Source organism: Streptomyces sp. NPDC037288, from assembly GCF_055603265.1.
This window is the reverse complement of record NZ_JBVJVY010000029.1, coordinates 1-55,621: the sequence shown is the minus strand read 5'-3', so window position 1 is coordinate 55,621 and position 55,621 is coordinate 1. Positions and strand designations below refer to the sequence as shown.

51 protein-coding genes and 4 pseudogenes (1 of these 55 cut by a window edge) are annotated in these 55,621 nt (G+C 72.3%); 35 read left to right on the top strand and 20 right to left on the bottom strand.

What is annotated here, in order from left to right; translation table 11 throughout:
* The 6 genes in view from ACZ7GZ_RS28270 to cobI are tightly spaced (each overlapping or abutting the next) and all read left to right on the top strand, a layout consistent with a single transcriptional unit that may run on beyond the window.
* A protein-coding gene (locus tag ACZ7GZ_RS28270) for a cobyric acid synthase (RefSeq protein ID WP_471028420.1) crosses the window boundary here: on the top strand, positions 1 to 1,188 show its 3' portion. It extends 321 nt beyond the left edge of the window; the window shows 1,188 of its 1,509 coding nt (coding positions 322-1,509); its start codon lies off the left edge, out of view; the stop codon is at positions 1,186 to 1,188.
* Positions 1,185 to 4,838, top strand: a complete 3,654-nt coding sequence (cobN, locus tag ACZ7GZ_RS28265; RefSeq protein WP_471028417.1) for a cobaltochelatase subunit CobN — start codon at positions 1,185 to 1,187, stop codon at positions 4,836 to 4,838. The genes ACZ7GZ_RS28270 and cobN overlap by 4 nt, the downstream gene beginning before the upstream one ends.
* On the top strand, positions 4,835 to 6,835 hold the full coding sequence (locus ACZ7GZ_RS28260) for a putative cobaltochelatase (RefSeq protein WP_471028415.1): 2,001 nt from the start codon (positions 4,835 to 4,837) through the stop codon (positions 6,833 to 6,835). The genes cobN and ACZ7GZ_RS28260 overlap by 4 nt, the downstream gene beginning before the upstream one ends.
* Positions 6,835 to 7,434 (top strand): cob(I)yrinic acid a,c-diamide adenosyltransferase, encoded by a 600-nt coding sequence (gene cobO, locus ACZ7GZ_RS28255; protein ID WP_471028412.1) that lies wholly within the window; start codon positions 6,835 to 6,837, stop codon positions 7,432 to 7,434. Before ACZ7GZ_RS28260 ends, cobO begins: the two co-directional genes overlap by 1 nt.
* A complete protein-coding gene (locus tag ACZ7GZ_RS28250; protein ID WP_471028410.1) occupies positions 7,428 to 8,780 on the top strand; it encodes a cobyrinate a,c-diamide synthase in 1,353 nt (450 codons plus the stop codon). Before cobO ends, ACZ7GZ_RS28250 begins: the two co-directional genes overlap by 7 nt.
* A complete protein-coding gene (gene cobI / locus ACZ7GZ_RS28245) occupies positions 8,777 to 9,508 on the top strand; it encodes a precorrin-2 C(20)-methyltransferase (protein ID WP_471028409.1) in 732 nt (243 codons plus the stop codon). The genes ACZ7GZ_RS28250 and cobI overlap by 4 nt, the downstream gene beginning before the upstream one ends.
* A gap of 23 nt (positions 9,509 to 9,531) precedes the next feature.
* Here cobI and ACZ7GZ_RS28240 read toward each other — a convergent pair whose 3' ends face one another.
* Positions 9,532 to 10,266 (bottom strand): ZIP family metal transporter, encoded by a 735-nt coding sequence (locus ACZ7GZ_RS28240; protein WP_471028407.1) that lies wholly within the window; start codon positions 10,264 to 10,266, stop codon positions 9,532 to 9,534.
* A gap of 164 nt (positions 10,267 to 10,430) precedes the next feature.
* On the opposite strand from ACZ7GZ_RS28240, the gene cobM reads away from it, so the two are divergent.
* The 6 genes from cobM (at position 10,431) to cobC (ending at position 17,021) form a co-directional block, all read left to right on the top strand.
* On the top strand, positions 10,431 to 11,249 hold the full coding sequence (cobM, locus tag ACZ7GZ_RS28235; RefSeq protein ID WP_471028406.1) for a precorrin-4 C(11)-methyltransferase: 819 nt from the start codon (positions 10,431 to 10,433) through the stop codon (positions 11,247 to 11,249).
* A complete protein-coding gene (gene cbiE, locus ACZ7GZ_RS28230; protein ID WP_471028403.1) occupies positions 11,246 to 12,556 on the top strand; it encodes a precorrin-6y C5,15-methyltransferase (decarboxylating) subunit CbiE in 1,311 nt (436 codons plus the stop codon). Before cobM ends, cbiE begins: the two co-directional genes overlap by 4 nt.
* A gap of 212 nt (positions 12,557 to 12,768) precedes the next feature.
* On the top strand, positions 12,769 to 14,460 hold the full coding sequence (cobJ, locus tag ACZ7GZ_RS28225) for a precorrin-3B C(17)-methyltransferase (RefSeq protein ID WP_471028402.1): 1,692 nt from the start codon (positions 12,769 to 12,771) through the stop codon (positions 14,458 to 14,460).
* Positions 14,457 to 15,044, top strand: a complete 588-nt coding sequence (locus tag ACZ7GZ_RS28220) for a precorrin-8X methylmutase (RefSeq protein ID WP_471028401.1) — start codon at positions 14,457 to 14,459, stop codon at positions 15,042 to 15,044. Before cobJ ends, ACZ7GZ_RS28220 begins: the two co-directional genes overlap by 4 nt.
* Complete coding sequence (locus ACZ7GZ_RS28215; RefSeq protein WP_471028399.1) at positions 15,041 to 15,964, top strand: sirohydrochlorin chelatase; 924 nt, start codon at positions 15,041 to 15,043, stop codon at positions 15,962 to 15,964. The genes ACZ7GZ_RS28220 and ACZ7GZ_RS28215 overlap by 4 nt, the downstream gene beginning before the upstream one ends.
* The gene (cobC, locus tag ACZ7GZ_RS28210; RefSeq protein ID WP_471028398.1) at positions 15,954 to 17,021 is read left to right on the top strand and encodes an Rv2231c family pyridoxal phosphate-dependent protein CobC; all 1,068 of its coding nucleotides are present in this window, start codon (positions 15,954 to 15,956) and stop codon (positions 17,019 to 17,021) included. Before ACZ7GZ_RS28215 ends, cobC begins: the two co-directional genes overlap by 11 nt.
* Before the next feature lie 165 nt (positions 17,022 to 17,186).
* Here the strand turns inward: cobC and ACZ7GZ_RS28205 are convergent, their stop codons facing one another.
* The 5 genes from ACZ7GZ_RS28205 to ACZ7GZ_RS28185 form a co-directional block, all read right to left on the bottom strand.
* Positions 17,187 to 18,089, bottom strand: a complete 903-nt coding sequence (locus tag ACZ7GZ_RS28205; RefSeq protein ID WP_471028396.1) for an SCO1860 family LAETG-anchored protein — start codon at positions 18,087 to 18,089, stop codon at positions 17,187 to 17,189.
* Positions 18,090 to 18,232: 143 nt separating this feature from the next.
* Positions 18,233 to 19,324 carry an amidohydrolase family protein gene (locus ACZ7GZ_RS28200; protein WP_471028395.1) on the bottom strand — a complete coding sequence of 364 codons (1,092 nt, stop codon included), beginning with the start codon at positions 19,322 to 19,324 and terminating at the stop codon, positions 18,233 to 18,235.
* An 18-nt stretch (positions 19,325 to 19,342) separates the two neighbouring features.
* A complete protein-coding gene (locus ACZ7GZ_RS28195) occupies positions 19,343 to 20,137 on the bottom strand; it encodes an amino acid ABC transporter ATP-binding protein (RefSeq protein ID WP_471028392.1) in 795 nt (264 codons plus the stop codon).
* Positions 20,134 to 20,967, bottom strand: coding sequence for an amino acid ABC transporter permease (locus ACZ7GZ_RS28190; RefSeq protein ID WP_471028390.1), 834 nt, complete (start codon positions 20,965 to 20,967; stop codon positions 20,134 to 20,136). The genes ACZ7GZ_RS28195 and ACZ7GZ_RS28190 overlap by 4 nt, the downstream gene beginning before the upstream one ends.
* Positions 20,964 to 21,815 (bottom strand): transporter substrate-binding domain-containing protein, encoded by an 852-nt coding sequence (locus ACZ7GZ_RS28185; RefSeq protein WP_471028389.1) that lies wholly within the window; start codon positions 21,813 to 21,815, stop codon positions 20,964 to 20,966. The genes ACZ7GZ_RS28190 and ACZ7GZ_RS28185 overlap by 4 nt, the downstream gene beginning before the upstream one ends.
* Before the next feature lie 158 nt (positions 21,816 to 21,973).
* Here ACZ7GZ_RS28185 and ACZ7GZ_RS28180 point away from each other — a divergent pair.
* The 6 genes and pseudogenes from ACZ7GZ_RS28180 to thpD form a co-directional block, all read left to right on the top strand.
* Positions 21,974 to 22,875 (top strand): annotated as a pseudogene (locus ACZ7GZ_RS28180) (pyridoxal-phosphate-dependent aminotransferase family protein); the annotation flags it as partial.
* 9 nt (positions 22,876 to 22,884) lie between these two features.
* Positions 22,885 to 23,007, top strand: a pseudogene (locus tag ACZ7GZ_RS28175) (mycothiol transferase); the annotation flags it as partial.
* A gap of 255 nt (positions 23,008 to 23,262) precedes the next feature.
* On the top strand, positions 23,263 to 23,781 hold the full coding sequence (ectA, locus tag ACZ7GZ_RS28170; RefSeq protein ID WP_471028387.1) for a diaminobutyrate acetyltransferase: 519 nt from the start codon (positions 23,263 to 23,265) through the stop codon (positions 23,779 to 23,781).
* A 13-nt stretch (positions 23,782 to 23,794) separates the two neighbouring features.
* Positions 23,795 to 25,066, top strand: a complete 1,272-nt coding sequence (gene ectB / locus ACZ7GZ_RS28165; protein WP_471028385.1) for a diaminobutyrate--2-oxoglutarate transaminase — start codon at positions 23,795 to 23,797, stop codon at positions 25,064 to 25,066.
* 39 nt (positions 25,067 to 25,105) lie between these two features.
* Complete coding sequence (locus ACZ7GZ_RS28160; protein WP_471028383.1) at positions 25,106 to 25,510, top strand: ectoine synthase; 405 nt, start codon at positions 25,106 to 25,108, stop codon at positions 25,508 to 25,510.
* Between the two features lie 6 nt (positions 25,511 to 25,516).
* Positions 25,517 to 26,410, top strand: a complete 894-nt coding sequence (gene thpD, locus ACZ7GZ_RS28155) for an ectoine hydroxylase (protein WP_471028381.1) — start codon at positions 25,517 to 25,519, stop codon at positions 26,408 to 26,410.
* A 74-nt stretch (positions 26,411 to 26,484) separates the two neighbouring features.
* On the opposite strand, the gene ACZ7GZ_RS28150 is transcribed toward thpD, so the two are convergent.
* From ACZ7GZ_RS28150 to ACZ7GZ_RS28140, 3 genes are all read right to left on the bottom strand, one after another.
* Positions 26,485 to 27,591: an aminotransferase class V-fold PLP-dependent enzyme gene (locus tag ACZ7GZ_RS28150; protein WP_471028380.1), complete on the bottom strand. Its 1,107-nt coding sequence runs from the start codon at positions 27,589 to 27,591 to the stop codon at positions 26,485 to 26,487.
* A 59-nt stretch (positions 27,592 to 27,650) separates the two neighbouring features.
* Positions 27,651 to 28,379, bottom strand: a complete 729-nt coding sequence (locus ACZ7GZ_RS28145; protein ID WP_471028378.1) for a DsbA family oxidoreductase — start codon at positions 28,377 to 28,379, stop codon at positions 27,651 to 27,653.
* A gap of 111 nt (positions 28,380 to 28,490) precedes the next feature.
* Positions 28,491 to 29,501 (bottom strand): GlxA family transcriptional regulator, encoded by a 1,011-nt coding sequence (locus ACZ7GZ_RS28140; RefSeq protein ID WP_471028376.1) that lies wholly within the window; start codon positions 29,499 to 29,501, stop codon positions 28,491 to 28,493.
* 49 nt (positions 29,502 to 29,550) lie between these two features.
* Here ACZ7GZ_RS28140 and ACZ7GZ_RS28135 point away from each other — a divergent pair, with 49 nt between their 5' ends.
* The gene (locus ACZ7GZ_RS28135) at positions 29,551 to 30,933 is read left to right on the top strand and encodes an MFS transporter (RefSeq protein ID WP_471028374.1); all 1,383 of its coding nucleotides are present in this window, start codon (positions 29,551 to 29,553) and stop codon (positions 30,931 to 30,933) included.
* On the opposite strand, the gene ACZ7GZ_RS28130 is transcribed toward ACZ7GZ_RS28135, so the two are convergent.
* Both ACZ7GZ_RS28130 and ACZ7GZ_RS28125 read right to left on the bottom strand, forming a co-directional pair.
* Positions 30,893 to 31,501, bottom strand: coding sequence for a DUF1349 domain-containing protein (locus ACZ7GZ_RS28130; protein WP_471028371.1), 609 nt, complete (start codon positions 31,499 to 31,501; stop codon positions 30,893 to 30,895). The two genes, ACZ7GZ_RS28135 and ACZ7GZ_RS28130, sit on opposite strands and share 41 nt — an antisense overlap.
* Before the next feature lie 25 nt (positions 31,502 to 31,526).
* Positions 31,527 to 33,056 (bottom strand): aldehyde dehydrogenase (NADP(+)), encoded by a 1,530-nt coding sequence (locus ACZ7GZ_RS28125; protein WP_471028370.1) that lies wholly within the window; start codon positions 33,054 to 33,056, stop codon positions 31,527 to 31,529.
* A gap of 138 nt (positions 33,057 to 33,194) precedes the next feature.
* Between ACZ7GZ_RS28125 and ACZ7GZ_RS28120 the strand changes: the two genes are divergently transcribed.
* From ACZ7GZ_RS28120 to ACZ7GZ_RS28095, 6 genes are all read left to right on the top strand, one after another.
* A complete protein-coding gene (locus ACZ7GZ_RS28120) occupies positions 33,195 to 33,965 on the top strand; it encodes an IclR family transcriptional regulator (RefSeq protein ID WP_471028369.1) in 771 nt (256 codons plus the stop codon).
* Between the two features lie 50 nt (positions 33,966 to 34,015).
* Complete coding sequence (locus ACZ7GZ_RS28115; RefSeq protein WP_471028366.1) at positions 34,016 to 34,486, top strand: GNAT family N-acetyltransferase; 471 nt, start codon at positions 34,016 to 34,018, stop codon at positions 34,484 to 34,486.
* A gap of 77 nt (positions 34,487 to 34,563) precedes the next feature.
* Positions 34,564 to 35,505, top strand: coding sequence for a hypothetical protein (locus ACZ7GZ_RS28110; protein ID WP_471028365.1), 942 nt, complete (start codon positions 34,564 to 34,566; stop codon positions 35,503 to 35,505).
* On the top strand, positions 35,502 to 36,791 hold the full coding sequence (locus tag ACZ7GZ_RS28105; protein ID WP_471028364.1) for a sensor histidine kinase: 1,290 nt from the start codon (positions 35,502 to 35,504) through the stop codon (positions 36,789 to 36,791). The genes ACZ7GZ_RS28110 and ACZ7GZ_RS28105 overlap by 4 nt, the downstream gene beginning before the upstream one ends.
* Positions 36,788 to 37,447, top strand: a complete 660-nt coding sequence (locus tag ACZ7GZ_RS28100; protein ID WP_471028362.1) for a response regulator transcription factor — start codon at positions 36,788 to 36,790, stop codon at positions 37,445 to 37,447. Before ACZ7GZ_RS28105 ends, ACZ7GZ_RS28100 begins: the two co-directional genes overlap by 4 nt.
* A 54-nt stretch (positions 37,448 to 37,501) precedes the next feature.
* Positions 37,502 to 38,953, top strand: a complete 1,452-nt coding sequence (locus ACZ7GZ_RS28095) for a peptidoglycan D,D-transpeptidase FtsI family protein (protein ID WP_471028360.1) — start codon at positions 37,502 to 37,504, stop codon at positions 38,951 to 38,953.
* Between the two features lie 7 nt (positions 38,954 to 38,960).
* On the opposite strand, the gene ACZ7GZ_RS28090 is transcribed toward ACZ7GZ_RS28095, so the two are convergent.
* Positions 38,961 to 40,358 (bottom strand): NCS2 family permease, encoded by a 1,398-nt coding sequence (locus ACZ7GZ_RS28090; RefSeq protein WP_471028359.1) that lies wholly within the window; start codon positions 40,356 to 40,358, stop codon positions 38,961 to 38,963.
* A gap of 211 nt (positions 40,359 to 40,569) precedes the next feature.
* Between ACZ7GZ_RS28090 and ACZ7GZ_RS28085 the strand changes: the two genes are divergently transcribed.
* Positions 40,570 to 40,794, top strand: a complete 225-nt coding sequence (locus ACZ7GZ_RS28085) for a hypothetical protein (protein WP_471028357.1) — start codon at positions 40,570 to 40,572, stop codon at positions 40,792 to 40,794.
* 45 nt (positions 40,795 to 40,839) lie between these two features.
* Here the strand turns inward: ACZ7GZ_RS28085 and ACZ7GZ_RS28080 are convergent, their stop codons facing one another.
* Positions 40,840 to 41,637 (bottom strand): HAD family acid phosphatase, encoded by a 798-nt coding sequence (locus ACZ7GZ_RS28080; RefSeq protein ID WP_471028356.1) that lies wholly within the window; start codon positions 41,635 to 41,637, stop codon positions 40,840 to 40,842.
* Between the two features lie 120 nt (positions 41,638 to 41,757).
* On the opposite strand from ACZ7GZ_RS28080, the gene ACZ7GZ_RS28075 reads away from it, so the two are divergent.
* On the top strand, positions 41,758 to 42,060 hold the full coding sequence (locus tag ACZ7GZ_RS28075; RefSeq protein ID WP_471028354.1) for a hypothetical protein: 303 nt from the start codon (positions 41,758 to 41,760) through the stop codon (positions 42,058 to 42,060).
* Here the strand turns inward: ACZ7GZ_RS28075 and ACZ7GZ_RS28070 are convergent.
* The 5 genes and pseudogenes from ACZ7GZ_RS28070 to ACZ7GZ_RS28050 all read right to left on the bottom strand — a co-directional run.
* Positions 42,061 to 42,290 (bottom strand): annotated as a pseudogene (locus tag ACZ7GZ_RS28070) (hypothetical protein); the annotation flags it as partial.
* A 253-nt stretch (positions 42,291 to 42,543) separates the two neighbouring features.
* Positions 42,544 to 42,717: pseudogene (locus tag ACZ7GZ_RS28065) on the bottom strand (dihydrodipicolinate synthase family protein); the annotation flags it as partial.
* Positions 42,714 to 43,397, bottom strand: coding sequence for a GntR family transcriptional regulator (locus ACZ7GZ_RS28060; protein ID WP_471028352.1), 684 nt, complete (start codon positions 43,395 to 43,397; stop codon positions 42,714 to 42,716). The pseudogene ACZ7GZ_RS28065 and the gene ACZ7GZ_RS28060, both read right to left, overlap by 4 nt.
* A gap of 116 nt (positions 43,398 to 43,513) precedes the next feature.
* Entirely contained in the window at positions 43,514 to 43,891 is a 378-nt protein-coding gene (locus ACZ7GZ_RS28055) for a hypothetical protein (RefSeq protein ID WP_471028350.1), read from the bottom strand.
* A 116-nt stretch (positions 43,892 to 44,007) separates the two neighbouring features.
* Entirely contained in the window at positions 44,008 to 44,604 is a 597-nt protein-coding gene (locus ACZ7GZ_RS28050) for a TIGR03086 family metal-binding protein (RefSeq protein WP_471028348.1), read from the bottom strand.
* A 365-nt stretch (positions 44,605 to 44,969) separates the two neighbouring features.
* Here ACZ7GZ_RS28050 and ACZ7GZ_RS28045 point away from each other — a divergent pair, with 365 nt between their 5' ends.
* Entirely contained in the window at positions 44,970 to 45,524 is a 555-nt protein-coding gene (locus tag ACZ7GZ_RS28045) for a hypothetical protein (RefSeq protein WP_471028347.1), read from the top strand.
* Here the strand turns inward: ACZ7GZ_RS28045 and ACZ7GZ_RS28040 are convergent.
* Together ACZ7GZ_RS28040 and ACZ7GZ_RS28035 are read right to left on the bottom strand one after the other, a co-directional pair.
* A complete protein-coding gene (locus ACZ7GZ_RS28040; protein ID WP_471028345.1) occupies positions 45,461 to 46,624 on the bottom strand; it encodes a hypothetical protein in 1,164 nt (387 codons plus the stop codon). The genes ACZ7GZ_RS28045 and ACZ7GZ_RS28040 overlap by 64 nt on opposite strands.
* Positions 46,625 to 46,727: 103 nt before the next feature.
* Positions 46,728 to 47,669, bottom strand: a complete 942-nt coding sequence (locus tag ACZ7GZ_RS28035; RefSeq protein ID WP_471028342.1) for a 5-dehydro-4-deoxyglucarate dehydratase — start codon at positions 47,667 to 47,669, stop codon at positions 46,728 to 46,730.
* A gap of 211 nt (positions 47,670 to 47,880) precedes the next feature.
* Between ACZ7GZ_RS28035 and ACZ7GZ_RS28030 the strand changes: the two genes are divergently transcribed.
* The 7 genes from ACZ7GZ_RS28030 (at position 47,881) to ACZ7GZ_RS28000 (ending at position 55,249) form a co-directional block, all read left to right on the top strand.
* Positions 47,881 to 48,690, top strand: a complete 810-nt coding sequence (locus ACZ7GZ_RS28030; protein ID WP_471028340.1) for an NAD-dependent epimerase/dehydratase family protein — start codon at positions 47,881 to 47,883, stop codon at positions 48,688 to 48,690.
* A gap of 274 nt (positions 48,691 to 48,964) precedes the next feature.
* Positions 48,965 to 49,735, top strand: a complete 771-nt coding sequence (locus ACZ7GZ_RS28025; protein WP_471028338.1) for a DeoR/GlpR family DNA-binding transcription regulator — start codon at positions 48,965 to 48,967, stop codon at positions 49,733 to 49,735.
* Positions 49,736 to 49,812: 77 nt separating this feature from the next.
* On the top strand, positions 49,813 to 51,183 hold the full coding sequence (locus ACZ7GZ_RS28020) for an ABC transporter substrate-binding protein (RefSeq protein WP_471028336.1): 1,371 nt from the start codon (positions 49,813 to 49,815) through the stop codon (positions 51,181 to 51,183).
* Entirely contained in the window at positions 51,180 to 52,118 is a 939-nt protein-coding gene (locus tag ACZ7GZ_RS28015; RefSeq protein WP_471028334.1) for a carbohydrate ABC transporter permease, read from the top strand. The genes ACZ7GZ_RS28020 and ACZ7GZ_RS28015 overlap by 4 nt, the downstream gene beginning before the upstream one ends.
* Entirely contained in the window at positions 52,115 to 52,942 is an 828-nt protein-coding gene (locus tag ACZ7GZ_RS28010; protein WP_471028333.1) for a carbohydrate ABC transporter permease, read from the top strand. The genes ACZ7GZ_RS28015 and ACZ7GZ_RS28010 overlap by 4 nt, the downstream gene beginning before the upstream one ends.
* On the top strand, positions 52,939 to 53,928 hold the full coding sequence (locus ACZ7GZ_RS28005; protein ID WP_471028330.1) for a zinc-dependent alcohol dehydrogenase family protein: 990 nt from the start codon (positions 52,939 to 52,941) through the stop codon (positions 53,926 to 53,928). Before ACZ7GZ_RS28010 ends, ACZ7GZ_RS28005 begins: the two co-directional genes overlap by 4 nt.
* A 70-nt stretch (positions 53,929 to 53,998) precedes the next feature.
* Positions 53,999 to 55,249 carry a TerD family protein gene (locus ACZ7GZ_RS28000; RefSeq protein WP_471028328.1) on the top strand — a complete coding sequence of 417 codons (1,251 nt, stop codon included), beginning with the start codon at positions 53,999 to 54,001 and terminating at the stop codon, positions 55,247 to 55,249.
* Positions 55,250 to 55,621 lie beyond the last annotated feature (372 nt).

Here is a 55,621-nt window from a genome sequence, read left to right as displayed (position 1 = left end):
CGCCAGCAGAAGCTCCTCGGCACGGTACTGGACTGTCTGGCCGAGTTGCGGGGCACGTATGACGCGGTGATCTGTGAGGGTGCGGGCAGCCCGGCCGAGATCAATCTGCGCCGGACCGACATCGTGAACATGGGGATCGCCCGCCAGGCACGCCTGCCGGTGCTGGTGGTGGGCGACATCGACCGCGGGGGCGTCTTCGCGTCCTTCTTCGGGACCGTCGCCCTGCTCTCGCCCGAGGACCAGGAGCTGGTCGCCGGGTTCCTGGTGAACAAGTTCCGGGGCGATGTCTCCCTGCTGGAGCCGGGCCTGGAGATGCTGCACGGGCTCACCGGGCGGCACACCTACGGCGTGCTGCCCTTCCGGCACGGGCTCGGCATCGACGAGGAGGACGGACTGCGGGTGTCGCTGCGCGGCACCGTCCGGGAGTCCTCCGTCGCTCCCCCGGTCGGCGAGGACGTGCTGCGCGTCGCCGTCTGCGCGATCCCGCTGATGTCCAACTTCACCGACGTGGACGCGCTGGCCGCCGAACCCGGTGTCGTGGTGCGGTTCGTGGACCGGCCGGAGGAGCTGGCGGACGCCGATCTCGTGGTGGTCCCGGGCACCCGCGGGACCGTGCGGGCACTGGAGTGGCTGCGCGAGCGGGGCCTCGCGGACGCGCTGGTCCGGCGGGCCGCCGAAGCACGCCCGATCCTCGGCATCTGCGGCGGCTTCCAGATCCTCGGCGAGCACATCGAGGACGAGGTCGAGTCGCGGGCCGGCGCGGTCGACGGGCTCGGCGTGCTGCCCGTGCGGGTGCGGTTCGCCCGCGAGAAGACCCTCACCCGCCCGGCCGGAGAGGCCCTCGGCGAGCGCGTCGAGGGGTACGAGATCCACCACGGCGTCGCCTCCGTGGACGGCGGGGAACCCTTCCTCGACGGCTGCCGGGTCGGCCAGGCCTGGGGCACGCACTGGCACGGTTCGCTGGAGTCGGACGGCTTCCGGCGGGCCTTCCTGCGCGAGGTGGCCGCCGCCGCGGGCCGCCGCTTCGTGCCGGCGCCCGGCACCTCCTTCGCCGCGCTGCGCGAGGAGCAGCTCGACCGGCTCGGCGACCTGATCGAACACCACGCGGACACGGACGCGCTCTGGCGGCTCATCGAGTCGGGCGCGCCGCAAGGACTGCCTTTCATTCCACCGGGAGCGCCCGCATGAGCACAGTGTTGTTGTTGTCGACCGCCGACACGGATCTGCTGGCGGCCCGGGCCTCCGGCGCGGACTACCGCATCGGCAACCCGACCCGGGTGGACGTCCGCGAGGAACTGCCGCGCCTGCTCGAAGGGGCCGACCTGGCCGTCGTACGGCTGCTGGGCGGCAAGCGCGCCTGGGAGGAGGGGCTCGCCGCGCTGAAGGCGGCCGGGATCCCGACCGTGCTGCTGGGCGGCGAGGCCGTCCCCGACGCGGAGCTGATGGCCGAGTCGTCGGTGCCGGCCGGTGTGGTGGCGGAGGCGTTGAAGTACCTGGTCGAGGGCGGGCCCGCGAACCTGCTGGAGCTGTCCCGGTTCCTGTCGGACACCGTGCTGCTGACCGGTGAGGGCTTCGAGGAGCCGCGGAAGATGCCGGAGTACGGCGTCCACGGCTCGTACCGGATCCAGGGCGGCCGGCCGACCGTCGGGGTGCTCTTCTACCGGGCGCACGAGCTGAGCGGCAACACCGCCTTCGTGGACACCCTGTGCGAGGCGATCGAGGCGCAGGGTGCCAACGCCCTGCCGGTGTACTGCGGTTCGCTGCGCGGCGCGGACGCCGGGCTGTACGAGCTGCTGGCGAAGGCCGACGTGCTGGTCGCCACGGTGCTCGCGGCCGGCGGCACCCACGCCTCGCAGGCGTCGGCGGGCGGCGACGAGGAGTCCTGGGACATCGGGGCGCTCGCGGATCTGGACATCCCGGTGCTGCAGGGCCTGTGCCTCACCTCCTCGCGGGCCGCGTGGGAGGAGTCCGACGCCGCCCTGTCCCCCATGGACGCGGCGATGCAGGTCGCGATCCCGGAGTTCGACGGGCGGCTGATCACCGTGCCGTTCTCCTTCAAGGAGCAGGGCCCGGACGAGGTCCCGGTGTACCTCGCCGACCCGGAACGGGCCGCGCGGGTGGCCGGGATCGCCCTGCGCCACGCCCGGTTGAAGCACAAGCCGAACGCCGAGAAGAAGGTCGCGCTGGTCTTCACGGCGTACCCGACCAAGCACTCCCGGGTCGGCAACGCGGTCGGCCTGGACACGCCCGCGTCGGCGGTGCGGGTGCTGGACGCGCTGCGGGACGCCGGGTACTCGCTGACCGAATACCCGTCCGGCGGCGACGAGTTGATCCACCGGCTGATCGCGGCCGGCGGCCACGACGTGGAGTGGCTGACGGAGGAGCAGCTGGCCGCCGCCCCCGCGCGCGTGCCGCTCGCCGACTACCGGGCGTGGTTCGGGAAGCTCGATCCGGGGCTCAGGGACGCGATGACCGAGGCGTGGGGTGAGCCGCCGGGCAGCCTGTACGTGGACGGCGACGACATCGTGCTGGCGTCGCTGCAGTTCGGGAACGTCGTGGTCATGATCCAGCCGCCGCGCGGCTTCGGCGAGAACCCGATCGCGATCTACCACGACCCCGACATGCCGCCCTCGCACCACTACATGGCCGCCTACCGCTGGCTGGAGAACAGTTTCGGCGCGGACGCGATCGTGCACATGGGCAAGCACGGCACGATGGAGTGGCTGCCGGGCAAGGGCCTCGGCCTGAGCGCGGGCTGCGCTCCGGACGCGGTGCTCGGCGACCTGCCGCTGATCTACCCGTTCATCGTCAACGACCCCGGCGAGGGCACCCAGGCCAAGCGGCGCGGGCACGCCACGGTGGTCGACCACCTGGTGCCGCCGATGGCCCGCGCCGACACCTACGGCGACCTGGCCAAGCTGGAGCAGCTGCTGGACGAGTACGCGCTCGTCTCCGACCTGGACCCGGCGAAGGCCCCGGCCGTCCGCGCCCAGATCTGGACGCTGGTCAAGGCGGCCGAGCTGCACCACGACCTGCATGTGGACGAGCAGCCGGACGACGACGCGTTCGACGAGTTCGTCATGCACATCGACGGCTATCTGTGCGAGATCAAGGACGTGCAGATCCGTGACGGTCTGCACATCCTGGGCGGCGGCCCGGTAGGCGAGCCGCGCGTGAACCTGGTGCTCGCCGTGCTGCGCGCCTCGCAGGTGTGGGGCGGCCGGGCGAACGCGCTGCCGGGGCTCCGGGCCTCGCTGGCGGCCCGTTTCGGGCTGGACGAGAAGGAGCTGCTGGCCGAGCCCGGTGCGCCGGTGAAGGTGCCGGCGGAGCTGACGGACCTGGTGGAGGGTCCGGCGCGCACCGCGTCCGACGCGATCGACCTGCTGGAGCAGCTGTGCCGGGGGATCGCGGAGGGCATGGAGGCGCGGGCGTGGGACCGTGCGGTCGTCCCGGCCGTCCTGCGGGGCGTGCTCGGCACCGAACTCACGGACGGCAAGGCCGTGTTGGAGTTCGCGTGCGACGAGGTCGTACCGCGGCTGGCGAGGACCACGGACGAGATCGGCCACATCCTCCGCGCGCTGGACGGCGGCTATGTGCCGGCCGGCCCCTCCGGCTCCCCGACCCGGGGCCTGGTCAACGTGCTGCCGACCGGCCGGAACTTCTACTCGGTCGACCCCAAGGCCATTCCGTCCAGGCTGAGCTGGGAGGTCGGCCAGTCGCTCGCGGACTCGCTCGTCGCCCGCTATCTGCAGGACACCGGCGCGTACCCGAAGTCCGTCGGCCTGACGGTCTGGGGCACGTCCGCGATGCGGACCCAGGGCGACGACATCGCCGAGATCCTGGCGCTGCTGGGCTGCCGTCCCGTGTGGGACGACGCCTCGCGCCGGGTCACGGGCTTCGAGGTGGTCCCCCTGGAGGAGCTGGGGCGACCGCGCATCGACGTCACGGTCCGTATCTCCGGGTTCTTCCGGGACGCGTTCCCGCACGTCGTCGGGCTGATCGACGACGCGGTGCGGGCGGTGGCCGAGCTGGACGAGCCGGCGGAGTCCAACTACGTGCGGGCGCACGCCGACGAGGACACCGCCGAGCACGGCGACCGGCGGCGCGCCACGGCCCGTGTCTTCGGCTCGAAGCCGGGGGCCTACGGCGCCGGTCTGCTCCCGCTGATCGACGCCCGGAACTGGCGCAGCGACGCGGACCTGGCCGAGGTGTACGCCGTCTGGGGCGGGTACGCGTACGGGCGCGGGCTCGACGGGCGGGCGGCGCGCGGGGACATGGAGACCGCGTTCAAGCGGATCGCGGTGGCGGCGAAGAACGTCGACACCCGTGAACACGACCTGGTCGACGCCGACGACTACTTCCAGTACCACGGCGGCATGGTCGCCATGGTCCGGCACCTGACCGGCGCCAACCCCGAGGCCTACGTCGGCGACAGTGCCGTACCGGACCAGGTGAAGACCCGCACGCTGGGCGAGGAGACGCACCGCGTCTTCCGGGCCCGGGTGGTGAACCCGCGCTGGATGGCGGCCATGCGCCGGCACGGCTACAAGGGCGCCTTCGAGATGGCGGCGACCGTGGACTACCTGTTCGGCTACGACGCCACGGCGGGCGTGGTCGACGACTGGATGTACGAGAAGCTCAGCGCGGAGTACGTCTTCGACCCGGAGAACCGGGACTTCATGAAGACGTCCAACCCGTGGGCGCTGCGCGGCATCACCGAGCGGCTGCTGGAGGCGGCCGACCGGGGCCTGTGGGCCGAACCGGACGCGGACACGCTGGAGCGGCTGCGCGCCACCTACCTGGAGCTGGAAGGCGACTTGGAGGGCGAGGACCAGTGACAACCCCCTTCCCCTTTACGGCCGTTGTCGGCCAGGACGACCTGCGGCTGGCGCTGCTGCTGAACGCCGTGTCCCCGGCGGTGGGCGGGGTGCTGGTGCGCGGCGAGAAGGGCACGGCCAAGTCGACGGCCGTGCGCGCCCTGTCGGCGCTGCTGCCGGAGGTGGCCGTCGCCGTCGGGTGCCGGTTCTCCTGCGACCCGGCGGCACCGGATCCGTCCTGCCCGGACGGCCCGCACGAGCCGGGAGCCGGCGCGGCCCGTCCCGCCCGGATGGTCGAGCTGCCCGTCGGCGCCTCCGAGGACCGGCTGGTGGGCGCCCTGGACATCGAGCGGGCGCTCGCGGAGGGCGTGAAGGCGTTCGAGCCGGGGCTGCTGGCCGACGCGCACCGCGGGATCCTGTACGTCGACGAGGTCAACCTGCTCCACGACCACCTGGTCGACCTGCTGCTGGACGCGGCGGCGATGGGTGCGTCGTACGTGGAGCGCGAGGGCGTGTCGGTACGGCACGCGGCCCGGTTCCTGCTCGTCGGCACCATGAACCCAGAGGAGGGCGAGCTCAGGCCCCAGCTCCTGGACCGGTTCGGGCTGACGGTGGAGGTCGCGGCCTCGCGGGAGCCGGACCAGCGGGTCGAGGTGGTGCGGCGCCGGCTGGCGTACGACGACGATCCGGCCGGCTTCGCCGCCCGGTGGGCCGAGGAGGAGGCCGCCGTACGGCAACGGATCGTGGCGGCACGGGAGTTGCTGCCGCAGGTGCGGCTGGGCGACGGCGCGCTCCGGCAGATCGCGGCGACCTGCGCGGCCTTCGAGGTGGACGGCATGCGGGCCGACATCGTGATGGCGCGTACGGCCACGGCGCTGGCCGCGTGGGCCGGGCGGACGGACGTCCTCGCCGAGGACGTCCGGCAGGCGGCGCTGCTGGCGCTGCCGCACCGCAGGCGCCGTAACCCCTTCGACGCGCCGGGCCTGGACGAGGACAGGCTGGACGAGACGCTGGAGCAGTTCTCCGGGGAGGACGAGAGCGACGACGATCCCGATCCGGACGGTCCCGGCGGGGGCGGCGGCCGGCCGCAGCCCGATTCCGGGCCGCAGGGGGGCGGGGACGGCGCCGCGCGGCCGGAGGCCGGTGAGGGCGGGGAGCCGCAGGTGTCCGGTGCGCGGGAGCAGTCGGCCGTACGGGCCGCCGAGCCGTTCCGGACCAAGGTGCTGAGCGTGCCCGGGATCGGCGAGGGTGCCGCCGGGCGGCGGTCGCGGGCGCGGACCGAGCACGGGCGGACGACCGGGGCCCGGCGGCCCCGGGGCACGCTGACCAAGCTGCACCTGGCCGCCACGGTGCAGGCCGCGGCCCCGCACCAGCGGGCACGCGGCCGGTCCGGGCCGGGGCTGGTGGTCCGCCGGGACGATCTGCGGCAGGCGACCCGGGAGGGCCGCGAGGGCAACCTCGTACTGTTCGTCGTGGACGCCTCGGGATCGATGGCGGCGCGGCAGCGGATGAGCACCGTGAAGGGTGCCGTGCTGTCGCTGCTCCTCGATGCCTATCAGCGGCGGGACAAGGTGGGGCTGGTGACCTTCCGGGGAGCCGGCGCGGAGGTGGCGCTGCCGCCGACCTCGTCCGTGGATGCCGCCGCCGCGCGGCTGGAGACGCTGCCGACCGGTGGCCGTACGCCGCTGGCGGCCGGGCTGCTCAAGGCGCACGAGGTGCTGCGCGTGGAGCGGCTGCGGGATCCGGCGCGGCGGGCGCTCGTGGTCGTGGTGACCGACGGGCGGGCCACCGGCGGCCCGGAGCCGGTCGCCCTCGCCGGGCGTGCGGCGCGGCTGTTCGCGGCCGAGGGGGTCGCCTCGGTGGTCGTCGACTGCGAGGCGGGGCCGGTGCGGCTCGGGCTCGCCGGACAGCTCGCGGGTGAGCTGGGCGGTACGGCCGTCACGCTGGACGAGTTGCGGGCCGACTCGATCGCCGGGCTGGTCAGGGATGTGCAGGGAACGTCGAGGAGGGCCGCGTAATGCCGCAGGGACAGCCGAGTGTCGTACCCGACGATGGTCTGACGACTCGTCAGCGCCGCAACCGTCCGCTGGTCGTCGTGCACACGGGCGTCGGCAAGGGCAAGTCGACGGCCGCGTTCGGGCTCGCGCTGCGCGCCTGGAACCAGGGGTGGCCGATCGGGGTGTTCCAGTTCGTGAAGTCGGCCAAGTGGAAGGTCGGTGAGGAGAACGCGCTCAGGGTGCTCGGCGCCTCCGGCGAGGGCGGGACCGTCGACTGGCACAAGATGGGCGAGGGCTGGTCCTGGGTGCAGCGGGACGCCCAGATGGACAACGAGGAGAAGGCCCGCGAGGGCTGGGAGCAGGTCAAGCGCGACCTGGCGGCGGAGACGTACCGGCTGTACGTGCTGGACGAGTTCGCCTACCCCATGCACTGGGGGTGGGTGGACACGGACGAGGTCGTGGAGGTGCTCCGGAACCGGCCCGGTGTCCAGCACGTGGTGATCACCGGCCGTAACGCGCCCGGGAAGCTGGTGGAGTTCGCGGATCTCGTGACCGACATGTCCAAGGTCAAGCACCCCATGGACGTCGGCCAGAAGGGCCAGAAGGGCATCGAGTGGTGACATCGCCGGTGCCTCGGCTGGTCATCGCCGCGCCCTCCTCGGGCAGCGGCAAGACCACCGTCGCCACGGGGCTGATGGCCGCGTTCGCCGCGCGGGGGCTCGCCGTGTCCCCGCACAAGGTCGGGCCGGACTACATCGACCCCGGGTACCACACGCTCGCCACCGGGCGGGCGGGGCGCAACCTGGACGCGTACCTGTGCGGGCCGGAGCTGGTCGCTCCGCTGTTCCTGCACGGGGCGCGGGGCTGTGACATCGCCGTGGTCGAGGGCGTGATGGGGCTGTACGACGGGGCGGCCGGCGAGGGTGAACTGGCGTCCACCGCCCATGTCGCCAAGCTGCTGGGGGCGCCGGTGGTGCTGGTGGTCGACGCGTCGTCGCAGTCGCGGTCGGTGGCGGCGCTGGTGCACGGGTTCGCCTCCTGGGATCCGGAGGTGCGGGTCGGCGGTGTGATCCTCAACAAGGTGGGGTCCGACCGGCACGAGGAGCTGCTGCGGGAGGCGTTGGATTCGGCCGGGGTGCCGGTGTTGGGTGTGCTGCGGCGGGTTCCGCAGGTGGACACGCCGTCGCGCCATCTCGGGCTGGTGCCGGTGGCCGAACGTCGCTCCACCGCACGGGACGCGGTGACGGCGATGGCCACTCAGGTGGAGCGAGGTTGCGATCTCGAAGCTCTGCTGGGGCTGGCACGGAGTGCGGGAGACCTGTCGTGTGCTCCTTGGGAGCCGCCCGTCACCACAACGAGGAAACGTGAGGTGGTCGCCGTTGCCGGTGGGTCCGCGTTCACCTTCTCCTACGCCGAGCACGCCGAACTGCTCACCGCCGCCGGGGCCGAGGTCGTCACCTTCGATCCCCTGCGGGACGAGCAACTGCCGGAAGACACGGCCGGGTTGGTCATCGGCGGCGGTTTCCCCGAGGTGTACGCCGCCGAGCTGTCCGCCAACGAACCGCTGCGCAAGGCCGTCGCCGAACTCGCCCTGGGCGGCGCTCCCGTCGCCGCCGAGTGTGCCGGACTGCTCTATCTGTGCCGGGAGCTGGACGGGCAGCCCATGTGCGGAGTCCTGGACGCCACCGCACGCATGACGGAACGGCTCACTCTCGGCTACCGGGACGCCGTGGCCGTCGGCGACAGTGTGCTGGCCGTCGCGGGGACCCGGATGCGGGGGCACGAGTTCCACCGCACGGTCGTCGAGCCCGGCGCCGGCCAGGCTCCCGCCTGGGGCGTGCGGGCGCCCGTGCGGCGGGTCGAAGGTTTCGTACAGCAGGGCGTGCACGCGAGTTACCTGCACACGCACTGGGCGTCCGAGCCCGGTGTCGCCCGTCGGTTCGTGGAGAGGTGCCGGACGTCATGAGCAGCAGGCTGGTCGGAGTCGGGGTCGGTCCCGGTGATCCGGAGCTGGTGACCGTCAAGGGGGTCAACGCGCTGCGGGCCGCCGATGTCGTCGTCGTCCCCGTCATGGACACCGGGGAGCGGGGGCGGGCCGAGGCGACCGTGTTGCACTACGTGCCCGCGGAGAAGGTGGTCCGGGTGGTGTTCGCGCTGAACGAGCGCACCGACCGGGCGCGCCGGGAAGCCGCCTGGGACGCGGCGGGCGGGCGGGTCGCCGGGCTTCTCGAAGCGCACGGAACCGTCGCCTTCGCCACCATCGGCGATCCGAACGTGTACTCCACGTTCACGTATCTCGCGCAGACCCTCGTGGAACTGGTGCCGGACGTGGTCGTGGAGACCGTGCCCGGGATCACCGCCATGCAGGATCTGGCGGCGCGGTCCGGTGCCGTACTGACCGAGGGCACCGAGCCGCTGACCCTCGTACCGGTCACCGCCGGGTTCGCCGTGCTCAAGGAGGCTTTGGCCGGGCCCGGGACCGTCGTGGCGTACAAGTTCGGGCGGCAGGCCGCCGAGGTCGCCGAGGCGCTGCGGGAGACCGGGCGGCTCGGGGACGCCGTGTGGGGTTCGGCGCTGGGGCTGCCGGAGGAGTCGGTGCGGCCGGCCGGCGAGCTGGACGGGACGCCGTTGCCCTATCTGTCGACGCTGATCGCGCCCCCGCGGCGGGACGGCGGACGGGGCGGGAAGCTGTGAGGCGGCCGAGGCGACCGGTCGGATCAGCCGCCGGAGAGGCCGACCACCAGCCAGACGAAGGCCACGCCCGCCACCGTGCACAGCAGGGTGGAGCGGGCCGGGTGCTCGTGGTGGGCCTCGGGCAGGATCTCGGCGGCGGCGAGATAGAGCAGTACGCCGCCGAAGAGGCCGAGATAGCCGCCGAGCACCGGCCCGGGGATGTGGAAGAAGGCGGTCGACAGCGCTCCGAGCAGGGGCGCGCACGCGTCGGCGACCAGCATGGCGATCGCGCGCCGGCGGGCGTTGCCGTACAGGCTCGTGATGGTGAAGGTGTTGAAGCCGTCCGCGAAGTCGTGCGCGATCACGGCGAGCGCGACGGCCGTGCCCATGCCGCCGCCGACCTGGAAGGCCGCGCCGATCGCCACGCCGTCCATGGCGCTGTGCCCCACCATGGCGCCGGCCGCCGTCAGGCCCACCTCGGGCGCCCGGTGGTTGTGCCCCTCGGCGCCGCCGTGCGCGGCCTGCCGGGCGGCCAGGGTCCGCTCCACCAGGTGGGCCAGCAGGAATCCGGTCACGAACAGCAGCAGGGCGGCGGGTACGCCGAAGACCTCGCGGTGGGCCGCGTGCAGCGCCTCCGGCAGCAGGTCCAGGCCGACCACGCCCAGCATCAGACCGCCGGCCAGTCCCAGGACCAGGTGCCGACGGTCGGTCACGCGCTGTGCCGTCCAGCCGCCGGCCAGCGTCATCAGGAACGCGCCGAGCGCGACGAAGACCGCCATAGGCCCTTGCTATCCGATGAACGCGTCTTCGCGCACATCCGGCGCCGATCACACCGCCCCAGACCCTGACAATTCACTGATTCCGACTTCTGATTCCGCAGTCTCCGCAGTTCGTTCCCGTAGTTCCCGCACTCCCGCAGTTCCCGTACGAGAGGACCCCTCCCATGGCCGATGCCCCCACCGGCAAGGTGACGTTCGTCGGTGCCGGCCCCGGCGCCGCCGACCTGCTGACGTTCCGTGCCGCGCGCGCGATCGCGGAGGCGGACGTGGTGATCTGGGCGGCGAGCCTGGTCCAGGCGGAGGTCCTCGCGCACGCGCGCGAGGATGCGCAGGTCCTGGACTCGGCGACCATGTCCCTGGAGGACGTCGTCGCCGTCTACCGGCGCGCCCACGCCGAGGGCCGGAAGGTGGCCCGGATCCACTCCGGCGACCCGGCGCTGTGGGGCGGTACGCAGGAGCAGCTGGACCGGTGCGCGCAGATCGGCATCGCGACGGAGGTCGTCCCGGGGGTCTCCTCCTTCTCCGCCGTCGCCGCGCTCGCACAGCGTGAGCTGACCATCCCCGAGGTCGCGCAGTCCGTCGTCCTCACCCGGCTGGGCGGCGGCAAGACGCCGATGCCGCCCGGCGAGGAGGTACGCGAGTTCGCCCGGCACGGCACCACCATGGCGGTCTTCCTGTCGGCGGCGCGCAGCGGGCAGTTGGTGCGCGAACTGCTGGAGGGCGGCTATCCGACGGACACGCCGGTGGTCGTCGCCTACCAGGCGACCTGGCCGGAGGAACTGATCGTGCGCTGCACGATCGGCACGCTGGAGGAGACGGTCAAGGAGCACAAGCTCTGGAAGCACACACTCTTCCTGGTCGGCCCGGCGCTCGACGCGCACGGCACCCGCTCGCACCTGTACCACCCCGGGCACTTCCACGGATACCGCAAGGCCGACCCGGAGGCCCGGCGGGCCCTGCGCGAGCAGAGGGCGAAGAGTTGATCACGGTCGTCGGTACGGGGACGGGCGCGCCGGTCGCCGAGGACGTCCTCGCGGGCGCCGCGCTGGTGGTCGGCGGGCGCCGGCACCTGGACGCGGTACGGCTGCCCGACGGCGCCGAGCGGGTCGTTCTCGGGCCGCTGGCACCGGCGCTGGACGTCGTCGAGCGGCATCTGGAGAAGGGGAGCCGGGTCGTCGTACTGGCCTCCGGTGACCCGGGGTTCTTCGGGATCGTGCGGGTGCTGGCCGAGCGGTTCGGGTCGCGGCGGCTGGATGTGCGGCCCGGCGTCTCGTCCGTCGCCGCCGCGTTCGCGCGGGCGGGGCTGCCGTGGGACGACGCCGTGGTCGTCAGCGCGCACGGCAGGGAGCTTCGTACTGCCGTCAACGTATGCCGCGCGCGGCCCAAGGTGGCGGTGCTGACGGGGCCGGGCGCGGGCCCGGCGGAACTGGGGGCGGCGCTGCTGCACGGTCCACGGGTGCCGCGGAGCCCGTCGCCCGGTCCGGTGGCCACACCCTCCGCCGAGCCCGCCGCGCCGGCGGTCGCGTCGGCGCCCGCACCCCGCGGACGCGTCCTCGTCGTCGCCTCCGCCCTCGGCTCCGCGCAGGAGCGCGTCGAACGGGTCACGCCCGCCGAGGCCGCCGCCCGGGACTGGGGCTCGGACGTCAGCGTGGTGCTGTGCCTCGACGAGACACGCGCCCTCGGCGGTGTGCGTACGGTCGCCGGGGCCCCGGCCGGACCGGCCCGGTGGGCGCTGGACGAGGGTGAGTTCACCCACCGCGACTCGATGATCACCAAGTTCGAGGTGCGGGCGCTGGCGCTGGCCCGGCTGGGGCCGCGGCTGGGCGACCTGGTGTGGGACGTGGGCGCCGGCTCGGGCTCGGTGGCGGTGGAGTGCGCGCGGCTCGGCGCGGCCGTCGTCGCCGTGGAGAAGGCGGCGGACGGGGTGGAGCGGATCCGCGCCAACGCGCTCGCCCACGGGGTCGACGTGGACGTGGTGCACGACTCGGCCCCTGAGTGCCTGGACGCGCTCGACGATCCCGACGCGGTGTTCGTCGGCGGGGGCGGCCGGGAACTGCCCGCCGTCGTCGCCGCGTGCGCCCGGCGGGCCCGGCGGACCGTGGTCGTGGCCATGGCCGCGCTGGACCGCGTACCGGCCGCCCGCGAGGCGCTCACGGCCGCCGGGTTCGCCTGCGACGGGGTGCTGCTGCAGTCCTCGCGGCTGGCGCCGCTGCCCGGGGACGTGACCCGGCTCGCGGCGACCAATCCGGTGTTCCTGCTGTGGGGCACCAGACACCCGGGGGGCGAGTGAGGGAGTTGCCCGCTGAGTCCTCTCCACCGCGAGCGGGGGAGATCCCTGGCTCACACCGCTCCGCGGCTCACTGAGCCGCGGAGTCTGACGCGATCGGCACCACCCGGGCTGGAACCAGCCCGGTTTACGAAGTAGTTGGAGGTTACTGCTGTGCTGGCTTGGTTCTCGCTCAGCGAGTCGCGACCCTACCAGTCACCATGCGGAGGCACCCGGTGATTGGACTCATTTCCGCCACCGCCGCCGGAACAGTCGCGCGGGACCGGCTGGCCGCGGCCTGGCCGGACCGTACGCGCGTGTACGAGGGTCCCGTCGGAGAGGCGGTACGGGCCGCGTTCGCGGAGTGCGAGCAGCTGGTGTGCTTCCTGGCGACGGGCGCGACGGTACGGCTGCTCGCGCCGCTGCTCGGCGACAAGACGGCCGACCCGGGTGTGGTGTGCGTGGACGAGGGCGGCCGGTTCGCGGTGTCGCTGGTCGGCGGGCACGGCGGCGGCGCCAACGAACTCGCCCGTACGGTAGGCGAGTTGCTGGGGGCGGAGCCGGTGGTGACGACCGCCACGGACTGCGTGGGACTGGCGGGCCTGGACACGCTCGGGCTGCCGTACGAGGGCTCGGTGGCCCTGGTCTCCCGCGCCCTGCTGGACGGCGAACCGGTCGCGCTGGAGGCGGAGGTGCCGTGGCCGCTGCCGCCGCTGCCGGTCTCGGCGCGGGGGTCGTACACGATCCGGCTCACCGACCGGGATGTCGCACCGGGCGAGCGTGAGGTGCTGTTGCGTCCGCCGTCCCTGGTGGTCGGGGTCGGCGCGTCCAGGGGCGCGCCGGTGGACGAGGTCCTCGCACTGGTCGGGGACGCGCTGCGGGAGGCGGGGCTCACCCCGAAGTCCGTGGCCGAACTCGCCACCGTGGACGCCAAGGCCGAGGAGCCGGGCATCGTGGCCGCCGCCGAGCGGCTGGGCGTGCCCCTGGTGACCTACTCCGCCGAGGAGTTGGCGGCGGTCGAGGTGCCCAACCCGTCGGACGCGCCGCTCGCGGCCGTCGGCACGCCCTCCGTGGCGGAGGCGGCGGCTCTGCTGCGCGGCGGTGAACTCCTCGTGCCCAAGCGGAAGTCCAAGGCGCAGCCCGCGATGGCGACCTGCGCGGTCGTCCGGCGCCCGGGACGCGGGCGGCTCGCGGTGGTCGGGCTCGGGCCGGGCGCCCGGGACCTGCTCACCCCGCGGGCGGCGGCCGAGCTGCGCCGGGCCTCGGTGCTGGTCGGGCTCGACCAGTACGTGGACCAGATCCGCGACCTGCTGCGGCCGGGCACCCGGGTGCTGGAGTCGGGGCTCGGCGCCGAGGAGGAACGGGCCCGTACGGCCGTCGCGGAGGCCCGCGAGGGGCATGCGGTGGCGCTGATCGGCAGCGGGGACGCGGGCGTGTACGCCATGGCCTCCCCGGCGCTCGCCGAGGCGTCGGACGACATCGACGTGGTCGGGGTGCCCGGGGTGACGGCCGCGCTGGCCGCCGGCGCGGTCCTGGGCGCGCCGCTGGGCCACGACCATGTGTCCATCAGCCTGTCCGACCTGCACACACCGTGGGAGGTCATCGAACGGCGGGTGCGGGCGGCGGCCGAGGCGGACCTCGTCGTGACCTTCTACAACCCGCGCTCCCGGGGCCGCGACTGGCAGCTGCCCAAGGCGCTCGCGATCCTGGCCGGGCACCGGGAGCCGACGACCCCGGTGGGCGTCGTACGGAACGCCTCGCGGCCGGACGAGTCGAGCCGGGTGACCACGCTCGCCGGACTGGACCCGGCGACGGTCGACATGATGACGGTCGTCACCGTGGGCAACACCGCGACCCGCACCGTCGCGGGCCGCATGGTGACCCCGCGCGGCTACCGCTGGCAGGCAGCGCAGGAGGGCGCCCAGTGAACCGTGTGGTCCACCCCATCGAGCAGGAGTCCTTCCGGCGGCTGCGCGCCCGCCTGGACACCTCGCACTTCCCGCCGCTGACCCGGGCCGTGGTGGAGCGGGTCATCCACTCCGCCGCAGACCCGGAGTACGCGACCGACCTCGTCACGGCCGAGGACGACCTGGTCAAGGCGCACGCGGCGCTGCACGCCGGGGCGCCGGTCGTCGTGGACGTGGAGATGGTCGCGGCCGGCATCACCCGGCGGGAGACCGTGTGCCGGCTGAAGGACGCCGAGTCCGGCCCGGGACTGACCCGTTCGGCACACGCCGTCCGGCTCGCCTACGAAGAGGTCGGGCCGGGAGCGCTGTGGGTGATCGGCTGTGCGCCGACCGCCCTGGAGGAGCTGCTCACCCTGGACGCCTCCCCCGCACTCGTCATCGGCCTGCCCGTCGGCTTCGTCGGCGCGGCCGAGTCCAAGGCCGCGTTGCGGACGAGCGGGCTGCCCGCCGTGAGCAACGTGTCCGAGAAGGGCGGCTCGGCGGTCGCCGCCGCCGCGCTCAACGCCCTGCTGTACCACCCCGTTTCGTCTGAGGAGACCTCGTGACCACCCCGCCCGCCCTGCTGATCGCCGGACACGGCACCCGTGACGACGCCGGAGCCGAGGCGTTCCGCGACTTCGTCCGCGAGCTGGGGCGCCGCCACCCCGAGCTGCCCGTCGCGGGCGGCTTCATCGAGCTGTCCCCGCCGCCGCTCGGCGAGGCCGTCACCGAGCTGGTCGAGCGGGGCGTACGCCGGTTCGCCGCCGTGCCGCTGATGCTGGTGTCCGCCGGGCACGCCAAGGGCGACATCCCGGCCGCGCTGGCCCGTGAGAAGGAACGGCACCCGGGTGTCTCGTACACCTACGGCCGCCCGCTGGGCCCGCACCCGGCGCTGCTGAACGTGCTGGAGCGGCGGCTGCAGGAGGTGCTGGGCGACACGGACCGCGCGGAGGTGACCGTGCTGCTGGTCGGGCGCGGCTCGACCGACCCCGATGCCAACGCCGAGGTGTTCAAGGCGGCGCGGCTGCTGTGGGAGGGGCGCGGATACGCCGGTGTGGAGACGGCGTTCGTGTCGCTGGCGGCGCCGGACGTGCCGAGCGGCCTGGACCGGTGTACGAAGCTGGGAGCGCGGCGGATCGTCGTCCTCCCCTACTTCCTGTTCACCGGGATCCTGCCGGACCGGGTGCGGCGGCAGACCGAGGAGTGGGCGGCCGGGCACCCCGAGGCCGACGTGCGCTCGGCGGACGTCATCGGGCCCGAGCCGGAGCTGCTGGACCTGGTGATGGAGCGGTACGAGGAGGCCGTCAAGGGTGATCTGCGCATGAACTGCGACTCGTGCGTGTACCGGATCGCGCTGCCGGGCTTCGAGGACAAGGTGGGGCTGCCGCAGCAGCCGCACTTCCACCCGGACGACGACGGCCATCACCACGGGCACGGCCACGGGCACCACCATCACGGGGGGCACTCGCACAGCCATGCGCACTGACGACACCGGCGGGTCGGGGCACGATCTGCGGCACCACGGGGACGCCGAGGTGCGGGACGACGGGGTGGGGCTGACCGACCTCGCCGTCAATGTCCGCGCGGACACGCCTCCGCCGTGGCTGCGGGAACAGATCGCCGCCTCGCTGTCTTCCCTCGCGGCCTATCCGGACGGGCGGGCCGCGCGCGTGGCGGTGGCGGCGCGGCACGGGCTGCCGGTGGAACGGGTGCTGCTGACGGCCGGCGCGGCGGAGGCGTTCGTGCTGCTGGCGCGGGCGCTGAGGGTACGGCGCCCGGTCGTCGTGCATCCGCAGTTCACCGAGCCGGAGGCCGCGTTGCGGGACGCGGGGCACACCGTGGAGCGGGTGCTGCTGCGGGAGGAGGACGGGTTCCGGCTGGATCCGGCGGCGGTGCCGGAGGAGGCCGATCTGGTGGTGGTCGGGAACCCGACCAACCCCACCTCCGTACTGCATCCGGCGGGGACGATCGCCCGGCTGGCCCGCCCCGGGCGGGTGCTGGTGGTCGACGAGGCGTTCATGGACGCGGTGCCGGGTGAGCGGGAGGCGCTGGCCGGGCGGACGGACGTGCCGGGTCTCGTGGTGCTGCGGAGCCTGACCAAGACATGGGGGCTGGCCGGGCTGCGGATCGGGTACGCGCTGGCTCCTTCGGAGATCATCGCCGAACTGGAGCGGGCCCAGCCGCTGTGGCCGGTGTCGACGCCCGCGCTGGCCGCGGCCGAGGCGTGTGTGAGGCCGCGGGCGCTGGCGGAGGCGGGGCACGCGGCGCACCGCATCGCGGCGGACCGGGCCCACCTGGTGGCGGGATTGTCCGGGTTCGCTTCGCGGGGCGTGCGGGTCGTGGAGCCTGCCGAGGGGTCTTTCGTCCTGGTCCGTATGCCGGGGGCTGCCGCTGTACGACACCGGTTGCGTGAGCTCGGCTACGCCGTGCGGCGTGGCGACACCTTTCCGGGGCTGGACGAACACTGGGTGCGGATCGCCGTCCGGGACCGGGCCACCGTGAACGGATTCCTGGGCGCGCTGTCGGCTGCCCTGGCGCTGTGACCGGCAGGCCGGCGCCAGAGGCGGGAGTCCTCGACCGGGCCGGGCGCCTTGTCCTCTGCGCCTTCGCCGGCTGCCCCGGTGGTGGGCGGCCACGTTCCGGTCGGCCGCAAGGCCACTTCCTGCCCGGCGTGACGGCCGAGCGGGAAGTGGCACGGGACGGTGACGTCAGCTCTTTCGGCGCCGGGCCACCGCCGCCGCTCCCCCGCCGGCCAGCACCAGCGCGAGTGCGGCGCCCGCGATGTACGGGGTCGCGGAGCTGCCGCCCGTTTCCGCGAGGTCGGTCCGGGCTCCCTGGGGTCTGACGTCGGCGGCCGGGTCGTGGCTCGGCACCGGGTGCCCCGTGGGCCGGGCCGTCGGGGACTCGCAGGTCGCCCTGGCCAGCGTGACCGTGCCCTCGACGTCGGCCACGTTGAGCTTCAAGGGGTTGACGGACACCTTGAGTTCGAGGGCGGTGGCGGCGGCCGTGCGGGTGGTGGTGCGCCGCTGGGCGAGGTCGAGGCGGACCTCGCCGACGCCGGGCACCTTCACCTCGGTCCGACCGCCGGCGGTGAGCGTGACCCGTCTGCCGAGGACGGTGACGCCGCCGAGGACGTTCGCCGAGGCGGCCGGTTCTCTGCCGGCCTCACAGGTCGCCTTGGCGGTGACCGTGCCGACCTCGATCAGGGACAGCAGGGGCAGGCCGGGGACGTGCAGGTGTGCGTCGACGAGCCGGACCGAGCCCTCGGCGCGCCGCGCGGTCACGGTGGCCTTCGCCGAGGCGGCGTCGGCGCCGAGGACCGTGAACGGCTTGCCGCCCGCCACGCCGTCGAGCCGGGCGGACAGCGTGGTCCTGTCGGCGCTCTGCGGTGCCTGGACCTCGTTGAGGGAGACCGCGAGCGGGACGTCGACGGTCTTGTTGAGCAGGGACACGTCGAGCCCGGTGCGCAGGACGACGGCGGAGGCGCGACCGTGGCCGGTGGTCGCGTGTGCGGCGCCCGTGCCCAGGACCGCGGGACCGGCGGCCAGGGCGGTGACCGTCGCGACCGTCGCGAGACGGCGTGCGGGCGTACGGAAGTTGTTGCTGTTCAAGGCGGTGGGACCCCCAGAGGAAACGTGCTTGGGACCCGTCAACCTTGTACGCCCTGTGGGTGAACGGTCAGCGATCCCGGGCCACTTCACTCGAACGTGGATATCCAGCACATCGCTTCGAATCACCGGGCACGGGTGTTCCCCTACTGCACGATCCGCCCGTTCAGCACCACGCGGCGCGGCGCCGCCAGCACCCGTACGTCCGCGCGCGGATCGCCCTCGTACACCACCAGGTCGGCCGGGGCGCCCTCCTCCAGGCCGGGGCGGCCGAGCCAGGCGCGGGCGCCCCAGCTGGTCGCCGACACGGCGTCCACGGCCGGGATGCCGGCGGTGACCAGCTCCGCCACCTCCGCCGCGACCAGTCCGTGGGCCAGCGAGCCGCCGGCGTCCGTGCCGACGTACACCGGGATCCCGGCGTCGTAGGCGCCGCGCACGGTGTCGTAGCGGCGCTCGTGCAGCCGGCGCATGTGCGCGGACCAGCGCGGGAACCTGGTGTCGCCGCCGGCCGCGAGCTGCGGGAAGGTGGCGATGTTGACGAGGGTCGGGACGATCGCGACGCCGCGCTCGGCGAAGAGCGGGATCAGGTCGTCGGTCAGGCCGGTCGCGTGCTCGATGCAGTCGATGCCCGCCTCGACCAGGTCGCGCAGGGAGCTCTCGGCGAAGCAGTGGGCGGTGACGCGGGCGCCGAGCCGGTGGGCCTCGGCGATGGCCGCCGCCACCGGCTCACGCGGCCAGCAGGGCGCGAGGTCGCCGAGGTCACGGTCGATCCAGTCGCCGACCAGTTTGACCCAGCCGTCGCCGCGCCGGGCCTCCTGGGCGACGTACGCGACCAGGTCGTCCGGTTCGATCTCCCAGGCGTAGTTGCGGATGTAGCGGCGGGTGCGGGCGATGTGCCGGCCGGCCCGGATGATCTTCGGCAGGTCCTCGCGGTCGTCGATCCAGCGGGTGTCGGAGGGCGAGCCCGCGTCCCGGATCAGCAGGGTGCCCGTCTCGCGGTCGGTGAGCGCCTGCTTCTCGGCGGTGTCCGCGTCGACCGGGCCGTGCGCGCCGAGGCCCACGTGGCAGTGCGCGTCGACCAGGCCGGGCAGCGTCCAGCCCTCGACGGTACGGATGTCACGTGCCCCGGCGGGTCGGTCGTAGGACACCCGGCCCCCGACCACCCACAGCTCCTCACGGACGTCGTCCGGCCCGGCCAGGATCCGGCCCTTCACGTGCAGCACCGCGCCTTCGCTCATGCACCGCACCCTAACGGCCTACGGCCGGCCCTTCCCCACCTGGTCGGAGGTCTCCTCCTCCACCTCGGCCATCGCCGGGTCGAGCAGGCGGGAGAGGAAGTGGCGGGTGCGCTCGTGCTGCGGGTCGCCGATGACCTGCGCGGGGCTGCCCTCCTCGACGATCACCCCGCCGTCCATGAAGACGACCCGGTCGGCGACCTCGCGGGCGAAGGTCATCTCGTGCGTGACGACCATCATCGTCATGCCCTCCTCGGCGAGCCGGCGCATCACCGCGAGGACGTCGCCGACCAGCTCGGGGTCGAGCGCCGAGGTCGGCTCGTCGAAGAGCATGACCTCCGGGCCCATCGCCAGCGCCCGGGCGATGGCCACGCGCTGCTGCTGGCCGCCGGAGAGGGAGGAGGGGTAGGCCTCCGCCTTCTCGGCCAGGCCGACCCGGGCGAGGTTCTCGGCGGCGATCCTCGCTGCCTCCGCCTTGTCCCGCTTGAGAACCCTGCGCTGCGGGAGGGTGAGGTTCTCGGTGACGCTCAGGTGCGGGAAGAGGTTGAACTGCTGGAAGACCATGCCGATCCGGCGGCGTACGGCGTCGATGTCGACGTCGGGGTCCGTCAGCTCGGTGCCGCCGACGAGGACCTGGCCCTTGGTGGGCTCCTCCAGCAGGTTCACACAGCGCAGCAGCGTCGACTTGCCGGATCCGGAGGGGCCGATGACGCAGACGACCTCGCCCTGGTTGATCTCCAGGTCGATGCCGCGCAGGACGTGGTTGTCGCCGAAGGACTTGTGCAGGTCCCGGACGCGGATCTCGGGGCGGGTCACTTGATCTCCTTCTGGGCCCTGGCCTCGAGACGGCGGGCGACGAAGCCGAGCGGGATGGTGATCAGCAGGTAGCACAGGCCCGCGACCAGGATCGGCGTGGAGTTGGCGGTCGTACTGGCCAGATCCCGGCCGAACTTGGACAGTTCGCGCTCCTCCAGGGTGACGCCGAGCAGCAGCACCAGCGAGGAGTCCTTGAAGAGCATGATCAGCTCGTTGGTGAGCGGCGGGAGGATGATCCGGAACGCCTGCGGGATGATGATGGAGATCATCGCGCGGGCGGGCGAGAAGCCCAGCGAACGCGCCGCCTCCATCTGCCCCTTGGGCACCGCCTGGATGCCGGCACGGAACGTCTCCGCCATGTAGGCGGCACCGATGAGTCCGAGGCCGAGGGCGCCCTTGCCGTAGGTGCCGCCGGGGATCTCCGTGCCCGGGAAGGCCAGCGGGACGGCCACCGCGATGAAGACGAAGATCAGCAGGGCGGGCAGGCCGCGGAAGATCTCGATGTAGATGCCGGCCAGCCAGCGGTACGGCCCCACGGAGGACAGCCGCATCAGCGCGATGACCAGGCCGAGCACCAGTCCGAGGACGAAGCCGGACACCGTGAACAGGACGGTGTTCTTCAGCGCCAGCGTGATGACGTCCGGCCACATCTGCTGGGCGATGCCGCCCTGCGCGAACTGGTTCTGCAGCCGGCCCCAGTCCGCCGAGACCGCGATGGCGATCACGGCGGCGACGAAGACGACGTACTGGATGCCGCGCGACAGCCGACGCCTCTGGCGCCGCGTCAGCCCCTTCTTCCTCGGCTGGAGTCGTACGTCCGTATCGGTCATGAGGCGGCGGGAGAGGCCACGGTGGCGTTGTACGGGCCGATCCACTGCTCGTAGAGCTTCTTGTAGGTGCCGTCGGCCTTGGCGTCCTTGAGGGCCTTGTTGATGGCCTCGCGCAGCGCCGTGTTGCCCTTCTTGACCGTGAAGCCGTACTGCTCGCCGGTCTTGAGGTTGTCGACGACCTTGAACTTGTCCGCGTTGGCCTTGTCCTTCAGCCAGCCCTGGACGACCGGGTAGTCGATGACGACGGCCTGGACCTGGCCGGTGCGCAGGCCGTTGAGGACCGCGTCGGAGGACTCGAAGGAGATCGGGTCGTAGCCCTTGCTCTTGACGTAGTCCTCACCCGTGGTCTGCGCCTGGGCGCCGAGCTTCTTGCCCTTGGCCTTGACGTCGGCGAGGGAGTTGACGCCGCTGCTCTTGTTCACGAGCACGGCCTGGGTGGCCTCGAAGTACGGGTCGGAGAAGTCGACGTTCTTCTTGCGCTCGGGCGTGATCGTCATGCCGGCGGCGGCCAGGTCGCACTGGCCGGAGTTCAGGAAGGCGCCGGTCTTGAAGTTCTCGAACGGCGTGTCGACGATCTGCTGCGTGACGCCGAGGTTCTTGGCGACGAGGTCGATGAGGGAGACGTCGAAGCCCTGCACCTTGCCGTTGATCTCCGACTGGAACGGCGGATACGGCAGGTGGGTGCAGGTGGTCAGCTGACCGGCCTTGACGACGTGGACCCCCTTGACGGTGGCACCACCGTTCCCTCCGCTGGACGACGAGGAGCAGCCGGCCACGACGAGGACCAGTCCGGCGGTCGCGGTGGTGGCGGCCAGGAGGCGGGGCCGGCGCCCGAGGAGCGTTTTCATGCGGGGATCTCCCTGTGAGGGAACTGAGGGTTCCGATTATAAGGAAGAGTTTGGGTCTCTCAAAACAAACCAATGGTTACGGGACCGTTGGACCTAGGATCGAGCGAGTCCCGAGGTCCGCCGACGAAGAGAGCACCGCCGTGAGCCACCCCCTCCTCGCGGCGGCCGGTCCGGGCACGGTGGCGCTGAATGTGATCACCGGGCCGTACGGGCAGACGTTCGGGAGCTGGCTCCGGGACTGCGGCGCGCCGGTGCACGACCTCTCCGTCCCCTTCCACGCGGCCGTGACCGCCGAGCAGGTCCGGGAGGCGTTCGCCCGGCACCCGGAGATCGACTTCGTCTCGCTGGTGCACGCGGAGGCGGCGACCGGCAACACCAACCCGGTCGCGGAGATCGGCGAGGTGGTGCGGGAGCAGGGTGCGCTCTTCTACCTGGACGCGGTCGCCTCCGTGGGCGCGGAACCGGTGCTGCCGGACGCGTGGGGTGTGGACCTGTGCGTGATCGGCGCGCAGAAGGCGATGGGCGGCCCGGCCGGCGTGTCGGCGATCTCGGTGAGCGAGCGGGCCTGGACCCGGATGGCCGCGAACCCGAACGCTCCGCGCCGCTCCTACCTGTCCCTGCTGGACTGGAAGGAACGCTGGACCGACGCCGGGCGCGCGGTACTGCCGCACGCTCCGGCGCAGCTGGAGATGCTGGCGCTGCAGGCGTGCCTGGAGCGGATCGAGTCGGTGGGGCTGGATGCGGTGATGGACCGGCACCGGGCCGCCGCGCTGGCCACGAGGGCGGGCGCGGTCTCCCTGGGCGGGGGCCTGGAGCCGTATGTGTACGAGGCTTCGCACGCGGCGCCGGTGGCTACGACGCTTCGGGTGCCGTCGGGGGTGGTGGCGTCGGAGGTGGTGGCGCGGGCCCTGGCCGACGACCCGACGCTGCCGATGGCCGCCGGCGGGGGTGCGCTGGCCAAGGAGATGATCCGGGTCACCACTACGGAGCGGACGCTTCCACGGAGACCGTGCAGAGGTGTCTGGCGGCGATCGGGGCAGCACTCGGTACTCGGCGCTAGGCCGGCCGGCCGATGGCCGGCGCCGAGGTGAGCGTGCGCCGGGTGCTGATCCACCTCATCGAGGAGTACGCCCGGCACAACGGACACACCGACATTCCGTGTGAACGAATCGACGGCGCCACCGGAGCCTGAATTCAATTGAGCTTCACAATTTCCGCCAATTCCTCCGGTGGCAGCTTCCCGTCTTCTTCTGCCCGCTTTTTGCAGAGCTAAACAGGGAAGTTTCCTGGCGGTTTTCTGACGGTTTCCGCGCTGTGACACACTCCACAGCCCGCTACCTTTGTCCCTATTTGACGTGGGTTAATTCAGGCATTTCACCGGGGTCTCTGCGTGGCACAGTGACGGCGGCCGTGCATTTCCTAATTCGCCTCGCTAAATTCGTGCCGCATGACTGCCGCACCCGCAGACCTGCTCATCGACCAGCCGGCGGTGACCGACGGAGCCGCGCTCTGGCGTCTCGCCAAGGACTCGAAAACCCTCGACCTGAACTCCTCGTACAGCTATCTGCTGTGGTGCCGCGACTTCGCCGGCACCTCGGCGGTGGCGCGCGGTGCGGACGGGGAGCCGGTCGGTTTCGTCACCGGCTACGTGCGGCCGGAGCGCCCTCGCACGCTGCTCGTCTGGCAGGTGGCCGTCGACGCCGCGTACCGGGGCCACGGCATCGCCGCCCGGCTGCTGGACGGGCTGACCGCACGGCTGGCCGGCGAGCACGGCATCACCGACGTGGAGACCACCATCACGCCCGGCAACACCGCCTCCGAGCGGCTGTTCACCTCGTTCGCCGCCCGGCACGGGGCGCACCTGGAGCGTGCGGTGCTGTTTCCCGCCGAGCTGTTCCCGGACGGCCCGCACGATCCTGAAGTCCTCTATCGCATCGGTCCGTTGACCGACTTCACCGCCCACTGAGGAGCGATTCACCGTGACCATCACCCAGCCCGACCTCAGCGTCTTCGAGACCCTCGAGTCCGAGGTGCGCAGCTACTGCCGCGGCTGGCCCACCGTCTTCGACCGCGCGCAGGGCAGCCGGATGTACGACGAGGACGGTCATGCGTACCTCGACTTCTTCGCCGGTGCCGGCTCACTCAACTACGGCCACAACAACGCCGTACTCAAACGGGCGTTGATCGACTATCTCTCCCGGGACGGGGTGACCCACGGCCTGGACATGTCGACCACGGCCAAGCGGTCCTTCCTGCAGACCTTCCAGGATCTGGTGCTGCGCCCGCGTGACCTGCCCTACAAGGTGATGTTCCCGGGGCCGACCGGGACCAACGCCGTGGAGTCGGCGCTGAAGCTGGCCCGGAAGGTGAAGGGCCGGGAGGCGATCGTGTCGTTCACGAACGCCTTCCACGGGATGTCCCTGGGCTCCCTCGCCGTCACCGGGAACGCCTTCAAACGGGCCGGTGCCGGCATCCCGCTGGTGCACGGCACGCCGATGCCGTTCGACAACTACTTCGACGGCACGGTCCCGGACTTCCTGTGGTTCGAGCGACTGCTGGAGGACCAGGGCTCCGGGCTCAACAAGCCCGCCGCCGTGATCGTGGAGACCGTGCAGGGCGAGGGCGGCATCAACGTCGCCCGGCCCGACTGGCTGCGCGCGCTCAAGGAGTTGTGCGAGCGGCAGGACATGCTCCTGATCGTCGACGACATCCAGATGGGCTGCGGCCGTACCGGCGCGTTCTTCTCCTTCGAGGAGGCGGGCATCACCCCCGACATCGTCACGCTCTCGAAGTCCATCAGCGGCTACGGGCTGCCGATGTCCCTGTGCCTGTTCAAGCCCGAGCTGGACGTCTGGGAGCCCGGCGAGCACAACGGCACCTTCCGGGGCAACAACCCCGCCTTCGTCACGGCGACGGCCGCCCTGGAGGCGTACTGGACCGACGGCTCGGCCATGGAGAAGCAGACCCGCTCGCGTGGTGAGCAGGTCGAGCAGGCGCTGATCTCCATCACCGAGGAGAACCTCGCCGACGTCAAGGAGTACCGCGGGCGCGGGCTGGTGTGGGGCCTGGAGTTCCGGGACAAGGCGCGGGCCTCGCGGATCGCCCGGCGGGCCTTCGAGCTGGGGCTGCTGATCGAGACGTCCGGCCCGGAGGGCGAGGTCGTCAAGCTGCTGCCCGCGCTCACCGTCACCCCCGACGAGCTGGACGAGGGCCTGAGCGTCCTCGCCCGTGCCGTCCGGGAAACCGCCTGACCAGGCGTCTTTCGTACAGCTAGGAGGAAGAACAGCACCGTGATCGTCCGATCGTTCAAGGACATCGAGAACACCGACCGGCACGTCAGGGCGAAGTCCGGCACCTGGGAGAGCAAGCGGATCGTCCTCGCCAAGGAGCGGGTCGGCTTCTCCCTGCACGAGACCATCCTGTACGCCGGGACCGAGACGTCGATGTGGTACGCCAACCACGTCGAGGCCGTCGTCTGCACCCAGGGCGAGGCCGAGCTCACCGACCACGAGGCCGGGAAGACGTACACGATCACCCCCGGCACCATGTACCTCCTCGACGGGCACGAGCGGCACACCCTGCGCGTCAAGGAGGACTTCCACTGCATCTGCGTGTTCAACCCGCCCGTGACCGGACGGGAGGACCACGACGAGAACGGCGTCTACCCGCTGCTCACCGAGCCCGAGGAGGTGTGAGAGCCCATGACCACTGCCCCCGTGAAGGATCTCTACCCGACCCGCGGCGCCGCCGAGGTGACCGTCCCGCGCCAGGACCCGGTCGTCTGGGGCTCCCCGGACACCCCGGGCCCGGTCCCGATGTCCGACCTCCAGGCGTACGAGCGTGACGGCTTCCTGTCCGTCGACCAGCTGATCGCCCCTGACGAGGTCGAGGTCTACAAGCGTGAGCTGGACCGGCTGGTCACCGACCCCGCGATCCGCGCCGACGAGCGTTCCATCGTCGAGCCGAAGTCCAAGGAGATCCGCTCGGTCTTCGAGGTGCACCGGATCAGCGAGGTGTTCGCGAACCTGGTGCGCGATCCCCGGGTGGTCGGCCGCGCCCGGCAGATCCTCGGCTCGGACGTGTACGTCCACCAGTCGCGGATCAACGTCAAGCCCGGCTTCGGTGCGAGCGGCTTCTACTGGCACTCGGACTTCGAGACCTGGCACGCCGAGGACGGGCTGCCGAACATGCGCACGGTGTCCGTCTCGATCGCGCTGACCGAGAACCACGACACCAACGGCGGCCTGATGATCATGCCGGGCTCGCACCGGACGTTCCTGGGCTGCGCCGGCGCCACACCCGAGGACAACTACAAGAAGTCCCTGCAGATGCAGGACGCGGGCACCCCGTCCGACGAGGCGCTGACCGCGCTGGCGAGCGAGCACGGCATCCGGCTGTTCACGGGCAAGGCCGGCTCGGCGACCTGGTTCGACTGCAACTGCATGCACGGCTCCGGCGACAACATCACGCCGTTCCCGCGCAGCAACGTGTTCATCGTGTTCAACAGCGTGGAGAACGCCGCCGTGGAACCCTTCGCGGCACCGGTGCGCAGGCCGGAGTTCATCGGCGCACGCGACTTCACCCCGGTGCGGTGACCCCGGTGAAGTAACCCCCCGAGCACCGGGCCGGGGCCTCCTCGTGTGGGACGGGAGGCCCTGGCCCGGTCGTGTCAGCCGGCCAGCACGTCCAGCAGGCGGTCCACATCGGCCGGCGTGTTGTACAGGTGGAACGAGGCCCGCAGGTTGCCGGCGCGGTTGGCGACCTCGATGCCGGCGCGGCTCAACTCCGGCTGGCGGGCACCCAGTCCGGGAACGGAGACGATCGCCGAGCCGGGGGCGGGCAGGGGTTCGCGGCCGAGCGAGGCGAGGCCGGTGCGGAACCGGTCGGCCAGCGCCAGGTCGTGCGCCTGCACGGCGGCCACGCCCAGCTCCTCGATCAGGGCGAGGGAGTGACGCACCCCGGTGTAGGTGAACAGCGCGGGGCTGACGTCGAACCGCCGTGCCGAGTGGGCGAGTTCGGTCACCGGCCCGTAGCAGCTGTTCCACGGTTCCTCGGCCGCGGCCCAGCCCGCCAGCAGCGGGGACAGCCCGCCGAAGTCCTCGGGGACGACGAGGAAGGCCGCCCCGTGCGGGCCGAGCAGCCACTTGAAGGTCGTCGCGACGGTGAAGTCGTCGGCGCCGGGCTCCATCGGGAGCCAGCTCGCGGCCTGGGAGTAGTCGACGTAGGTGCGTGCGCCATGCCGGCGGGCGGCCTCGCGCAGGGCGGGCAGGTCGGCGATCCGGCCGTCGGCGGACTGGGCGGCGCTGACCGCGACCAGGGCGGTACCGGGGCGGACCGACTCGGCGAGCCGTTCCAGCGGGACCGCCCGCACCTTGAGGTCCCCGCGCACATGGAACGGGTTCAGCACGGAGGTGAAGTCGTCCTCGGCGGTGAGCACTTCGGCGCCCGCGGGCAGCGAGGCGGCGATCAGTCCGGTCTGGGCGGAGACCGACGGGCCCGCCGCGACCCGGGTGACCGGCACCCCGGCCAGCCGGGCGAACGCGGCGCGGGCGGCCTCGACGTCGTCGAACAACGGATCCAGCGGCCGGCCCGCGGCCCGGATGGCCACCGCCTCGTGCAGCGCGGCGACCGTACGGGCCGGGAGCAGACCGCTTGTGGCGGTGTTCAGGTAGGTGCTCTTCGGGGCGAACTCGGCGCGGACGAGGCTGTCGAACGACTCCGTGGTCTGGGTGGTCTCCATGGGTCCACTCTGCGGCCCCGCGAAGTCCCCGTCCATTGCGGATTTTTACGTGGATCCGCTTAGGACTTCTTATAGGTCTGCACTGACCTGCGATTTCAGCCCTGCTGCGGCACGGCGCACCCGTCCGGGCCGCAGGCCGCCGCGTCCCCTCGGTCCCCCTGGTCGACCGGCCTCAGCGGGGAGTGCTCGCCCCAGGCCTGGGTCAGCGCCTGGGTGAAGACCTCGGCGGGCTGGGCGCCGGAGACGCCGTACTTCCGGTCGAGGACGAAGAACGGGACGCCGGTCGCGCCGAGCTGGGCGGCCTCGCGCTCGTCGGCGCGGACCTCCTCGGAGTAGCGGGACGGGTCCGCGAGCACCGCGCGGGCGGCGTCGGCGTCGAGACCGGCCGCCACGGCCAGCTCGACGAGCCGCTCGTCACCCTCGGTGAAGACGGACCGCTCCTCGGCGAAGTTCGCCCGGTACAGGATCTGGATCAGCGCGTCCTGCCTGCCCTGCTCCTTGGCGAAGTGCAGGAGGCGGTGCATGTCGAAGGTGTTGCCGTGGTCCCGGTCCCGGGTGCGGTAGTCCAGACCCTCGGCGGCGGCCTGGGCGCCCAGGTTGTCCTCGCCGGCCTGCGCCTGTGCCTCGCTCATGCCGTACTTCCTGGTGAGCATGGTGATCACCGGCTGCACGTCGCCCTTGGCGCGGCCCGGGTCCAGCTCGAAGGAACGGTGCACCACCTCGACGTCGTCACGGTGCGGGAAGGCAGCGAGCGCCTTCTCGAAGCGGGCCTTGCCCACATAGCACCAGGGGCAGGCGATGTCGCTCCAGATCTCGACGCGCATGCTTCGGCTCTCCAGGTCGTACGGCTGCGGGGGCTCTCCCCGGGCAAGTACGTGAACGTTCAAACAGGCTGCTCCATTCCCGCGTCGGCACCCGGCCCGGTATGCCCCCGTTCACGCGACCGAGGACGCTGCCGTACCCATACCCGTACCCGTGCCCGTGCCGTGCCGGCTGAACTGGGCGCGGTAGGTGCTCGGGGTCAGGCCGGTACGGCGGACCATGTGCGTGCGCAGCGAGTCGGCGGTGCCGAGGCCGCAGGCCGCGGCCACCTGGTCCATGGGCAGGGTGGTGGTCTCCAGCAGCTCCCTGGCCCGCTCGATGCGCTGGTGCAGCAGCCACTGCAGCGGGCTGACCCCGCTCTCGGCGTGGAAGCGCCGGGTGAGGGTACGCACGGAGACCCCCGCGTGCCGCGCCAGGTCGGTGAGGGTGAGCGGCCTGTCCAGGTTGCGCATGGCCCAGCCGCGGGTGTCGGCGCAGGCGGTGCCGCGCTCGGGCGGCAGCGGCGTGTGGGCGAACTGGGTCTGGCCGCCTGGGCGGACCGGGGCGACCAGGGCGAGGCGGGCCACCTCGTTGGCGACGGCGGCGCCGTAGTCGGTGCGGATGAGGTGCAGGCACAGGTCGATGCCGGCGGCGTAGCCGGAGGAGGTGAGGAACTGGCCGTCCTGGGCGTAGAGGACGTCGCCCTGGACCTCGACGTCGGGGTGCCGGCGGCGCAGTTCGTCGGCGTGCGCCCAGTAGGTGGTGGCCTTGCGGCCCTTGAGCAGACCGGCCTCGGCGAGCGAGAAGGCGCCGGTGCAGATGGAGGCGATGCGGATGCCGGCGTCGGCGGCCTCCCCGAGGGCCGCGACCACCCGCGGGTCCGGCGAGAACGGCTCGCCGGTACCTGCCACCATCACGGTGTCGGCCTCCCGCAGCACCTCCAGTCCGTGCGGGATGTGCAGGTCGAGGCGGCCGGTGCTGGGGACCGTGCCGGGGTCGGGCGCGCAGATCACCACCTCGTACCCGGGCCGCCCGTCGACCTCGACCTTGTCGAACAGCAGCTCGGGGATGGCGAGGTTGAACATCGACACGGGCGGGGACGCGACGACCGCGACACGCAGCATGGCCAGAACCTCCGGATGCATGGCATTCAGGCCACTAGTGTACGCGGGGGAAGATCAGCAGCATGGGGGCATGCCAACGAACCAGACCCTCCGGAGCCCCCAACCAACTGCTGTCCAGGCGGAGTTCACGGGCAACCGCCCTGCCCTCGCGCTCACCGCCGCCCTCCTCGGCTTCTCGCTGATCACCCTGGACGCGTCCGTGGTGAACGTGGCCCTCCCGGCGATCGGCTCCGCGCTGGGCGGCGGACTGGCCGGCCTGCAGTGGGTGGTGGACGCCTACACCCTGGCCTTCGCCGCCCTGATGCTCTCCACCGGTGCCTTCGCCGACCGGGCCGGGGCGAGCAGGGCCTACGCCCTCGGCATCACGGTGTTCACGCTGGCCTCGGCGGCCTGCGGCCTGGCACCGGACCTGCCGGCGCTGATCGCGGCGCGGGTGGTGCAGGGCGTGGCCGCCGCCGTCGTCCTGCCCGCCTCGCTGTCCCTGGTGCGGCAGGCGTACGCCGATCCGGCGCGGCGGGCCCGGGCGGTGGCCGCCTGGGCGGCCGGGGGCTCGGTCGCGGTGGCGCTGGGCCCGGTGGCGGGCGGCGCGCTCACCACGGCCTGGGACTGGCGGGGGATCTTCTTCATCAACCTGCCGCTGGGCGCTCTCACCCTGACCCTGCTGCTGCGCGCTCCCCGCTCCGAGCGCAGGCCCGCCCCCTTGGACCTGCCGGGCCAGCTGACGGCCGTGGTCGCGCTGACGGCACTGACGTGCGCGGTGATCGAGGGCGGTACGACGGGTGTCGCGGCCTTCGTGGTGGCGGTCGCCGCCGCCGTCCTGTTCGTCCGCGTCGAGGCGCGGCAGCCGCACCCGGTCGTCCCACTCGGCCTGTTCCGCGACCGGGCGGTGCGCGTCGCGGTCGCGGCGGGGGCCGCCTGCAGCGTGGCGTTCTACGGCGTGGTGTTCGTCTTCTCGCTCTTCTTCCAGCAGGTGCAAGGACGTTCGGCGCTGTACGCCGGCCTGATGTTCCTGCCGATGTCCGGGCTGATCGCGGTGACGAACGTGGTCTCCGGGAAGCTGGCGGGACGCTACGGCCCGCGCCTGCCGATGCTGCTCGGCCAGGCCCTCGCGCTGGCCGGCCTGCTGGGGCTGCTCCTTGTCGACGCGGGCACGCCGGCCGCCGTGGTGGCCGTGCTCCTCGTCCCGATGGCCCTCGGCTGCGCGCTGACCGTCCCGCCGCTGACGGCCGTGATGCTGGACGCCGTACCGGCCGAGCGAGCAGGGCTTGCGGCCGGGGTGCTCAACGCGGCGCGGCAGGTGGCCGGCGGGCTGGGCATCGCGGTGTTCGGCACGCTGGTGGCCGGGGGCTTCGCCGCCGGGATGCGGGTGAGTATGGCCCTGGGCGCGGCCCTGCTCGCCCTGACCTTCCTGCTCAGCTTCCGTCTCGCAGGTCGTCCGGCCAGCCGGGCCTGAACGCGACGTGGTCGTACGTCACCACGCACCCCTCCCCCAGCGGCGACTGGGTCATGAAGCCGACCAGCGCGTCATCGGTCTCCTTCTCGTCGCCCAGGGTGAACAGCCGGACGAAGGTCCACCGCTCGCCGTCCCGCGAGGCGTGGAAGGCGAAGGCCCGCCCGGTCCGGCTGACCCGCAGCCACACCGAACTTCCTTCCACGGTCAAGGAGTTGGCGTCGTCCGAGTGCCCCCGGGTGACCACCGTGCAGACGGTGGGCACATCCGGGGAGTACTCCAGACACAGCTTGGCCCAGGCCCGCTCGCCGACGTGGACGTAGAGGACACCCGCGTCGAAGGCGGCCCGGAAGCCCACGGTGACCCGCGCGATCAGCTGGAAGTCACCCTCGGGCGCACCCAGCAGCCGGGGCGCGTCCGAGGCGGGGTCGAGCGCCTCCCCGGTGGGCGTGACGAACCGATCCTGCCGGGGCCCGGCCCAGCCGGTCAGCACGCCGTCCTCGTAGACCCAGTGCCCGTCGGGTCCGTAGGTACGGAGAGCGAAGGGGAGTTCGGGAAGTTCCACGTCCACCAACCGATTGTCGCAGGACTGCCGTCTACCGCTCCAGAACCCCGTTGAACCGCCGGGGAAGCCCCAGCGGATTCTCGTCGCGAAGCTCCTTCGGCAACAAGGCCGACGGCGCGTTCTGATAGGCCACCGGCCGCAGCCACCGCTCGATGGCCGTACCGCCCACAGAGGTGGACGTAGAGGTCGTCGCAGGGTACGGACCCCCGTGTTGCTGCGCCGGAGCCACCGCGACACCGGTAGGCCATGCGTTCACCACCACACGCCCCGCCAACGGCGTCAGTCCGGCCAGGAGTTCCGGCCCGCGCCCCTGCCCATCCGCCTCCTTCGAGGACAGCTGGACCGTCGCCGTGAGGTTCCCCGGCAACCGCGACAGCACAGCGGCGGCCTCCTCCTCGGCGGTGTAGCGGGCCACGACGGTGACGGGCCCGAAACACTCCTCCAGGAGCAGGTCGTAGGCTCCCTCCTCGGCGAGCCGTCGCGCCGGCACCGTGAGGAACCCGGCGCTGACCGTGTGCTCGCCGCCCGCGCCCGGCGTGACCGGCGACTCCACGCCCTCCAGGCCGGCCCGCTCCCGCACCCCGGCGACGAAGTCGTCCCGCATGCGGTGGTCGAGCAGCACCCCCGCGCCGGTGTCGCTGACGGCGTCGGTCAGGGACTTCACCAGCCGGTCGCCCCCGGCGCCGGACGGCACCAGCACCAGTCCGGGCTTCACACAGAACTGCCCGACGCCGAGCGTCATGGACCCGGCCAGCCCGGTGCCGATCGCCTCGCCACGCTCGTCGGCGGCGGCCTCGGTCACCAGAACCGGGTTCAAGGACCCCAGCTCACCGTGGAACGGAATCGGCACCGGACGCCCGGCCGCCGCGTCGAACAGCGCCCGCCCGCCCCGTACCGAGCCGGTGAAGCCGGCGGCGGCGACCAGGGGGTGCCTGATCAGCTCGATGCCCGCCTCGAAGCCGTGCACCAGGCCGACGACGCCCTCGGGGATGCCGTGCTCGGCGGCGGCCCGGCGCAGCACCTTGGCGACCAGCTCGGACAGGGCCGGGTGGTCGGGGTGGGCCTTGACGACGACCGGGCAGCCCGCGGCCAGCGCGCTCGCGGTGTCGCCGCCGGCGACGGAGAAGGCGAAGGGGAAGTTGGAGGCGGAGTAGACGGCGACGACGCCGAGCGGGACCTTGTAGCGGCGCAGGTCCGGGATGGGCGGGGTCGCGGTGTCGTCGGGGTGGTCGATGATGACGTCGAGGAAGGCGCCCTCGTCGACGATGTCGGCGAAGGCCCGCAACTGGTAGCTGGTTCGGGCGAGTTCACCGGTCAGCCGGACCGGGCCGAGGGCGGTCTCGGCGTCGGCGGTCTCGACCAGGCCGTCCCTGGCCGCGTCCAGGCCCGCGGCGGCCGAGCGCAGGAAGGCGGAACGCACCGCGCGGTCGGCGAGAGCGTCACGTGCGGCGTGGGCCGCCCTGACCGCCGTGTCCACCTCCTGGGCTGTGGCCTCCACCGCAACCTGTTCACGCTGCTTCCCGGTGCGCGGGTCGACACTCCAGACTGGTGCTGCTGCCACCGCGGGTCCCTCCACTAAGGCCGCATCCAAGGGCGGGCTTGGGTCAACCATCAGGGCGTTCGATATACTGAACACTGTCTCTGCTGATGAATATGCTGCTCGGAGACTATTTCCCGGCGATTGAAGGGGTCAAGGGCGATGTCGGCAGGCGAGACGGGCGGGGCCCAGGTCAAGTCCGCGGTGCGGACGGTTGAATTGCTCGAGTACTTCGCCGGCCGGCCCGGTATGCACTCCCTCGCGGCCGTCCAGGAGGCCGTCGGATATCCCAAGTCCAGCCTGTACATGCTGCTGCGCACCCTCGTGGAGCTGGGCTGGGTGGAGACGGACGCGACGGGCACGCGGTACGGCATCGGGGTGCGGGCGCTGCTCGTGGGCACGTCGTACATCGACGGCGACGAGGTGGTGGCCGCCGCCCGGCCGACCCTGGACCGGCTTTCCGACGACACCACGGAGACCATCCACCTGGCCCGGCTCGACGGCATCAACGTGGTCTACCTCGCCACCCGTCAGTCCCAGCACTATCTGCGCCCCTTCACCCGGGTCGGGCGCCGGCTGCCGGCCCACTCCACCTCCCTCGGCAAGGCGATCCTCGCCACGTACACCGACGAGCAGGTGCGCAAGCTGCTGCCTGAGACCCTGCCCGCGCTCACCGAGAACACCCTCACCGACCGGGAGAAGCTCATCGAGGAGCTGCACCAGGTGCGCGAGCAGGGCTTCGCGGTCGACCGTGAGGAGAACACGCTGGGCCTGCGCTGTTTCGGCGTGGCGATCCCCTACCGCACCCCGGCGCGGGACGCGGTCAGCTGCTCGGTGCCGGTGGCCCGGCTGACCCCGGCCCACGAGCAGATGATCAAGGACGCGCTGTTCGACGCGCGCGACCGGCTGACCCTGGCGACGCGCAGGCTCTGAGGGCGGGCGGTCGTGGGCGCGGCGCCCGTGCCGTCGTAGGCTCGGGCCCCATGGAGATCGCGCTGCGCGCCGTGGAGGACGGAGACCTGCCGGTGTTCTTCCGGCAGATGACCGACCCGGAGTCCGTCCGGATGGCCGCGTTCGGCCCGGAGAACCCGCACGACCGGGAGGCCTTCACCACCTACTGGCAGCGCGTGCGGAGCTCGTCCTTCGTCCTGCGCACGGTGCTGGCCGACGGCGAGGTGGCCGGCAACGCGGCGGTCTACGGGGTGGCCGGCGAGCGCGAGGTGACGTACTGGATCGACCGCGCGTACTGGGGCCGGGGCGTGGCGACGGCCGCGCTGCGGGGCCTGCTCGCCGAGGTGCCCGAACGGCCGCTGTACGCGCGGGCGGCGGCCGACAACGGGGCGTCGCTGCGGGTGCTGGAGAAGTGCGGCTTCCGCGAGACGGCCCGGGCCCGGGGGTACGCGAACGGGCGGGGGCAGGAGATCGACGAGGTCGTGTTCGTCCTCGAGGGCTGAGGCCCTCCCCCGTACGGCGGAGACGGATCATCGGACCGCAGGAGGTGAACTGCTCGGCCGGGCGGGAGTGTTGAGGCATGACGCTCTCAACGGACCGTGTCCCTGCCGGCATCTCCGTGCGGCGCCGTTCGCTCCGGTTCGCCGCGATCGCCGCCTGCCTGCCGTATGTGTCCCTCAAGGCCGTCTGGATCGCCGGCGGTCACCTCGGCATCCCGGACGGCAGTCCGCTGCTGGAGCACCGGCTGACCATGGCGCTCGCCAACGGCCTGACCGTGCTGATGGACGCGGCCGTCATCGTGCTGGCGCTGCTGCTGACCCGCCCGTGGGGCCGGCGCGTGCCGGGCCGGCTGCTCGCGGTGCCGATGTGGCTCGCCGTGGGACTGCTCGCGCCCATCATGGTCGGCTTCCCGCTGCAGCTCGTCCTGCACGGCGGCCGAGGCGGGGCCGGCGGCACGGGGGACAGGCCCTTCCTCGACGGCTGGGTCTTCGGGGTGGTGTACGGCGGATTCATCGTGCAGGGGCTGGCGCTGGGCACGCTGTTCGCCGGGTACGCCCGTGAGCGCTGGGGACATCTGTGGCGGGGGCGGGTGCGGGAGCTGCCGGCCGTGGGCGCGGCGCGGGCGCAGCGGCTGACGGCCGTGACGGCGACGCTTGTCGCGCTGTTCCCGGGTGTGGTGCGCCTGTTGCGCGGCTGCGGGGCGGCCGGCCCGGACGGCGGCGACCGGTCCACGGAGTTCGTGTACGTCCTCTTCCTCGCCGCGGCCGTCACCGGTGCCGGGCAGCTCGCCTTCCGCCGGGGCCGGACCCTGCCCGTCGCCGTGCCGCTGGCGCTGGCCTGGACCGGTTCCGCGGCCGTGGCGTGCTGGGGCGGCTGGATGTCGCTGGCCTCGCTGGTGACGGGTGACAGGCCCACGGCGCCGACCGCCCTGACCTACGCTGGACAGATGATCACCGGCCTCCTCGTGGCGAGCGTCATCGTCCGCTTCCTCACGGACCGGCACGCCAGGGCGCCGCGGTGACCAGGGCGTTGCGGCTGCTCTTCGGCGGGCGGGCGCGGCGCCGCTGGATCCATCTGGTCCTGGGCGGCGCGCTCGCCATGCCGTACGTCCTCGTCGGCTCGGTGATCGTCGGCCCGCTCATCGGCGTGGACGACGTCTTCGGGTCCCTTCCGCTGCAACTCGGCTCGTTCGCCCTCGGGTTGCCGATCGCCACGGTCACCTCGCTGTTCCCGCTGACCCGGCCGCTGGAGTCGGCCGCCGTGCGGGCCCTGTGCGGCGTCGACGCGGACGCTCTGGCCACCGGCCCGGCCCGCGGCACGGCCGAACGGGCGCGAACGGCGGCCTGGTTCACGCTGCATCTCGGCCTCGGCGGGATCATCGCCGGCATGTCGCTGTCCGTGCCGCCGTTCGCCGTGGCGCTGACCGCCCTGCCCGTGTTCGCCGGGCTGCCCCACTCCCCGCTCCGCCTGCCCGAAGCCCTCGACCACGGCTGGGCGTTGGCGCTGTCTCCGGTCGCGGGCGTGGCCATGCTGTGCGCACTCGCCGCGTGCGCGGCCGGCTGCGGTGCCCTGCTGGCCCGCTGGGCGCCCGCGCTGCTCGGGCCCACCCCGCAGGACCGGCTGGCCGCCGCCGAGGCCCGGGCCGCCGATCTCGCCGTACGCAACCGGCTCGCCCGCGAACTGCACGACTCCGTCGGTCACGCCCTGAGCGCCGTCACCCTTCAGGCGGGCGCGGCCCGCCGGCTCCTCGGCACCGACCCGGACTTCGTCCGCGAGGCCCTCGCCGCCATCGAGGAGACCACCCGGCGCACGCTCGGCGAACTCGACGCCGTGCTCGGCGTGTTGCGCGACGGGGACGCGCCGGGCACCGCACCGGCGCCGACCCTCGCGACCGACCTCGACGGGTTGCTGCGCCGGACCAGGGCCGCCGGGCAGCCCGTGACGGCCACCGTCGCCCTCGACCCCGCCACGCTGCCGGCGCTGGTCTCCCGGGAGGCGTACCGGATCGTGCAGGAGGGCCTGAGCAACGCCCTGAAGCACGCCGGCGCACCGGTCGCCGTGCGCGTCCGCGCCTCCGCCGGCCAGCTGGAGATCACCGTCGAGAACCCCCTGGGCACGGCCACGGCTCCCCGCCCCGGCGGCGGCCACGGTCTGCGGGGCATCGCCGACCGGGTGCGGCTGCTGGGCGGCACGGCACAGGCGGGACCGTCGGGCGACACCTGGCGCCTGCACGTACGACTGCCCCTGACCATGCCCGCGACGGCGGCCGGCGCGCCCGCCGGACCGCTTCCGAAAGGACCCGCATGACCCAGCCCGCCCTCCGGATCGTCCTCGCCGACGACGAGCGCATGGTCCGCACCGCCCTGCGCGCCATCCTCTCCGCCGAGCCGGGCCTGGAGGTCGTCGGCGAGGCGACCACCGGCGCCGAGGCCGTGTCCGTGGTCCGGGAACTGCGGCCCGACGTCGTGCTCATGGACGTCCGGATGCCCGAGGTCGACGGCATCCGGGCCACGGAGCAGATCGTCGCCACCATGGAACAGCCGCCGCGGATCGTCGTCGTGACCACCTTCGAGAACGACGCGTACGTGTACGACGCCCTGCGCGCCGGTGCCGCCGGATTCCTGCTGAAACGGTCCGACGCCGATGCCCTGGTCCAGGCGGTACGGCTGGTCGCGCGCACCGACACCCTGCTGTTCCCGTCGGCCGTGCGGTCCCTCGCGGCCCAGCACGCGCGCCGCACCGCCCCGGCCGCGCCCTGGGTGAGCAAGCTCACCGGACGCGAGCGCGATGTGCTGCGGCACATGGCCGACGGACTGACGAACGCCGAGATCGCCCGGCGGCTGGACGTGGGCCCCGCGACCGTGAAGTCGCACGTGGCGGCGGTCCTCGCGAAGACCGGCGCCCGGGACCGCACCCAGGCGGTGATCGCCGCGTACGAGGCCGGTTTCCTGAGCGGACGATGAGAAAAGAGGGCGTACGGGAACGATCGGCCCCGTCCCGATCGTCTTCGAAGCGGGATGAACAAGACGATCAGGCGGGCGTCCGTCTTCGCGCTGCTGCTTGTGCTCGCTCTGCTGGTCAGGGCGACCTGGGTGCAGTTCTACGACGGCAAGGCCCTCGCGGACGACAACGACAACCGGCGGAACGCGATCCAGACGTACTCGCGGCCGCTCGGCAACATCATCGTGGCCGGAAACGCGATCACCGGCTCGACGCGGACCAAGGGGAGCGACCTCGCGTACAAACGGACGTACACGGACGGCAAGCTCTACGCCGCGGTGACGGGCTATGCCTCACAGGCCTACGCCCCGACCCAGCTGGAGGGCATCTACACGGACCTGCTGAACGGCACGGACAGCCGGCTCAAGACCGTGATGGACACGCTCACCGGCAAGCGCGCCGACCCGGGCAACGTGCTCACCACGATCGACCCGGACGTGCAGAAGGCGGCGTACCGCGCGCTCGGCGACAACAAGGGCGCGGCGGTCGCGATCGACCCGAAGACCGGCAAGATCCTCGCGGTGGTGTCCACGCCGTCGTACGACCCCGCCTCGCTCACCGACGCCAACACGGCCGGAGGGGCCTGGAAGTCGCTGAACGCGGACAAGGACAAGCCGCTCACCAACCGCGCGCTGCGTCAGCCGCTGCCCCCGGGCTCGACGTTCAAGCTGGTCGTGGCGGCGGCCGCGCTGGAGGACGGGCTGTACAAGAACGTGGACGAGCAGACCGACAGCCCCGACCCCTACACCCCGCCGGGCACCACGCATGTGCTGGAGAACGAGAACAAGTCGGCGCCCTGCAGGAACGCCTCCATCCGCGTCGCCCTGCAGTACTCCTGCAACAACGTCTTCGGTCACATGGCCGTCCAGCTCGGCCAGGACAAGGTGAAGGCCATGGCCGAGAAGTTCGGCTTCAACGACGACAAGCTCGACGTGCCGGTGCGGGCGTACGCCAGCGCGTACCCGTCCGACATGGACAAGGCGCAGACCGCGCTGTCCGGCATCGGCCAGTTCGACGTCACCGCGACCCCGCTGCAGATGGCCATGGTGTCCGCGGCCATAGCCAATGGCGGCAAGCTGGTCTCACCGCACATGGTGTCTCGGATCACCGACAGCGGCGGTGCTGTGCTGCAGAACTACGACGACGCGGACGGCAAGGAGATCGTCAGCTCCTCCACCGCCGAGCAGCTCCAGTCGGCGATGGAGACGGTGGTCAAGGAGGGGACGGGCACGAACGCCCTGATCGACGGCGCCACCGTCGGCGGCAAGACGGGTACCGCCCAGCACGGCGAGAACAACAGCAAGACGCCGTACGCCTGGTTCACGTCCTTCGGCAAGTCCGACGGCAACGGCAAGGAAGTGGCTGTCGCCGTGATGGTGGAGCAGTCGGACGCGGCCCGGTCCGAGGTGAGCGGTAACGGCCTGGCGGCGCCGGTGGCCAAGGCGATGATGCAGGCGGCGCTGAAGTGAGCGCCCCTCACTTCACCCCGAGAAGCTGCTCCACCGGATCGATCGCGAAGTACACCAGAAACAGCGCCGAGACGCCCCACAACAACCAGTTGACCTCCCTGGCCTTCCCCAGCACCGTCTTGATGACGACGTAGGACAGGAAACCGGCCCCGATGCCGTCGGTGATGGAGTAGGTGAACGGCATCGCGGCGATGGTGAGGAACGCCGGGACGGCGATCTCGTACCGGTCCCAGTCGATGTGCTTGACGTGGGTCATCATCAGGAAGCCCACCGCGATCAGCGCGGGTGCCGCCGCCTGGAGCGGGACGATGGTGAGCAGCGGGGCGAGGAAGAGGGCGAGCCCGAACAGGCCGCCGGTGACCAGGTTGGCGAGGCCGGTGCGGGCGCCCTCGCCGACGCCGGCCGCGGACTCGATGTAGGCGGTGTTGGAGGAGGCGGAGCCGAGGCCGCCGACCGCGGCGGCGGCACCGTCGATGAACAGCACGCGGCCGATGCCGGGCACCTGCCCCTTCTCGTCGAGCAGCCCGGCCTCCGCGCTGATGCCGACGATCGTGCCCATGGCGTCGAAGAAGTCGGACAGGACCAGGGTGAAGACCAGCAGGACGGCGGTGAGGACCCCGGCCCTGGCGAAGCCGCCGAACAGGCTGACGTGACCGATCAGCCCGAAGTCCGGGGCGGCGACGATCTCGTCGGGGACCTTGGGTGTGGTCAGGCCCCAGCTCTTGATGTCGGCGACGGCGTTGATGACGATCGCGACGACGGTCATCGTCACGATGCTGATGAGGATCGCGCCCTTCACCTTCCGGGCGAGCAGTGCGATGGTCAGCAGCACGCCGAGACAGAAGACGAGCACGGGCCAGCCGGTCAGCCGGCCGACCGCACCGAGCTGGACCGGTACGGTGGTGTGGGCGGCGTCCGGGATGCGGCTGACGAACCCGGCGTCGACGAAGCCGATGAAGGCGATGAACAGGCCGATGCCGACGCCGATGGCCTGCTTCAACTGCTGCGGGATCGCGTTCATGATGGCCTCCCGCAGCCCGGTGAGGACCAGGAGGCAGATGACGAGGCCTTCCAGGACCACCAGGCCCATCGCGTCGGCCCAACTCATCAGGGGCGCCAGCTGGAAGGCGACGACGGCGTTGAGGCCGAGGCCGGCGGCGACGGCGAGCGGGAGGTTCCCACCGAGTCCCATGGTGATCGTCATGACACAGGCCACCAGCGCGGTGGCGGTGACGAGTTGGCCGGTGTCGAGGGAGTGGCCGAACTTGTCCTTGGCGCTGCCCAGGATGATCGGATTCAGGACAAGGATGTAGGCCATGGTGAAGAACGTGGCGAAGCCGCCGCGTATCTCCCGGCCGACCGTGGACCCCCGCTCGGAGATCCTGAAGTACCGGTCCACTGGCATGGTCCCACTCCTCGTCACCTGGTGATCAACGTGCGGCTGCTGGCTGGATTGTTCCCCCGCCGCACCTGATTCAGGTTTTCTCCGTGTTACGGAATCGGGTTCGACGCTCCATACGACGTTCGAAGTCCCGCACGAATCACTGGTACAGTCCCCGATCGCGTCTCAACTTCCGGCTGTTCGACGCCGGGGAACCACTGCTGGAAGAGCACCCGTGGGCACAGTCGTCGACGACGCCGACGACCTGGCGGCGGATGCGCTGCTGGCACTGTGGCACCGCAGGGACCGGGACGGCGGCCGGGACGCCGGGAACGACGGTTACACGATGCGGCGCCGTACGCGGTGGAGGCGTCCGTCAGCGGTTCCTGCCGTTGCCGACCGACCCCTCGTACGGCTTCGCCGCCGGCCGGCCCCCGCCACGGCGCGGGAGCGCCGGTGACGAGGGCCGGGTACGAGCGGGCTGCTCAAGACCTGCGGGTGACCGTCAGGAGACGAAGTAGGTCGGGTTCGGCAGCTTGTACGTGCGGTCGGCGTAGCCGCCGTCGAGGTCCGAGTACTGGTCGCCGAAGTTGGCGATGATCTCGTAACCGAGGTCGTCCTCGATGTGCTCGCGCGTCCCGGACTTGTACTGCACGGTCGTGCAGTTCCAGGCGGTCGGGGTGGCACAGTCGCTCAGGTAGGCCGGCGGGTTGGCCTTGTCCTTGAGGAACATGTGGTCGGCGTCGAGGTTCACATCGGCGCCGACCTTCTTCAGGTTGGCGACCGCGGCGGCGCGCTGCGCCTCGCTGAGGCCGGAGTTGTAGAAGACCTCGACGCCCTTGGACTCGGCGTACCGGACCAGCTCGGGGCTGCCGAAGACGGCCGGGCGGTCGGCGCGGTTCACGTAGTCGTTCCACGTGGTGGGGTTGTACGTGTAGTTGTAGCGCTTCTCGTAGTCGAGGCTGAGCAGCAGCGTGTCGTCGATGTCGAAGACGACGGCCGGCTTCTCGCCGTGCCGGTGCGCCTTGCGAGCCGCCTTGTCGATGTAGCGCCGGGCGGCCGCGTCCATGTCCGCCAGGTCCTTGGCGTACGGGCTGTCCGGGGACGCCTGGTAGACGCCGTTGCTGTCGGCGGTGGTGCCGTAGTAGGTGTCGATGTCCTTCACCAACTGCCCTATGTTGTAGGGCTCGTGGGTGGAGTTCGCCGTCGACTGACCGGCGGTGGCAGCGCCCGCGCCGTACAGTGCGACACCGGCAAGAGCACAGGCGGCACCGGCGGCGACGACTCTGTGGGACTTCCGCATGGATTCTCCGGAATCTGGTGGATGAGAGTGATGTACCAGGTCAGAGAATGTCTACGCGCATAACACCTCGCTCTGCGAGTAGTGTTATCCGATCGATACGAGAAAAGGATCAGCCCACGCATGCAGTACTTCGCCGCAGGGGCCCACGGACCGTCACCGGTGGTCCTCGTCGTCTTCGCCGTGGGCGGCCTGGTCGCGCTGTGGTGCGGGGTGAACTGGGCGTTCGACGTACGCGGAATCACCACGAGCAGGTCCGAGCGGATTCGGCGCAGGAACGAGGAGAGGTGGGCGGCCACGGGACGGCTCGGCGGGTCGCCCACGTTCTTCGCGTCCGCCGGATATCTGCGGTTCCTGGGCGCGGTGCTGGCGTTCGCGGGCTCGGTCATGCTTCTTGCCGCGTACGTGCTGTGGCACCTGAACTGATCGGGTGGTGCCCGTCCGGGAGTTGTCGAGCAGCGCCCGGATCGCGGAGGTCAGCACGCCGGAGACGGCCCACGGCGAGAAGACGCTGAGCACCGGGTAGGCGGTGAAGCCCGGCATCAGCAGGGCCGCCGGGGCGATCAGCAGGTACGGCAGGCTGCGCGGGGGCACGGAGGCGCGGCGCGCCGCCGGGATGGCGCGGGCGGTTTCGCCACGGCTGCGGCTTGGGCCATGACTGTTCTCCGGTCGCAGGGGGCTCTTACGGGCCGTACAGGAAGCGCTTGCTCCCTCCACATGGGTCAAGCGCTTCGACGTGTGGGGTGCGGGGGCTCAGCCGGCGTACGGGTCCGGCACCTTGCCCGGCCGGGCCAGGAACTCGAAGTCGCAGCCGGTGTCGGCCTGGGTGATGTGCCCGTTGTAGAGGACGCCGTAGCCACGCTCGTACCGGGCGGGCGGCGGCGTCCACGCGACCCGCCTGCGCTCCAGCTCCTCGGCGTCCACGCCCGGGGTGAGGGTGCGGACCCCGCCGTCGAGCAGGCGACGCAGCAGGGCCCGGTGGGTGTCCTGCTCGACGGTGCCGTCCTCGGCGAAGGGAGTCACCGGGATGGCCACCACGTCGGCCAGGGCCGCCCGTTGGGTCTCGAACGTCACGCTGCTCATTGGTGACCCTCCTGCGCGCGGGGGCCGCTGACCTCGGTCACCTCGGTGTCCGAGGGGAAGGCGCGCTGGACGAAGGAGGCGATGTGGGTGTGCAGGGCGCGTGCCGCGCCGTCGGCGTCGCCGTCGAGCGCCAGCCGCAGGATCTCCCGGTGCTCGGCGGCCTCCCGCTCCCAGGAGGGGTCGGCGGCCCAGGCGACGGCGGAGACCAGCGCGGCCTGGTCGCGGACCTCGTCCAGCATCCGGCCGAGCAGCGGATTGCCGCACGGCAGGTACAGGGCGCGGTGGAACTCCCGGTTGGCGAGCGACCGTTCGGCGGAGTCGGTGGCGCGTTCGGCCCGGTTCAGCGCGTCGCGCGCGGCGTCGAGGGAGGCGCTGCGCCCCACGGTCCTGCGCAGCACCTCCGGCTCCAGCAGCAGCCGCACGTCGTACACCTCACGGGCCATGTCCGCGTCCACCATGCGCACCGTGACGCCCTTGTACTGGCTCATCACGACGAGACCGGTCCCGGCAAGGGTCTTCAGCGCCTCCCGCACCGGGGTCTTGGACACCCCGAACTGCGCGGCCAGCTCCGTCTCGACCAGGGCCTGACCGGGTGCCAGCCGCCCGGTCAGGATGCGGTGTCTGATCGCGTCCAGCACAAACTGCGTGCGGGACGGGATCGGCGTGGGGACAGAGGTCATGCGGCCCTCTCGGATCTCACATGTCGCGTCTCGTATATGACGTACGAAGTACGACGCGATGAAAGTAGGAGGGAGCCGGGGATTCGTCGATGCTTCTGACAAAGGAAGGCGCGGGTCTAGGGCGCGGGCAGGGTGAAGACCAGGAGCAGGACGCTCAGGGGTGGCAGCAGGGCGACGAGGGACGCCGCGGCGCGGGCCGCCGCCCAGCGGCGTTTCCAGGGCAGCAGCCATGCGGTGAGCAGGGCCGCGACCGAGACGGCGCCGCCGTAGGTGAGCATGCCGTAGATCCAGGCCAGCGCCGTGTCGAGGGCCGCCGAGCAGTCGTCGGGGCCGCAGCTGTCCGTGGCCATGGCGGACAGCCCCCCGAAGAGGAGGGCGGCCGGGCCGAGCACCACCATCAGGGCGGTCGCGATCGTCGGGGCCACCCAGCCCCTGGGGTCACGCGCGTCCCCGTCCACCGGGCCCGCAACGGTCGCGAAGTGCTGTGTCGTCATGCAGACAGTGAACCGGCCGAGCGCAGTCCGGCACACCGGTGCGCCTACTCAGGCCACACCGGCCCGGGTACTCAGTCACCGTGGGGGCCGGATACCCGGTGGCTTACGCGATGCGGCTACGGCCGGTCTGTCCCGGGGCGCCATTCGGGGTTCCGGCCGCTCAGCCCGACCGCCCGGTCCAGCAGGGGTGCCTGCGACGGCACCGGGACGACCGGGCCGAACAGGCCACCTCCGCGGTTCGGGTCCTCGGCTGCGGCGAGGAGGAAGCCGTGGGCCGAGTCCAGGGCGGCCGGGTCGGGAGCGTAGCGCCGGCCGGTGGCGCGGGCCAGGTCCCAGCCGTGGATCACCAGTTCGTCGGCGACGACCGCACCGGCGACCTCGCCCGGCAGGTCCACCCCGCCCGCGCGGGTCATGCCGGTCCAGGCGGCCGGGTCACGCCAGGCGTCGGCGACTTCGTCCAGGGCCTTGGGCAGTTCCTCGCGCCAGCCGGGGCCGATGTCCGGGACGGCGGCGTCCGGGCTGGTGTCGGTCGTCGCGCCGAGGTCCTTGCGGGCCGCGTCACGGAAGGCCACGGCGAGCATGTGGATATGGCCCAGCAGGTTCCGCACCGCGCAGTCCGGGCACGGCGTGGGATCGGACAGCTGCGCGTCGGTCACGGACTCCGCGAGCCGCGCGACGATCCGGGCCTGCGGGCCGAGGTCGACCATGGTCATGCCGCACTCCTTCAGGGTCGCTTTTCCTGTACGCAGGGCTGACCGTCCGGCACGAGAAAACTCATCGGTGCGGTGCATGCTGGGCGGGCGGGATCGCCGCCCGCAGCTACGGCGCCCCAGCCCACCACGCACCCGCCGCCCCACGGCGAGCGCCCCGGCCCAGCCCCGCGGGGACAAGGCATCTCCACCGTCCACCGATCACGAAGGTCACCGCGTCCAGGCAGGCGACGGCCGGACCGCCGAAGGCCGCGTACAGGCCCGCCCCGGTCAGCGGAGCCCCGCCGGGCTGTACGCCCCCGGACGGCGTCCGGCGCCCGTGGCCGCACCCGGCGCTGCGCCCGCTGGTCCGGGCCGGCGTTACGACGATGCTCCTCGCCTCGCTGAGCGGCACGCCGGTGTACGCCGTCGTCGACCGCCTGGGCCACTCCCCCGCGTACACGGGCGCCCTGTCCGCGGTCCAGGGGGCCGGCTCGGTGGCGGCGGGGCTCGTCTCGGGGACCGTGGTCTCGGGGACCGTGCTGCGGCGGCTCGGCGGGCGCCGGTTCGGAGCTGCGGGAATCGCGCTGACGGGGTTCGCGGTGGCCGCGCGTGCCGTGCCGTCGGACGCGGTGGCTCTCGCGTCCGCCGCGGCGGTCGGGCTCGGTCTGCCCTGTGCGCTCGTCGCGGCGTTCACCGCCGTCCAGCAGCAGACGCCCGGCCCGCCGCTCGGCCGGGCGACGGCCACCGCCAGCGCCCTGGTCTTCCCGCCCGACGTCCGCGGGCTGGGCGTCGGCACCGGTCTGGTCGAACTCGCCTCGCCCGCGCTGCTGTTGCCGCTGTACGTTCTCACGCTGCTCGGGACGGCGGCTTCGCTCGCTCAGCGCGCGGACAGTGCCGCGCGCACCGCGGCGAGGTCCGGGTCCGACGCCAATCCGGCGTGATAGAGCCGCAGTTCCGTCGCGCCCTGCGCACGCGCGCGTGCCGCGTCCGCCGCGAGCGTGCCGGGGCTGCCGCCCATCCCGGAGACGACGGTGAAGTTGGCGGCCAGCACCGTCCGCTCCCCGGCGTGTGCGGCGAACGGCGCCAGCAGGGCCGTCCCGCCCGTGCAGGGCACCACCACACCGTCGGCGGCGGACAGGACGCGCGCGGGGTCGACACCGGCGTTGGCGCCGCAGTGGTGGGAGACCGGGTCGGCGTGCAGCAGGACCTGGAAGCCGGCCGGTGCGGCGGCGCGTACGGCGGCGACGGCCTCCTCCTGGAGGGTGCCCGCGGTGTCGTCACGCCACGCGCGCGTGCGGGCGGCGGTCTCCTCGCCGAGCAGCTCGGCGACCGTGGGCCAGCCCTCGTCGGCCGCGGTGCCCCGCCACAGCGGCTCCAGCGCGGCGCGCACGGAACCGGCCAACTCGTCCGGGTCGAGGCCCTGTGCGCCGTACCCGGCGCGGCAGGACGGGCAGAAGCACAGGGACATCAGGTACTGCCCGGCCTCCCCCAGCCCCACCCCGGAGGTCTTGTCGTGGGCGTGCAGGTGCTGCAGCCCGTACCAGCCGAGGGACTCCAGCTCGGTGCCGTGCGCGCCGGGGCGTACGGCGGCCTCGGCGGCCAGGTCGACCAGGTACGCGCGCGTGGCGGGCTGGGCGATGCAGGGCGCCCAGGGGTAGGGGTCGCCGTAGGCGTTGACGACCGAGGTGTCCGGATGTTCTGCGCCCAGGCGGGAGTTGTGGGCGAGGACGACCCAGGTGTGCACCTCCAGACCGGCCGCGGCGAGCGCCCGCGCGGCCTGCCCGTAGGCGTCACCGCGGGCCCAGCGGCCGGCGGGGTACGGCCTGAGACCACGGCCCGTCCAGCGCGCGCCCGCAGGGTAGAGGACGGCCGCGTACTCGGCGGTGACGATGCGGTGGCGGGGGTGGCGGGGGGTCAGGGCGCGGGTGGAGTGGTAGGCGGCGGCGAGGGTCACCTGCCCGACGCCGAGCCCGGCGATGCGTGCCGGGGCCTCGGGGTCCCCGTTGACGTCCCAGGGGTAGACGAACGCCGACGCCTTCACGTGACCTCCCTGGAGCCGCACGGACGCCCGCCCACGCGCGCACCTCCGGGGCCGTACCGGCCCCCGCCCACGCCCCCGCCTCCCACACCGTACCGGCGCCTGGTCACGCGTCCTCCTCCAGCAGTTCGTATCCCCGCTCGATCAGCTGGGCGAGTTGCTTGACGTGGTCCTCGGCCGGCTCCTGCAGCGGGGGCCGGACCTCGCCGACGTCCAGGCCGCGCAGCCGTACGCCCGCCTTGACGAGCGAGACGGCGTAGCCCCGGCCCTGGGCGCGCAGCTCCACGAACGGACGGTAGAAGCCGTCCAGCAGGCGATGGAGGGTCGCCGTGTCGCCCACGGCCAGGGCCCGGTGGAAGGCGAGGGCGATCTCGGGGGCGAAGCAGAAGACGGCCGAGGAATACAGGGTGACGCCGAGGGCGTGATAGGCGAGCTGGGTCTGCTCGGCGGTGGGCAGGCCGTTGAAGTAGAGGAAGTCGCCGGGAGCCTCGGTGCGTACGGCGCTGATGATCCGCTGCATCAGGTCGAGGTCGCCGAGGCCGTCCTTGAGGCCGGTGATCCCCTCGGTGCGGGCGAGTTCCACCACCGTCCGCGGGGTGAAGACGGCGTTGTCGCGCTGGTAGACGATCACCGGCAGGTCGGTGGCCGCGGCGATCTCCCGGTAGTGCCGCAGCAGTCCGTCCTGGCCGGCGAGGACGAGGTACGGCGGCATGGCGAGGAGGCCGTCGGCTCCCGCCGCCCCGGCGAGACGCGCGTAACGGACGGCGAGCGCGGTGCCGTAGCCGGCGCCGGCGACGACCGGGACCCGTCCGCCGGCCGCCTCCACCGCCACCCGCACGCAGACCTCGAACTCCTCCGGCAGCAGCGCGTGGAACTCCCCGGTGCCGCAGCAGGCGAACACGGCGGCGGCGCCGTCCGTGACGCCCCGGCGCACATGGGTGCGGTAGGCGTCGAGGTCGAGTGAGCCGTCGGAGCCGTAGGCCGTGACGGGGAAGAAGAGCGGCCCGCGGGGATCGCTGAGCCGTTCGTTGAGAGGGGCTGGCGTCACGGGCTCTCCCTGGAGACACGCCGGTGCATGTTTCTGATCCACGTCCATATTTCTGAACGCGACCACGCTAAGGGGCCCTCTCGTGGCGGGTCAAGCAGGCAAACGCGCGACACCGGAGCGAATCCGCGCACATCAGGGGACACTTGACGGTGCCCGGGAACCTCCCTAGCGTTTCCACGCATGTGAACGCCGTCCATAAGGAGAACCACGGATGCCCGCTCCCCGCACCGTTCTGCTCACCGGCGCCGCCGGCGGGCTCGGCACCCTGATGCGGTCCCTGCTGCCGGAGTACGGCTACACGCTGCGCCTGTTCGACGTGCGCGCCGTCGAGGGCGAGCCGGACGCGATCACCGCCGACCTCGCCGACACGGAGGCGCTGCGCGAGGCCGTGCGGGGCGTGGACGCGGTCCTCCACCTCGCGGGCATCTCGCTGGAAGCCCCCTTCGAGAAGATCCTGAAGTCCAACATCACGGGCACCTACAACCTCTACGAGGCCGCCCGCCGGCAGGGCGTGCCCCGGATCGTCTTCGCCTCCTCCAACCACGCCGTCGGCTTCACCCCGGCCCCGCGCGCGGGCGAGCCGCCCATCCCGGTCGACACCCCGCGCCGCCCGGACACCTTCTACGGCCTGTCCAAGTCCTTCGGCGAGGACCTCGCCCAGCTGTACTGGGACAAGCACGGCCTGGAGACCGTGTCCGTGCGCATCGGCTCCTGCTTCCCGGAGCCGACCAGCGTGCGCATGCTCTCGGTGTGGATGAGCCCGGCCGACGGCGCCCGCCTCTTCCACGCGGCGCTGACCGCCGAGGAGGTCGGCCACACGGTCGTCTACGGCTCCTCCGCCAACACCCGGCTGTGGTGGGACCTGACCAGCGCACGGGCGCTCGGCTACGAACCGCGGGACGACTCCGAGCCGTACGCCGGGAAGCTGATCGCCGAGCAGGGCGAGCTGGACCCGGAGAACCCGGCGCACAGCCACCTCGGCGGGCACTTCGTGAGCAACCCGCCGGTCTGGCCGTACTGACCCCGGCGTCGGCCCGGCGGGCCGAAAACGATCGCTCAGGCGCGCGGGCGGGCACCGAACGGGCCCGCCCGCCGCCGCATTCGGGCATCCGCGGTGCCCGCTCCCACCCCGCCTCGCACGGCTTGTGCAGGTCCGGGCCGGGCAGCCCGTCCGGCAAGCGGGCACACCCGGGCAGTATCGGACCCCCAGCAAGCCTGGTCAGCGGCGCACACCCCCGGTAGAAACGTTCCCCAAGGGCCCGAACGGGCAGCTCCGCGGGAAGGTGGGTGACAGCATGAGCACGAGGACGGCGGAAGAACGCCGGCGCGAGATCGTGCGGGCCGCTCGCGTGAGCGGCTCGGTCGACGTCACCGCGCTCGCCGCCGCACTGGGCGTCGCCAAGGAGACCATCCGGCGCGATCTGCGCGCCCTGGAGGACCACGGCCTGGTCCGTCGTACGCACGGCGGCGCCTATCCGGTGGAGAGCGCCGGCTTCGAGACGACACTCGCCTTCCGCGCCACCAGCCACGTGCCCGAGAAGCGCCGGATCGCCGCCGCCGCGGCCGAACTGCTCGGGGACGCGGAGACGGTCTTCGTCGACGAGGGATTCACCCCGCAGCTCATCGCCGAGTCCCTGCCGACCGGCCGGCCGCTGACGGTGGTCACCGCGTCCCTCCCGGTCGCGGGCGCCCTGGCGGAGGCCGAGCAGGTCTCGGTGCTGCTGCTCGGCGGCCGGGTGCGGGCCGGCACGCTGGCCACCGTCGACCACTGGACGACGAAGATGCTCGCCGGTTTCGTCCTCGACCTCGCCTTCATCGGCGCCAACGGCATCTCCCGCGAGTACGGCCTGACCACCCCCGACCCGGCGGTCAGCGAGGTCAAGGCACAGGCCGTACGGGCCGCGCGCCGTACCGTCTTCGCCGGCGTGCACACCAAGTTCGGCGCGGTCAGCTTCTGCCGGTTCGCCGAGATCGGCGCGCTGGAGGCGATCGTGACGAGCGCCCAGCTTCCGGCCGCCGAGGCCCACCGCTACTCCCTGCTGGGCCCGCAGGTCATCCGGGTCTGAACGTCCATCCCACCCCCGTCAGGGGCGCTCCCCGCCTCTCAATGCCCCTTATATCCTCAAATCTCCAGGAGCGATCCATGCGTATCCCGAGCCGACGGAGGCCGCGAGCCACGCTCGCCACGGCCGCCGCAGGGACGCTGCTCGCCCCGCTGCTCTCCGGCTGCTGGGCCGGTGCGGGCGGGACCGGTTCCGGCGGCGACTCCATCAACGTGCTGATGGTCAACAACCCCCAGATGACCGAGCTGCAGAAGCTGACCGCCGCCCACTTCACCAAGGAGACCGGCATCAAGGTCAACTTCACCGTCCTGCCCGAGAACGACGTGCGCGACAAGATCAGCCAGGACTTCGCCAACCAGGCCGGCCAGTACGACGTGGCCACCCTCTCCAACTACGAGATACCGATCTACGCCCGCAACGGCTGGCTGCAGCCGATGAACGCGTACGTCGCCAAGGACCCGTCGTACGACGAACAGGACGTCCTGAAGCCGATGCGGCAGTCCCTCACCGGCGACGACGGCAGGCTCTACGGGCAGCCCTTCTACGGCGAGTCGTCCTTCCTGATGTACCGCAAGGACGTGTTCGCGGCGAAGGGCCTCACCATGCCGGCCCACCCCACCTGGCAGCAGGTCGCCGACCTGGCCGCGCGGGTGGACGGCGCGCAGCCCGGCATGAAGGGCATCTGCCTGCGCGGACTGCCGGGCTGGGGCGAACTGATGGCGCCGCTCACCACGGTCGTGAACACCTTCGGCGGCACCTGGTTCGACCAGCACTGGAAGGCGCGTCTGGACTCCCCGGAGTTCGAGAAAGCGACAAAGTTCTATGTCGACCTCGTCCGCGCACACGGCGAGTCCGGCGCCGCGCAGTCCGGGTTCGCCGAGTGCCTGAACGACATGACCCAGGGCAAGGTCGCCATGTGGTACGACGCCACCTCCGCGGCCGGCTCCCTGGAGGCCACGGGTTCCCCCGTCAAGGGCAGGCTCGGCTATGCGCCGGCCCCCGTCGACAGGACACCGTCCTCCGGTTGGCTGTACACCTGGGCCTGGGGCATCCAGAAGGCCTCCCGCAACCCCGACAAGGCCTGGAAGTTCGTCTCCTGGGCGTCCGGCAAGGGCTACGAGCAGCTGGTCGGCGACACCAGCGGCTGGTCGGACGTGCCCGCCGGCAAGCGTGCGTCGACGTACACGAACGCCGCCTACCGCAAGGAGGCCGGAGCCTTCCAGGAGATGACCCGGCAGGCCATCGAGAGCGCCCGCCCGAACGACCCCGGCGTGCAGCCGCGGCCCGCGCCCGGCATCCAGTTCGTCGGCATCCCCGAGTTCACCGACCTCGGCACCAAGGTCTCCCAGGAGATCAGCGCGGCCATCGCCGGACGCCAGTCCGTCGCCTCGGCCCTGAAGACATCGCAAGGGCTCGCCGAGAAGATCTCCAAGGAGTACGAGGGACGATGACAGCGACGACCACGGCCCCTCACCCGGCCGCCCCCGCAAGAACGTCGAAGCAACCCTCGGCCAGACTGCGCGCCTGGGCCACCCGGGCCCCGCTGCTGCCGGCCCTCGTCTTCATGATCGCCGTGACCCAGCTGCCGTTCGTGGCCACGCTGGTGATCTCCTTCTTCGACTGGAACGCCCTCTACCCCAAGGCCCGCCACTTCACCGGCCTCGACAACTACCGCCAGGTGCTGACCGACGCCGACCTGCGTCACTCGGTGTGGACGACCGTGCTCCTCACGACGGCGGTGGTGCTGGCCAGCCTGGTGCTGGGGCTGGCCCTGGCGCTGCTGCTGGACCGGAGGTTCCGCGGCCGGGGCGTCGTCCGCACGCTGCTCATCGCGCCGTTCCTGGTGGTGCCGGTGGCCGCGGCCCTGCTCTGGAAGCATGTGCTCTACAACCCCGAATACGGCCTGCTCAATGGGTTGTTGCACTATGTGGGCGGCCCACAGCCCGACTGGATCTCGCACACCCCGCTGCTCGCGGTCGAGGCTTCCCTGGTGTGGCAGTGGACGCCGTTCATGATGCTGATCCTGCTCGCCGGGCTGCAGAGCCGGGACCAGCAGCAGATCGAGGCCGCGCGGGTCGACGGCGCGAACGACTGGCAGGTCTTCCGCCATCTGACCCTGCCCCATCTGCGCCGCTACCTGGAGCTGGGCGCCCTGCTGGGCTCGATCTACATCGTCCAGAACTTCGACGCGGTCTTCACGATCACCTCGGGGGGCCTGGGGACGGCGAACCTGCCCTACACCGTCTACCAGAGCTTCTACCAGGCCCACGAGAACGGGCTCGCCTCGGCCGCCGGGGTCCTGGTCGTCATCGGCTCGATCATCATCGCGACCTTCGCCCTGCGCGTGGTGTCGTCCCTGTTCCGCGAGGAGGCGTCCCGCGCATGAACTCCGTACTGCGCCGTAACGGGCTGGGGCTGGTGGCCTGGCTCGCCGGGATCGTGTTCTTCCTGCCGATCGCGTGGATGGCCCTGACGTCCTTCCACTCCGAGGCGGACGCGGCGACCAACCCGCCGTCCTTCGCCGCGTCGCTGACCCTCGACGGCTACCGCGAGTTCTTCGGCAGCGGCGGCGGGCCGAGCCCGTGGCCCGCGCTGATCAACTCCACGGTGGCGTCGGTGGTCTCCACGCTGTGCGTCCTCCTGCTGGCCCTCCCGGCGGCGTACGCGCTGTCCATCCGGCCGGTGAAGAAGTGGACGGACGTGCTGTTCTTCTTCCTGTCCACGAAGATGCTGCCGGCCGTGGCGGGCCTGCTGCCGGTCTACCTGTTCGCCAGGAACTCCGGGATGCTCGACGACATCTGGCTCCTGGTCGTCCTCTACACCTCCATGAACCTGCCGATCGCCGTGTGGATGATGCAGTCCTTCCTCGCCGAGGTCCCGGTCGCCGTCATCGAGGCGGCCCGCGTGGACGGCGCCCGCCTGCCGACGGTGCTCGCACGCGTGGTGGCCCCGATCGCCCTCCCGGGCATCGCCGCAACCGCCCTCATCTGCTTCATCTTCAGCTGGAACGAGCTGCTGTTCGCCCGGGTCCTCACGGGCGTGGTCGCCGAGACCGCCCCCGTCTTCCTGACCGGCTTCATCACCAGCCAGGGCCTGTTCCTGGCCAAGGTGTGCGCCGCGTCGCTCGTCATCTCCCTGCCGGTGCTCGCCGCGGGGTTCGCCGCCCAGGACAAGCTGGTCCAGGGCCTGTCGTTGGGAGCCGTGAAATGAAGGCCGCCGTCATCGAGTCCGTGGGCCGCGCCGTCGTCACCGAGGTCCCCGACCCGGCGCCGGGACCGCGCGAGGTCGTCGTGGAGGTGGCCGCGTGCGGTCTGTGCGGCACCGACCTGCACATCCTCCAGGGCGAGTTCGCACCCAAGCTGCCGATCGTCCCCGGACACGAGTTCGCGGGCACGGTGGTCGGGGTCGGCAGCCAGGTCACCGAGGTCACGACCGGCGACCGGGTGGCCGTGGACCCCTCGCTGTACTGCTACGAGTGCCGTTACTGCCGTACCGGGCACAACAACCTGTGCGAGCGGTGGGCCGCGATCGGCGTGACCACGGCGGGCGGCGCGGCACAGTACGCGGTGGCGCCGGTGGCGAACTGCGTGAAGCTGCCGGAACACGTGCGCACGGAGGACGCTGCGCTGGTGGAGCCCCTGTCGTGCGCGGTCCGCGGATACGACGTCCTGCGCTCACGCCTCGGCGCCCACGTCCTGATCTACGGCTCGGGGACCATGGGCCTGATGATGCTGGAGCTGGCCAAGCGGACGGGCGCGGCGAGTGTGGACATGGTCGACGTGAACCCGGCGCGCCTGGAGACGGCCCGCCTGCTCGGTGTCTCGGCGGCGGCGGGCGGTGCGGACGAACTGGACCGCCCGCAGGGCTGGGACGTGGTCGTGGACGCGACCGGCAACGCGGCGGCGATCCAGGACGGCCTGGACCGGGTGGCGAAGGCGGGTACCTTCCTGCAGTTCGGGGTGGCCGACTACGCGACCCGGGTGACGATCGATCCGTACCGCGTCTACAACCAGGAGATCACCATCACCGGTTCGATGGCCGTCCTGCACAGCTTCGAGCGGGCGGCCGAGCTGTTCGCGAACGGGGTGCTGGATCCGCAGGTGTTCATCAGCGACCGGATCCCGCTGGAGCGGTACCCGCGGGCGCTGGAGCAGTTCGCGGCGGGGGTGGGGCGGAAGATCGTGGTGGTGCCGTAGGCCGTTCGACGGGCTTCGGCTGGTAAGGGAACGGTAAAGCGGTGTCGTTCGTTCACCCGGCATGACAGCTATGACCCCTGGCTCGAACATCCCTCTGTCGGCCGCCCGCGTCACGGTGGACGTGGCCGCGCCCGTGCGGCTCGACGTGTCGGGCCTGCTGCTCACCGCCGACGGCAAGGTGCGCTCGGACGACGACTTCATCTTCTACAACCAGCCGACGGGCCCCGGCGTGCGCTACACGTCCGGCGGCGGTGCGGCCCCGGACGCGATCACGGTCGAGACCGCCGCCGTCCCGCCGGACATCGAGAAGATCGTGGTCACGGCCAGCCCGGACGCGGCCGGCCAGACCTTCCAGGGCGTCGAGCCGACGGCCACGATCCGCGACGCGGACGGCGGCGCGGAGCTGGCCACGTTCACCCCGCCGCAACTCGGCACGGAGACGGCACTGGTCGTCGTGGAGATCTACCGCCGGGGCGGCGCCTGGAAGGCCCGCGCCGTCGGCCAGGGGTACGCCGACGGACTGGCCGGCATCGCGACGGACTTCGGTGTGACGGTGGAGGAGCCCGCGGCACCGCCCCGGCCGGCGACCCCGCCGGCGGCCACCCAGGCCCCCGTCCCCCCGCCGGCGCCCACCACGCAGGCTCCGGCGCCTGCGCCCGCGCCGGCCGTGCAGACCCCGGTCACCCCGCCCGCCCCGCCGGTGTCCACGCCGCCGGCCCCGCCCGCGCCCGCTCCGGGCACCGGGAAGATCAACCTCGACAAGGGCCGGGTCAGCCTGCAGAAGAACCAGACCGTGTCCCTGGTCAAGGGCGGCCGGCCGCTCCTCTCCCAGGTGCGGATGGGCCTCGGCTGGGAGCCCGCGTTCCGCAGCAGGGACATCGACCTGGACGCCTCGGTCATCGCCTACGGCCCACAGCGCAACCCCATCGACAGCTGCTACTTCGGCAAGCTGACGATCCTGAACGGCGCGATCCGGCACTCCGGCGACAACCTCACCGGTGAGGGCGGGGGCGACGACGAGGTGATCACCGTGGACCTCGGCCGCCTGCCCCAGGAGGTCACCGGACTGGTCTTCACGGTGAACTCCTTCTCCGGCCAGAAGTTCACCGAGGTCGCCAAGGCGTACTGCCGTCTGGTGGACGCGGCCACGGGCGAGGAACTGGTCCGCTTCGACCTCACCCACGCCGAACCCCAGACCGGCGTGATGATGGCCAAGCTGATCCGGCAGTTCTCCGGCGAGTGGGACATGACGGCGATGGGCGAGTTCGTGAAGGCCCGGACGGTGCGCAACATGGTGGAGCCGGGAGCGCGGGCGCTGTGACACCGGTACCGGTCGGAGCGGAGAGCCGCTTCTCTCCCGCTCCGACCCGGCCGGCGGTCTGCGCCGCGGACGTCGGCTCCGCTGCCGCGTCCGCTCCCGTACGCCGATCCGGAGAGCGTCCACACCAGCAGGTCCACGGTCACGTTCGAGAAGCCGGACCACCGGGCGGTGACGGACCCGGCGGCGCCCGGATCTCACCCCGCCGCCCGCAGTCCCTCCGTCAGCAGGGTCAAGTGGGGGGGGGGGGGGGGGGGGGGGGGGGGGGGGTGGGGGGTGGGGGGAGGGGCGGGGGGGGGGGGGGGGGTGGCCCCCCACCCAGACCACACCAAGGCGTCTTGTGGGATCAACAAAACCCCTGCCCCCTCCTCCCCC

Bases quoted from the DNA above. Each gene is read 5' to 3' on its own strand.
- cobN (WP_471028417.1), top strand. From the start codon at position 1,185: ATGAGCACAGTGTTGTTGTTGTCGACCGCCGACACGGATCTGCTGGCG.
- cobO (WP_471028412.1), top strand. From the start codon at position 6,835: ATGCCGCAGGGACAGCCGAGTGTCGTACCCGACGATGGTCTGACGACT.
- cobI (WP_471028409.1), top strand. From the start codon at position 8,777: ATGAGCAGCAGGCTGGTCGGAGTCGGGGTCGGTCCCGGTGATCCGGAG.
- ACZ7GZ_RS28240 (WP_471028407.1), bottom strand. From the start codon at position 10,266: ATGGCGGTCTTCGTCGCGCTCGGCGCGTTCCTGATGACGCTGGCCGGC.
- cobM (WP_471028406.1), top strand. From the start codon at position 10,431: ATGGCCGATGCCCCCACCGGCAAGGTGACGTTCGTCGGTGCCGGCCCC.
- cobC (WP_471028398.1), top strand. From the start codon at position 15,954: ATGCGCACTGACGACACCGGCGGGTCGGGGCACGATCTGCGGCACCAC.
- ACZ7GZ_RS28200 (WP_471028395.1), bottom strand. From the start codon at position 19,324: ATGAGCGAAGGCGCGGTGCTGCACGTGAAGGGCCGGATCCTGGCCGGG.
- ACZ7GZ_RS28190 (WP_471028390.1), bottom strand. From the start codon at position 20,967: ATGACCGATACGGACGTACGACTCCAGCCGAGGAAGAAGGGGCTGACG.
- ACZ7GZ_RS28185 (WP_471028389.1), bottom strand. From the start codon at position 21,815: ATGAAAACGCTCCTCGGGCGCCGGCCCCGCCTCCTGGCCGCCACCACC.
- ectA (WP_471028387.1), top strand. From the start codon at position 23,263: ATGACTGCCGCACCCGCAGACCTGCTCATCGACCAGCCGGCGGTGACC.
- thpD (WP_471028381.1), top strand. From the start codon at position 25,517: ATGACCACTGCCCCCGTGAAGGATCTCTACCCGACCCGCGGCGCCGCC.
- ACZ7GZ_RS28150 (WP_471028380.1), bottom strand. From the start codon at position 27,591: ATGGACGGGGACTTCGCGGGGCCGCAGAGTGGACCCATGGAGACCACC.
- ACZ7GZ_RS28145 (WP_471028378.1), bottom strand. From the start codon at position 28,379: ATGCGCGTCGAGATCTGGAGCGACATCGCCTGCCCCTGGTGCTATGTG.
- ACZ7GZ_RS28140 (WP_471028376.1), bottom strand. From the start codon at position 29,501: ATGCATCCGGAGGTTCTGGCCATGCTGCGTGTCGCGGTCGTCGCGTCC.
- ACZ7GZ_RS28135 (WP_471028374.1), top strand. From the start codon at position 29,551: ATGCCAACGAACCAGACCCTCCGGAGCCCCCAACCAACTGCTGTCCAG.
- ACZ7GZ_RS28120 (WP_471028369.1), top strand. From the start codon at position 33,195: ATGTCGGCAGGCGAGACGGGCGGGGCCCAGGTCAAGTCCGCGGTGCGG.
- ACZ7GZ_RS28115 (WP_471028366.1), top strand. From the start codon at position 34,016: ATGGAGATCGCGCTGCGCGCCGTGGAGGACGGAGACCTGCCGGTGTTC.
- ACZ7GZ_RS28110 (WP_471028365.1), top strand. From the start codon at position 34,564: ATGACGCTCTCAACGGACCGTGTCCCTGCCGGCATCTCCGTGCGGCGC.
- ACZ7GZ_RS28100 (WP_471028362.1), top strand. From the start codon at position 36,788: ATGACCCAGCCCGCCCTCCGGATCGTCCTCGCCGACGACGAGCGCATG.
- ACZ7GZ_RS28095 (WP_471028360.1), top strand. From the start codon at position 37,502: ATGAACAAGACGATCAGGCGGGCGTCCGTCTTCGCGCTGCTGCTTGTG.
- ACZ7GZ_RS28090 (WP_471028359.1), bottom strand. From the start codon at position 40,358: ATGCCAGTGGACCGGTACTTCAGGATCTCCGAGCGGGGGTCCACGGTC.
- ACZ7GZ_RS28080 (WP_471028356.1), bottom strand. From the start codon at position 41,637: ATGCGGAAGTCCCACAGAGTCGTCGCCGCCGGTGCCGCCTGTGCTCTT.
- ACZ7GZ_RS28075 (WP_471028354.1), top strand. From the start codon at position 41,758: ATGCAGTACTTCGCCGCAGGGGCCCACGGACCGTCACCGGTGGTCCTC.
- ACZ7GZ_RS28060 (WP_471028352.1), bottom strand. From the start codon at position 43,397: ATGACCTCTGTCCCCACGCCGATCCCGTCCCGCACGCAGTTTGTGCTG.
- ACZ7GZ_RS28055 (WP_471028350.1), bottom strand. From the start codon at position 43,891: ATGACGACACAGCACTTCGCGACCGTTGCGGGCCCGGTGGACGGGGAC.
- ACZ7GZ_RS28050 (WP_471028348.1), bottom strand. From the start codon at position 44,604: ATGACCATGGTCGACCTCGGCCCGCAGGCCCGGATCGTCGCGCGGCTC.
- ACZ7GZ_RS28045 (WP_471028347.1), top strand. From the start codon at position 44,970: ATGCTCCTCGCCTCGCTGAGCGGCACGCCGGTGTACGCCGTCGTCGAC.
- ACZ7GZ_RS28030 (WP_471028340.1), top strand. From the start codon at position 47,881: ATGCCCGCTCCCCGCACCGTTCTGCTCACCGGCGCCGCCGGCGGGCTC.
- ACZ7GZ_RS28025 (WP_471028338.1), top strand. From the start codon at position 48,965: ATGAGCACGAGGACGGCGGAAGAACGCCGGCGCGAGATCGTGCGGGCC.
- ACZ7GZ_RS28020 (WP_471028336.1), top strand. From the start codon at position 49,813: ATGCGTATCCCGAGCCGACGGAGGCCGCGAGCCACGCTCGCCACGGCC.
- ACZ7GZ_RS28015 (WP_471028334.1), top strand. From the start codon at position 51,180: ATGACAGCGACGACCACGGCCCCTCACCCGGCCGCCCCCGCAAGAACG.
- ACZ7GZ_RS28010 (WP_471028333.1), top strand. From the start codon at position 52,115: ATGAACTCCGTACTGCGCCGTAACGGGCTGGGGCTGGTGGCCTGGCTC.
- ACZ7GZ_RS28005 (WP_471028330.1), top strand. From the start codon at position 52,939: ATGAAGGCCGCCGTCATCGAGTCCGTGGGCCGCGCCGTCGTCACCGAG.
- ACZ7GZ_RS28000 (WP_471028328.1), top strand. From the start codon at position 53,999: ATGACCCCTGGCTCGAACATCCCTCTGTCGGCCGCCCGCGTCACGGTG.